At 69.9% G+C, this 40,619-nt stretch carries 33 protein-coding genes and 4 pseudogenes; 18 read left to right on the forward strand and 19 right to left on the reverse strand.

Features of this window, described 5'->3' with window-relative positions:
• Both AB0C35_RS42850 and AB0C35_RS42855 read left to right on the forward strand, forming a co-directional pair.
• A pseudogene (locus AB0C35_RS42850) lies at positions 1-327 on the forward strand (hypothetical protein); the annotation flags it as partial.
• Positions 328-422: 95 nt separating this feature from the next.
• On the forward strand, positions 423-815 hold the full coding sequence (locus tag AB0C35_RS42855) for a GNAT family N-acetyltransferase (protein WP_358469297.1): 393 nt from the start codon (positions 423-425) through the stop codon (positions 813-815).
• A 983-nt stretch (positions 816-1,798) separates the two neighbouring features.
• Here the strand turns inward: AB0C35_RS42855 and AB0C35_RS42860 are convergent.
• The 11 genes and pseudogenes from AB0C35_RS42860 to AB0C35_RS42910 all read right to left on the reverse strand — a co-directional run bounded on the left by AB0C35_RS42860 (position 1,799) and on the right by AB0C35_RS42910 (position 13,312).
• Complete coding sequence (locus AB0C35_RS42860) at positions 1,799-2,965, reverse strand: transaldolase family protein (protein WP_358469300.1); 1,167 nt, start codon at positions 2,963-2,965, stop codon at positions 1,799-1,801.
• A 340-nt stretch (positions 2,966-3,305) separates the two neighbouring features.
• Positions 3,306-4,112: pseudogene (locus AB0C35_RS42865) on the reverse strand (dihydroxyacetone kinase subunit DhaK); the annotation flags it as partial.
• 38 nt (positions 4,113-4,150) lie between these two features.
• Positions 4,151-4,831, reverse strand: coding sequence for a dihydroxyacetone kinase subunit DhaL (dhaL, locus tag AB0C35_RS42870; protein ID WP_358469303.1), 681 nt, complete (start codon positions 4,829-4,831; stop codon positions 4,151-4,153).
• Positions 4,828-5,637 (reverse strand): HAD-IA family hydrolase, encoded by an 810-nt coding sequence (locus tag AB0C35_RS42875; RefSeq protein ID WP_358469306.1) that lies wholly within the window; start codon positions 5,635-5,637, stop codon positions 4,828-4,830. Before AB0C35_RS42875 ends, dhaL begins: the two co-directional genes overlap by 4 nt.
• A complete protein-coding gene (locus AB0C35_RS42880) occupies positions 5,634-6,467 on the reverse strand; it encodes a class II fructose-bisphosphate aldolase (protein WP_358469309.1) in 834 nt (277 codons plus the stop codon). Before AB0C35_RS42880 ends, AB0C35_RS42875 begins: the two co-directional genes overlap by 4 nt.
• Positions 6,468-6,585: 118 nt before the next feature.
• Positions 6,586-8,364, reverse strand: a complete 1,779-nt coding sequence (locus tag AB0C35_RS42885; protein ID WP_358469311.1) for a LuxR C-terminal-related transcriptional regulator — start codon at positions 8,362-8,364, stop codon at positions 6,586-6,588.
• A 59-nt stretch (positions 8,365-8,423) separates the two neighbouring features.
• Positions 8,424-8,579 (reverse strand): annotated as a pseudogene (locus tag AB0C35_RS42890) (PaaX family transcriptional regulator C-terminal domain-containing protein); the annotation flags it as partial.
• Between the two features lie 264 nt (positions 8,580-8,843).
• Positions 8,844-10,940 (reverse strand): heavy metal translocating P-type ATPase, encoded by a 2,097-nt coding sequence (locus AB0C35_RS42895; RefSeq protein WP_358469314.1) that lies wholly within the window; start codon positions 10,938-10,940, stop codon positions 8,844-8,846.
• The gene (locus AB0C35_RS42900) at positions 10,937-11,311 is read right to left on the reverse strand and encodes a metalloregulator ArsR/SmtB family transcription factor (RefSeq protein WP_358469317.1); all 375 of its coding nucleotides are present in this window, start codon (positions 11,309-11,311) and stop codon (positions 10,937-10,939) included. The genes AB0C35_RS42895 and AB0C35_RS42900 overlap by 4 nt, the downstream gene beginning before the upstream one ends.
• A gap of 200 nt (positions 11,312-11,511) precedes the next feature.
• Positions 11,512-12,351 (reverse strand): ABC transporter permease subunit, encoded by an 840-nt coding sequence (locus AB0C35_RS42905; RefSeq protein WP_358469320.1) that lies wholly within the window; start codon positions 12,349-12,351, stop codon positions 11,512-11,514.
• 40 nt (positions 12,352-12,391) lie between these two features.
• Positions 12,392-13,312: an ABC transporter ATP-binding protein gene (locus AB0C35_RS42910; RefSeq protein ID WP_358469323.1), complete on the reverse strand. Its 921-nt coding sequence runs from the start codon at positions 13,310-13,312 to the stop codon at positions 12,392-12,394.
• Positions 13,313-13,400: 88 nt separating this feature from the next.
• On the opposite strand from AB0C35_RS42910, the gene AB0C35_RS42915 reads away from it, so the two are divergent.
• Positions 13,401-13,865: a MarR family transcriptional regulator gene (locus tag AB0C35_RS42915; RefSeq protein ID WP_358469326.1), complete on the forward strand. Its 465-nt coding sequence runs from the start codon at positions 13,401-13,403 to the stop codon at positions 13,863-13,865.
• Between the two features lie 174 nt (positions 13,866-14,039).
• Positions 14,040-15,392: a potassium transporter TrkG gene (locus AB0C35_RS42920; RefSeq protein ID WP_358469329.1), complete on the forward strand. Its 1,353-nt coding sequence runs from the start codon at positions 14,040-14,042 to the stop codon at positions 15,390-15,392.
• Between the two features lie 193 nt (positions 15,393-15,585).
• Here AB0C35_RS42920 and AB0C35_RS42925 read toward each other — a convergent pair.
• The 5 genes and pseudogenes from AB0C35_RS42925 to AB0C35_RS42945 all read right to left on the reverse strand — a co-directional run.
• Positions 15,586-15,690 (reverse strand): annotated as a pseudogene (locus tag AB0C35_RS42925) (ABC transporter); the annotation flags it as partial.
• A gap of 32 nt (positions 15,691-15,722) precedes the next feature.
• Positions 15,723-18,041: a pyruvate dehydrogenase gene (locus tag AB0C35_RS42930; RefSeq protein WP_358469332.1), complete on the reverse strand. Its 2,319-nt coding sequence runs from the start codon at positions 18,039-18,041 to the stop codon at positions 15,723-15,725.
• A gap of 288 nt (positions 18,042-18,329) precedes the next feature.
• Entirely contained in the window at positions 18,330-19,343 is a 1,014-nt protein-coding gene (locus tag AB0C35_RS42935) for an amidohydrolase family protein (RefSeq protein ID WP_358469335.1), read from the reverse strand.
• A 52-nt stretch (positions 19,344-19,395) separates the two neighbouring features.
• Positions 19,396-20,436, reverse strand: a complete 1,041-nt coding sequence (locus tag AB0C35_RS42940) for a leucyl aminopeptidase (protein ID WP_358469338.1) — start codon at positions 20,434-20,436, stop codon at positions 19,396-19,398.
• Positions 20,437-20,447: 11 nt separating this feature from the next.
• Entirely contained in the window at positions 20,448-21,254 is an 807-nt protein-coding gene (locus tag AB0C35_RS42945; RefSeq protein ID WP_358469341.1) for an alpha/beta hydrolase, read from the reverse strand.
• A gap of 212 nt (positions 21,255-21,466) precedes the next feature.
• On the opposite strand from AB0C35_RS42945, the gene AB0C35_RS42950 reads away from it, so the two are divergent.
• The 13 genes from AB0C35_RS42950 to lexA all read left to right on the forward strand — a co-directional run bounded on the left by AB0C35_RS42950 (position 21,467) and on the right by lexA (position 35,502).
• Positions 21,467-22,198: a GntR family transcriptional regulator gene (locus tag AB0C35_RS42950; protein ID WP_358469344.1), complete on the forward strand. Its 732-nt coding sequence runs from the start codon at positions 21,467-21,469 to the stop codon at positions 22,196-22,198.
• Positions 22,199-22,492: 294 nt separating this feature from the next.
• Positions 22,493-23,119: an isochorismatase family protein gene (locus AB0C35_RS42955; RefSeq protein ID WP_358469346.1), complete on the forward strand. Its 627-nt coding sequence runs from the start codon at positions 22,493-22,495 to the stop codon at positions 23,117-23,119.
• Positions 23,120-23,209: 90 nt separating this feature from the next.
• Entirely contained in the window at positions 23,210-24,190 is a 981-nt protein-coding gene (locus tag AB0C35_RS42960) for an ABC transporter substrate-binding protein (RefSeq protein WP_358469349.1), read from the forward strand.
• Complete coding sequence (locus tag AB0C35_RS42965) at positions 24,187-25,065, forward strand: ABC transporter permease subunit (RefSeq protein WP_358469352.1); 879 nt, start codon at positions 24,187-24,189, stop codon at positions 25,063-25,065. The genes AB0C35_RS42960 and AB0C35_RS42965 overlap by 4 nt, the downstream gene beginning before the upstream one ends.
• A gap of 5 nt (positions 25,066-25,070) precedes the next feature.
• A complete protein-coding gene (locus tag AB0C35_RS42970; protein ID WP_358469386.1) occupies positions 25,071-25,814 on the forward strand; it encodes an ABC transporter ATP-binding protein in 744 nt (247 codons plus the stop codon).
• Positions 25,815-25,885: 71 nt separating this feature from the next.
• On the forward strand, positions 25,886-26,875 hold the full coding sequence (locus AB0C35_RS42975; RefSeq protein WP_358469355.1) for a fumarylacetoacetate hydrolase family protein: 990 nt from the start codon (positions 25,886-25,888) through the stop codon (positions 26,873-26,875).
• Positions 26,872-27,963: a zinc-binding dehydrogenase gene (locus tag AB0C35_RS42980; RefSeq protein ID WP_358469358.1), complete on the forward strand. Its 1,092-nt coding sequence runs from the start codon at positions 26,872-26,874 to the stop codon at positions 27,961-27,963. The genes AB0C35_RS42975 and AB0C35_RS42980 overlap by 4 nt, the downstream gene beginning before the upstream one ends.
• A 52-nt stretch (positions 27,964-28,015) precedes the next feature.
• The gene (locus AB0C35_RS42985) at positions 28,016-28,927 is read left to right on the forward strand and encodes a VOC family protein (RefSeq protein WP_358469361.1); all 912 of its coding nucleotides are present in this window, start codon (positions 28,016-28,018) and stop codon (positions 28,925-28,927) included.
• A 28-nt stretch (positions 28,928-28,955) separates the two neighbouring features.
• Complete coding sequence (locus AB0C35_RS42990; protein WP_358469364.1) at positions 28,956-30,212, forward strand: CaiB/BaiF CoA-transferase family protein; 1,257 nt, start codon at positions 28,956-28,958, stop codon at positions 30,210-30,212.
• A gap of 60 nt (positions 30,213-30,272) precedes the next feature.
• Complete coding sequence (locus tag AB0C35_RS42995) at positions 30,273-31,190, forward strand: hydroxymethylglutaryl-CoA lyase (protein WP_358469367.1); 918 nt, start codon at positions 30,273-30,275, stop codon at positions 31,188-31,190.
• A gap of 1,139 nt (positions 31,191-32,329) precedes the next feature.
• Positions 32,330-32,989, forward strand: coding sequence for a hypothetical protein (locus AB0C35_RS43000; protein WP_358469370.1), 660 nt, complete (start codon positions 32,330-32,332; stop codon positions 32,987-32,989).
• A gap of 362 nt (positions 32,990-33,351) precedes the next feature.
• Complete coding sequence (locus tag AB0C35_RS43005) at positions 33,352-34,551, forward strand: glycoside hydrolase family 6 protein (protein ID WP_358469373.1); 1,200 nt, start codon at positions 33,352-33,354, stop codon at positions 34,549-34,551.
• A gap of 288 nt (positions 34,552-34,839) precedes the next feature.
• Positions 34,840-35,502 (forward strand): transcriptional repressor LexA, encoded by a 663-nt coding sequence (lexA, locus tag AB0C35_RS43010; protein ID WP_358469375.1) that lies wholly within the window; start codon positions 34,840-34,842, stop codon positions 35,500-35,502.
• Positions 35,503-35,593: 91 nt separating this feature from the next.
• On the opposite strand, the gene AB0C35_RS43015 is transcribed toward lexA, so the two are convergent.
• The 3 genes from AB0C35_RS43015 to sigJ form a co-directional block, all read right to left on the reverse strand.
• The gene (locus tag AB0C35_RS43015) at positions 35,594-35,815 is read right to left on the reverse strand and encodes a LuxR C-terminal-related transcriptional regulator (RefSeq protein WP_358469388.1); all 222 of its coding nucleotides are present in this window, start codon (positions 35,813-35,815) and stop codon (positions 35,594-35,596) included.
• Positions 35,816-35,852: 37 nt separating this feature from the next.
• On the reverse strand, positions 35,853-37,166 hold the full coding sequence (locus AB0C35_RS43020) for an erythromycin esterase family protein (RefSeq protein ID WP_358469378.1): 1,314 nt from the start codon (positions 37,164-37,166) through the stop codon (positions 35,853-35,855).
• A 122-nt stretch (positions 37,167-37,288) separates the two neighbouring features.
• Positions 37,289-38,179 carry an RNA polymerase sigma factor SigJ gene (gene sigJ / locus AB0C35_RS43025; RefSeq protein ID WP_358469381.1) on the reverse strand — a complete coding sequence of 297 codons (891 nt, stop codon included), beginning with the start codon at positions 38,177-38,179 and terminating at the stop codon, positions 37,289-37,291.
• 121 nt (positions 38,180-38,300) lie between these two features.
• Here sigJ and AB0C35_RS43030 point away from each other — a divergent pair, with 121 nt between their 5' ends.
• On the forward strand, positions 38,301-40,469 hold the full coding sequence (locus tag AB0C35_RS43030) for an MMPL family transporter (protein WP_358469384.1): 2,169 nt from the start codon (positions 38,301-38,303) through the stop codon (positions 40,467-40,469).
• The last annotated feature ends 150 nt before the right edge of the window (positions 40,470-40,619 follow it).

Consider the following 40,619-nt stretch of genomic DNA (forward strand, 5'->3'; position numbering starts at 1 on the left):
GGCCTGGATCAACGAACCGCCCAAGGACGAGAACAAGGAGAACAAGCAGGCACAACCCGCAGCCTGAGCTGTCTCAACGAGTTTGACAGGCTCCGTGCCGCTGAGCTGCTGTGGAACTTCCTGGGCCGCTCGACGGAGGAGATCAGGCAGTACCGGGATGAGTGGGAGAACCACGGCGAGCGGTTCGGGCGCGTCGAAGGTTACGTGGGACACGGCGGCCCGGGAAAGAACCGCGACGGGATGGCGAGAATCCCGGCCCCGGAACTGCCCCAGGTCCGGATGCGGCCGAGGAAGAATCCCCCGCCCCACGCACAGTTCGGCGGCTGACCGAACCGGCCGGCGCTTGCCCCGCCTCGTTCCCGCGAACCGCTATGCCCGCCCCCACCGAGTTGGACATCATTCCACGCAGAGAGGTACCCGAAGTGATCGAACAACGGACCGACAGAACCGGCGCCCCCGTACATGTCGCGCTCGACGAGACACGCGCCATCAGCGCCTACACCGTGAGCGTGGACGACGGAACCTTCGCCGGCCGTGCGGACTTCGTCGACCCGCCGGAGGCCGGCGGCGAGCGCATCTTCTTCCACACCGAGATCGCCGAGGAGTTCGGCGGTCGTGGCCTGGCGGGACTCCTCGTCCGCGAGGCGCTGGCGGACAGCATTCGCAAGGGCCTCACCGTCGTGCCCGTGTGCCCGCTCTTCAGCAAGCACCTGGACAAGCACGGCGAGGACTACAAGGCCGAAGGCGGACGGTTCCGCCGGCCGAGGCCGGCCGACCTCACCACCGTCAAGCAGGCGATCAAGGGTGGGGCGTGAACGCGGAGCGTCCCTATATCGACCAGGAATACAAGGCAGCAGCGGCTCCCCGAATCGCAGCACAAGGGGCGCGGCCTCGGTGACGACACGATCGAGGTGATCAACGCATCCAACCGCGTTTCGATCGCCAGTGGCCACCCGACGGCCACGAGGTGTATTTGGTCGACCCGGAAACGGTGGTGCCCGATCCCGATCCCGATCCCGGCGACGGTGGCCGGTTGTCACCGTCCGCACGGTGGAGGAGTTCGTGCACTGTCGTGGAGGATGACCGACCGCATACTCGTCCGCGCACGCGAGCCCAGTCATGGATGGGAGGGAAATGCGTCATTGTCTGCGCGCGGCGGCCGACGCGCTCCGGTATCGGGACCGATCACGCCTATGACCGCTCGGCCGGTCGCTGGGAGTGGCGGGCGGTCGACGGGCCCGCGCCTCCACCGGTGGTGTAAGAACTCGGCGACGTCGCCGAGCAGGTGCGCCTGGTCCGGCGGCTCGGGTCGCGGGCGGTCGCGGTGGGAGTGGTCCTGCGCGCCCTGGGACGCGGGCCGCCGCCCGCCTGTCGCACCAAGCCTGAAGGCTCAGGAGCCGCAGCCCACCGATCGGCGGTGGCAGCGGCCTCATCGGGCGGGCGTCGGTGATGCCGAGGAAGCCCGCAAGAGCCGACAACGGCCCTTGTCGGCTCGTTGTCGGCTCGGCGGCGCCGAAACGGATCGGCATGCGGCGGCATCGTGCGGCACGAAGATCGGGCTCGATGCGGACGGGTCAGCACAGGCCGACGCTGAGAAAGCCGCCCTGATACGGCAATCTCGGACTTTCGATCCGGAGGTTGTGCGCAACCCATCCTCCGCAGGAGGACACAGACATATTCGATGATTGCTTCCGGCCCCGCTCCTTCAGGGATGACCCAATCAGATCAGCCATTGAATTGGCACACTTGTGTGCCGCCGTGGCAGGCGATCTGAAGGTCACGGACGTCGCGTCCCCGTTCACACCGGCTGGGTGGCGGCCGCCTTCATGAATCGCCGTTGGTAGCTGACCACCTGGGGGGAGCTCGTCCAGCGCGACAGGTACACCGGGTCGGTCGTGATGAGCACCCTGTGGTGCAGCGAGACGAACTCGGGCTCGGTCAGCATGCGAGTGATGTCGGGGAACATGTCGTCGCCCTCCATGGAGCAGAGGATGAGACGGGAGTCCGGCAGATTCGAGCCGGCCAGCCAGCGCAGTGACTGCCGTGCGGCGTCGAGGCCGTCGTCGAGGCCCGACGGGGCCTGACGTTGGCGCAGGTGGCTCATGGCCATCGAGAGGACCTTGATCAAGTCCAGGTCCTCGTCACCCGGTGCGAGGAAGTCGTTGCCGATCATCCACGAGCGGAGTTGCACCAGGAACGCCTCGTCGCCTGAAGCGTCCCACGCCGCGATCAACCCCCGCATCCGACGCGTCGCTCCGAGCCGGTTGCGTAGGAACGCGTTGATGAAATACGGCCGCGCCTGCAGCGCGAGCGGAGTTTGATGCGGCTCGAACATCAGGGTGAAGTTGACTCGGTAGCCGCGCTCTTGCAGGTCGTAGGCGAGCTGGTGACCTCGGAGATAGTCCCGGGGATGGCCCTGGTCGTAGCGCAGGGGGAACCGTCCATCGCCTTCCAGCAGCGAAGGGTACGTGCTGGGGCCGATCGGGCCGGTGTGCGGAACCTTGACGACGAGACGGTGCCTGCCGAGGATGGATTCGTAACGCGCAACCTCCTCCAGGATCACGCTGAAGTCGGTCTCGTAAGGGTTGTGCAGCTCGACGGACACGTCGCAACCCGGGCCCAGTATGCGTGCGACCTCGCCGATGACCTCGTCGATCGTCTTGTACTCGCGATTGACGTTCTTGGTGGGATCGTTGAGGAAGAGGTCGTAGACGATGCCCGGGTTGCACGTCATGTTGGCGACCAGGTTCGACCATGGCGCGATGTCGCGTGGATTGACGCTGTCCACCGAGAACAGCAGAGGCGTAGGGCGGGACCGGCCGTCGCGGTCGTAGCCGATGTCGCGCACCAGGTCGATCTCCGCCGACCCGTCGTGCCGGTCCCTGACCTCGATCCGGAATCCGGCGGGAGTCCCGCCGCCCGCGTCGCCGAGGGTGTCGATGACATCGCGGAATGTCGTCGTCACACCGACATTCCGCCCGGCGAGGCCCTCGCGTAGCCACGCGGGCAGGCGGGCGACGTAATCCTGTTCGCCCGTGCGGACCCGGAGGGGACCGGCGTCCCCCGAGGCGTCGGAGACGCCCGGTCGTGGCTCTGCGTACGGTGTTGAGCGGCTCACTTGCTTCCGTTCGTGTGGTGGTCGGACGGGTGAAGGCACCGTTAGAAGACCCGAATCGGCACGTCGGCGGGGGCGGCCAGCAGGTCTTCGATCTCGTCGTCGAGCCGGACCAGCGTGAGTGAGGCACCGCCATGTCCAGCGAAGTGCAGTATTCGCCGATGTAGTTGCGCGCGACCTCGATGCCGCGCTTCGAGAGTTCCTTGTGAGCCAGCCCGTACAGGATGTACAGCTCACTGATCGGCGTGCCGCCCAAGCCGTTGACCATCAGGGCGACGCGTTCGCCGCCGGAGAAGGGCAGGTCGGGGACGATGGCGTCGAGCAGTTGCGTGACGATCTCCGCGGCGGTGGCGACGTTGACGCGCTCGCGGCCGGGCTCACCGTGGATGCCGACACCCATCTCGGCCTCCTCGACGCCGAGCTCGAAGATCGGGGTGCCCTTGGCGGGCGGCGTGCACGACGTCAGGGCCATGCCCATGCTGCGGGTCACCGAGTTGACGTGCTCCCCGATGCGCACGACCTCGTCGAGGTCGGCTCCCCTCTCCGCGGCCGCGCCCATGGCCTTGATGACGAAGAAGTTGCCCGCGACACCGCGCCGGCCCACGGTGAACGTCGAGTCGTTGACGGCCACGTCGTCATCGACCAGGACGGTGCGGACCTTGATGCCCTCGGCCTCGGCCAGTTCCTGCGCCATCTCGAACGCCATCCGGTCGCCCGTGTAGTTGTTCACGATGTACGCCACGCCCGCGTCGGAGGCGAGCTTGCGGGTCGCGCTCACGATGTACTCCATCGGCGGCGCGGCGAACACATCGCCCGGGCAGGCGCCGTCGAGCATTCCGGGTCCGACCGCCATGACGTGCGCCGGTTCGTGACCCGAACCCGAACCCTGCAGGATCGCCACCTTGTTCGCGACCGGGGCGTCCGCACGCGTGATCAAGTTGATCTCGGGGTCGTAGGTCAGGGTGTCCGGATTGGCGAGGGCGAGACCCTCGAGCATCTCGGACACGAAATTCTTGGGGTCGTTGACGAACTTCTTCACGCTTCCTCCTCGGACGGTGACGTCGACTGCGACGCGGGGGTGGTCGGACCGCTGAGCCTTTGTGCGATCTCTTCGGTCATGACGGCGATGGCGACGGCCCCGGGGTCGGCGCTTCCGACGCTGCGCGCTCCGGTGTAGCTGGCGCGGCCTCGCTTGGCCTGCAGGTCCTTGGTGGCGTCGGCGCCCGTGCGCGCGGCCTGCGCGGTCCGCCGCAGCGCCGCGGCGACCGGGAGCCCGTCGTCCACGGCGCTCTCGAGCGCGTCGACCGCCGGGATCAGGGCGTCGAGAAGGGTCTTGTCCCCCAGATCTGCCTTTCCGCGGTCCTTGATCCCCTTGATCGAGGCGCGGAGAGCGGCCACGGCCGCCTGACCGCCGGCGGGGGTCTCGGGCTGAGCGAGCGCACCCCCGGCCCGCAGGAACGCCGTGCCCCAGATCGGGCCGGACGTTCCGCCGGTGCGGCTTGTGATGGTCGTCGCGACGCGGCGGAGAAAGGCCGCGTCGCTGTCCCGGTCGAGCTCATCCCAGGTGTCGAGGACGACTTCGAAGCCCCGGGCCAGCGAGAAGCCGAAGTCGCCGTCGCCGGCGACGGCGTCGAGATCGCAGAAGTAGCGCTCGTTCGCGACGGCCGTCTCGGCGATGGCGCGGACCACGGTCTCGACGAGGCCGGTGGTGCTCATTCCGTTTGTCCCTTCGATGTGGTCCCGTGCTTTCGCTCGAGAAGTCGCCGGAGGTGCTCGAACCTCACCTCATGTCCGATCTCGAGGCCGGACGGATCGGCGCGGACTACGCTGGGCGCTCCGTCGGGGTCACCGAGGTCGCTGACGACCAGGGATGCGCCCTGGAAGACGTCACCGCCGGTGTACTCGCTCTCGGTGACCACGCACACCATCCCCGCCTCGACGGCGGAGGTGCACCCGATCGGCGAGTCCTCGATCGCTACGCAGTCCGCCGCCCGTACGCCCAGTTCGAGTGCGGCCGTGAGGTAGATGTCGGGGGCCGGCTTCTTCTTCGACACGACATCGCCGGCGAAGATCTGCAACTGGTCGGCGACGTCCGGAGCGAAGACGTGCCGGGCCACGGCGCGCACCGACTCGTACGCGGAGGTGGAGGCGACCGCGATCCGCCAGCCGGCGGCCATGGCCTCGGCGGCGAGCCGCGCGACGCCCGGGCGGCCGGGGAGTCTCCCGTCCGCGACGATCTGGCGGTACAGCTCGCTCTTGCGGCGATGCCAGGCCAGTACGAGCTCGTCGAGCTTCGCGGCATCAGTGGGCAGTTCCGCACGCTCGAGGAGGTCGGGAGTCAGGGCGGCGCGGATGCGCTCCTTGCCGCCGCCGACCGTGAGGAGCGGGCCGTAATCCGCGATGCTCCAGTGCAGGGGGACGCCGTGTTCCTCGAAGGTCCGGTTGAACGCGACCCGGTGCCCGTCCTTCTCGGTGTCGGCCAGGACTCCGTCGCAGTCGAAGATGAGTGCGCGCGTGCTCATGCCGCGTGACCGGAGCTGCCGAAAAGGCGCATGTGCTCGACCGCCATCTCGGTGACGGCCGCAGACGAGGAGGTGATCTGCTCGAGCGGTTCCCAGCGGCCGCTCGCCTCGGCCGTCCGGAGCGCTTCGAGGTTGGACCTCATCCAGGCGTGCTTGAGCGCCGTCGAGATGTTGACCTTGGCGCAGCCGCGCGCGATCAACTCCCGGAACTGATCGGCGGAGAGCCCCGTCCCGCCGTGCAGCGCGACGGGAACGCCCGTCCGGGTGACGATGTCGTCGACTCGCTGGTAGTCCAGGGAGGGCTGGGCGGTGTACTGCCCGTGAGCGTTGCCGATCGCGGGGGCGAATACATCGACCCCCGAGCGCTCGATGAAGTCCAGGCAGATATCGAGGGTCTGCCGCTCGGCCGGTGTGTCGCTGCCGATGCCGTCCTCGACGCCGGTGATCGATTCGATCTCGCCCTCGACATGCGCCCCGTACTGTCGCGCCTCGGCGACGACCTGGATCGTCTGCGCCAGGTTCTCGGCGACCGGCATTTCGGAGGCGTCGAAGAGCACGCTGTTCCAGCCGGCGCGCAGGCACTCGGTGATGACCTCCCGATATGGGCAGTGGTCGAGGTGCAGGGACACCGGCACCTCGATTCCGGCCGTCATCGCGCTCCAGCCTGCGAACAGGACCGAGGAGCCGAAGTGCCGCACGGTCTTGACGGAGGTCTGCACGATGAGCGGTGATCGCTCGGCGACCGCCGCGGACAGGACGGCCTCCATCGTGTCCAGGTTGACGATGTTGATGGCCGGGACGCCGTAGCGCTGCTCGAGCGCGGGCTTCACGATGTCTTGCAGAGCGGTGACAGGCACTACTACCCCCGTTTCGGTATACGCCTCACGGTAGGTACGGTGCGCGACCGGCACATGAGGGCGATTCCCCGTCTTCACCTGGGGGTCTTCCCTACCGGGCCGCCGCGCGCCCCCGCGCCATCAGCTCATTGCGGGTCTTCAACCCGGCCTTCCGCAGGATCGCGCCGACGTGCTTTTCCACTGTCTTGACCGAGATGACCAGCTCGTCGGCGATCGCCTTGTTCGCCAGGCCACGCTCCACCAGGTGGCGAACCTCGCGCTCGCGGCTGGTGAGGTCGGCGTGGCCGGGACCTCGCTCGATCGGATCGAACGTGGGCACGATCGGCCGGCCCTTCGACGCGGCGAGAACCACCGAAGCCGCCGTGGAGCCGTCGGCCGTGTCGAGGACGCAACCGGTGGCGCCGACGAGGACGACCTCGGAGAGCAGGTCGTAGTCGCGGCGAGGACAGACGGCGACGATGGCGCCGTCGGGGCAGGCGTCGGTGGCTCGCCGCACCCAGTCGACGAGTAGATCGGGGTCATCGTGGGCGATCATCGTCACCGCCGGAGCCGAGCGGTGCATCTTGCGCAGCAGGTCCTCGACCGTGCGGCATTCCGCCACCACGGCGAGCGACGGCTCCTCCCAGGTGATCAACCTTGCGATTCCGGCGGTGGTGATCCGGCGCGGGGCGGCGACGACGACCGGGACACGCGGGGCGTGCTCGCTCGGCCGGTGCCGCTGCGGGAAACGAAGCCGCACCGTCGTGCCCCAGTTCGGTTCCGACTCGAAGGCGACATCACCGCCCAGCTCCCGCGCGCAGCTGACGATGCGCGCCTGCCCCGGTCCGGCCGGTATCTCGCTGGGGCCGGTGACGAAGCCGCGGCCGTCGTCCTGGACCACCACTCGCAGCACCGAGTACTCGTAGGCGAGCAGCACCCGGACGCTTCGCGCCGAGGCGTGCCGGACGATGTTGTCGAGCACTTCGCGGAGGACGCGCATGATGTCGCGCAGGACGGCCGGCTCGAGGGCCACCGGTTCGCCCGACACCACGAGTTCGGTGCGCAGCGAACGGATGTCCTCCAGTGTCGCCAGTTCGCTGCGGAGGAGGGTGTCGAGGTCCCGTTGGTCCTCCGCCACGAACGCCAGTTCGTGAACCTTGGCCGTGATGCCGGCGAATGCCGCCTGGACGGCGGCCCGTACGGATCCCAGCTCCCCGTCGGCGTCGGCGGGCTTGCGTTCCTCCGCGACGTCGATCTCGTGAACGGCCTCCTGGAAAGCCTGCGCCAGGAGGTCCTCGAGCTCGGCGAGAACGCGCTGGCGCTCCGCCGTGGCGGCCTTGTGCCGGGTGTGCTCCTCGATCGCGGCGTGCATCGTCGCGTTGGCCAGCGCCACGGCGCCGTGGCGGGCGAACATGCCCAGGAGCTGCGCGTCGTCGTGCCCGAATCGACGATGGGGATCGCGGGAGAACAACACGCATGCCCCGATGACGCGACCTCGCCATTCCAGGGGGACGCCGATGGTCGCTCCCAAGCCGTCACGGTCGGCGGCGTCGAGGTGTCCTCCCTTGACGTCGTCGTAACGGTCGAACCACACCGCGGTCCGGCGCCTCACGACCTCCCCGGTCATGCCCTCGTCGAGCGGGAACACCTGCCCCGACTGGCATTGGACGCCGATGTCGGCCACTTTGCGGTAGGTTCCGGCCGCCTCGTCGACGCTGGAAACCGATCCCGCGTCGCAGGCCATCAGCTGGATGCAGCGGGCGAGGATGGACTCGAGCGCGGCCGACGGCTCGAACTCGCCCGCGAGCTCGTCGGCGATCTCGTTCAGCGCGGTCACCTTGGCGACCAGCGTGGCAAGGGATCTCGGCGGGCCCTCAGGCTGAGACGTCACAGGCCGAATCCTCCGACTCGCGATGGCGGCGCCCGATCATGCCGTGCGGGGGGGCCGCGCTATTGGGCAGGGTGCGGGCTCGTCGTCCGGTAGCTGGCCGCGGGGGCCAGAGCCCTCCCCTTCAGGGGTGCGGCCAGATGCTCGAACAGCGCCCCGGCCGCGGGTGCGCTCCAGTCGTCCGCGAGGAGCTCGCGCGGCAGGCCGGAGTCACAAAACGGGAGCTTACGCTAGTGGTCGACACGCCAACGCAGGTGGTCAAGGCGTGCTCGGGTCGATGTCAGGGCTGCTGTGGCCCGGTTCCTCCTGTACCGCGAGGTCGAGGACGAGACTCCGATGGCGAGCCCCAAGCGGCAGGTGGCGCACGAGGCGTACATGCTGATGCGCGCGGCGGTCGCGGGCGCGTCTCGGGTCGACAGCGCAAACGCCTCACCATTGCCGGTGAGGCGTTTGCACGGTTGGACGGTGTTCCTCCTGCGGTCTCAGGTGGCCTGTGGTCGTAGGTCGAGCCTGCGCAGCAATTGGGCGTTGAGGGCGACCACGATCGTGGACAGGGACATCAGGACCGCGCCGACCGACATGGGCAGGACGAACCCGACCGATGCCAGGACCCCTGCGGCGAGCGGAACGGAGATCAGGTTGTATCCGGCGGCCCACCACAGGTTCTGCTTCATCTTGCGGTAGCTGGCCCGGGACAGGTCGATGACCGACAGCACCGAGCGGGGGTCGTCGCTGGCCAGGATGACCCCGGCAGAGCCGATCGCGACGTCGGTGCCGGCGCCGATGGCGATGCCGACGTCGGCCTGGGCCAGCGCGGGGGCGTCGTTGACGCCGTCGCCGACCATGGCCACGTGCTTGCCCTCGTCCTGCAGCGCCTTGACGGTCGCGGCCTTGTCCTCGGGGCGGACGCCGGCGAAGACGCGGTCGATGCCGAGTTCGGCGCCGACCGACTCGGCGACCGCCCGGGCGTCCCCGGTGATCATGATGACCTCGATGCCCCGCCGGTGCAGCGCGTCGACGGCCCGGCGGGACTCCGAACGGATCTCGTCGGCCAGTTTCAGCGCGCCGATCACCTGTCCGTCGCGGAGCACGTGCAAGATGATCGCCCCGTCGGTGCGCCAGCGGTCGGCCACCCCGAGTTCCTTCCGACCTTCCTCGGCCAGGAGGTACGGTCCGCCGACCCGGATCTGCCGGCCGGCGACGGTGGCGGTGACGCCGAGGGCGGGGGACGAGGTGAAGTCGCGGGCGCGCGGGACGTCCAGGTTCCGCTCGGCGGCGGCGCGGACGATCGCCTTGGCCAGCGGGTGCTCGCTGTCGGTCTCGGCGGCGGCGGCGAGCGCGAGCACCTCATCGGCGATGAGTCCGGTGGCCGGTTCGACGGTGATGACGGTCGGCTCTCCCTTGGTCAGGGTGCCGGTCTTGTCGAACAGCACGGCGTCGACGGTGCGCATGCTCTCCAGGGCCAGCCGGTCCTTGACCAGTACCCCGCCGCGGGCGGCGCGTTCGGTGGCGATGGACACCACCAGCGGGATGGCCAGGCCGAGGGCGTGCGGGCAGGCGATGACCAGCACGGTGATGGTGCGGGTGACGGCGTCGTCGGTGTAGCCGAGCATCAGCGCCCAGACCAGCATGGTGATCACGGCCGCGCCGAGAGCGAACCAGAACAGCCATCCGGCGGCGGTGTCGGCCAGCCGCTGCGCACGGGAGGAGGAGTTCTGCGCCTCCGACACGAGGCGCTGGATACCGGCCAGTGCGGTGTCCTCGCCGATCGCGGTGACCTCGATCCGCAGCCCCGAGTCGGTCGCGACGGTCCCGGCCACGACCCGCTCCCCGAGACCACGGCGGACGGTGCGGGACTCGCCGGTGACCATCGACTCGTCCATCTCGGCCTCGCCGTCGATGATCTGCCCGTCCGCCGGGACGCCGCCGCCCGGTCGCACCAGCACGACGTCGCCCACCCGCAGAACACCGGGATGCACGGTGACGAACCGATCGCCTTCGAGACGCTCGGCCTCGTCGGGCAGCAGCGCGGCCAGTGAGTCCAGGGCCGAGGTGGTCTGTGCGAGCGATCGCATCTCGATCCAGTGCCCCAACAGCATGATCACGACCAGCAGCGCCAGCTCCCACCAGAAGTCCAGCTGGTGATCCAAGATGCGCAGGCTGGAGCCCCACGAGGCGACGAACGCCACCGTGATGGCCAGCGCGATCAGCAGCATCATCCCGGGCCTGCGGGAGCGCATCTCGGCGGCGGCGCCGGTCAGGAACGGCCGGCCGCCCCAGGCATACATGGCGGTGCCCAGCAGCGGGGAAACCCAGGTCGTCCAGCCCGCGTCCGGCAGCCGGTAGCCCAGCAGCGAGGCGAACATGCCGGAGAAGCCGACCACGGGCACGGCAAGCACCAGCATCACCCAGAACAGCCGCCGGAACTGTCCGGCATGGTCGCCGTGTCCCGCGTGGTCGCCGTGACCCCCGTGCGCCGCGTGACCGGCGTTGTCGAGCACCGAACGGTCGGAGTGATGAGCGTGGCCGACGGGCTCCACGACCGGCTCCCGCTGATCAACATGACGGTGACCGGTCATGATCGCTCCCTTCCATCCGAAATCGTCAGCAGCTCACGCAGGCAGTGCTCCAGCAGTTGCTGGGGAAAGCCGTCGGCCAGGCGGTAGTAGATGACCCGGCCGCCGCGACGGGTCTGGACCAGGCCCGCACCGCGCAGTTGCCTGAGCGCGTAGGAGGACTGATCCATCGAGATGTCCAGCGCCAACGCGAGATCACCAACGCACAACTCCTCGACCGACACCAGCACGAACAGCATCCGCAAGCGAACCTGATCGGACAGAAGGGCGAGCAGCGACCCGAGACGCTCCGCCTCGGCGGCCGTCAGGGCGGCCCTGTGCGCGCGGCCGACCCCCGCGGCATCGACCGGATGGTTGTGCGACACCTTGTCCATATACGTATATTCGCACGAACGTACGACTATCGCAATGTGGGTCGAGCCACGTCGGCGGGCGCGCCTTCCCCGGCTGACCAAGCCACGGTGGCCGTGTGATTAGCAGTCGCGGAGTTGGCTGCTCAGTCTTGGGGCCTCGATGCAGGAGAGGCGCTGCGAGGTCGGCGGTGCCCACCGGGCGGCGAGCTTGTCGGTGCTGCTCAGCGGCCTAGGTCTCGGCGGTTGAGCCGCCAGGCGCCGGCGGCGATCAGGGTGATCGCGGCGGCGGCCAGGACGGTCGCGTCGCCGAGGTGGAGGCCGTTCTTGAGCGGTTCGCCGCCGATGTAGTAGTGGTACGGGGTCAGTTGGCGGAGCCAGTCGGCGCCGATCTGGGGGGCGAAGCCGTTTAGGGCGTAGGCGGCGACACCGAGGCCGGCGGTGATGCCGAAGACGGTGGGGCGGCTCTTCCCGGTGGCGGCGCCGAGGCCGGTGGCCAGCGCGCCGAACAGAATCGTCAGCAGGAGCAGGTTGACCGCTTGCGCGGTGAAGTTCGCGGGACTGATGGTGTCGAGTTCGGCGCTGGAGCGGATGGCGAGCATGGCGGCCAGTACGAGCACCGCGATCGCCAGGGCGCCGGCGGCCAGGGCGGCGAAGCGGTGCAGCAGCAGCCGGGTGCGGCCGATCGGGTGGGCCAGGAGCAGGTCCAGATAGCCGGATTCCTCGTCGGCGGAGATCATGCGGGCACCGGTGGCGGTGCCGTAGAAGGTGGCCAGCAGCGGCACCAGCAGTCCGAACACCGCGCCCTGCAGGTAGCCGGCGGCGTCGGCTGCATCGTCGAAGCCGAAGCCCCGCATCGCCTCGGGCACGTTGGCCAGGGAGTCTGCGGTGATCTGCGGGTAGAAGCTGCCGTACATCATCGCCAGCACCCCGGTGGCCAGGGCCCAGACGGTGAAGATGCGCCGGTTGTCGTACAGGGTCTTGGTGAACATCGAGCCGCTGAAGGCGCGGGCGGGTCCGGACGCTCCGGGGATCGTGGGGGTGGCTGCGGGGCGGGTGGTCATGGTGCCGCCGTTCGTGATCGTGTCAGTGGGGTGGGAAGGTTCAGGCGGCGGTGCCGCTGCCGGGCTCGTCGGTCTGGCCGGTGTAGTAGGTGTGGAAGAGCTCTTCCAGGTCCTGGGTGTCGGCGCGCAGGCCGGTGACGGTGTGCCGGGCGGCGGCCTTGATCAAGGGATCGGGGCTGCCATCGGCCCGGCAGGTCAGGGTGGCGCCGTCGACGGCCAGGTCGGTGACGCCGGGCAGGCCGGCGAACTCCTCCACCGGCACGGGGGCGGCGAAGGTGATCTGCACCTGCAGGAAGGAGCGGGCGCGCAGGTCGGCGACGGTGTCCATAGCGACCAGTTCGCCTTCGCGGATGATGGCGACGCGGTCGGCGACCGCTTCGACCTCGCTCATGATGTGGCTGGACATGAACACCGTCTGCCCGCCGGCCCGGGCCTCGGCGACCATGTCCAGGAACGTCTGCTGGACCAGGGGGTCCAGGCCGGAGGTGGGCTCGTCCAGGATGAGCAGTTCGGGCTGGTGCATGAACGCCTGCACCACGCCGACCTTCTGCCGGTTCCCCTTGGACAGGGTCTTGATCCGCGCGTCCAGGTCCAGCTCCAGCTGCCCGGCCAGTGCGGCGATCCGGTGCGCGGGGACGCCCCCGCGCAGGCCCGCCAGGAACGTCAGGCACTCACCGGCCTTCTGCCGGCCGTCGACGACGAAGTCTCCGGCCAGGTACCCGATACGGCGGTGCAGTCGCACCGCGTCGTCGCGCGGGTCCAGTCCGAGGACGCGGGCGGTTCCGGAGGTGGGGCGGATCAGGTCCAGCAGCATCCGGATGGTCGTGGACTTGCCCGCCCCGTTGGGGCCCAGGTAGCCGAACACCTCGCCCGCCCACACCTGCAGGGACAGGTCGTCCAGGCCGCGGCGGGTGCCGTAGGTCTTGGTGAGGTGGTCGATGTCGATTGCTGCGGTGCTCATGTCGGTAGATAATATCAAAGTCTTCAAAGATTTTTGAAGACTTTGAGCTGTTAAGGTTTCGTCAGGGTCTTTGAGGAGGGGGACGACCTTGGCGGACACCACCGAGGCGGCCGAGCATCTGGCGCTGGTGCTGGCGCAGGGCGGGCTGCAAAAGGCGACCGCGCGGGTGCTGGCGGCGTTCATGTTCGCCGACGAGGACAGTGTCACCGCGCCGGATCTGGCCGAGCGGCTGGGGATCAGCTCCGGCAGCGTGTCGGGGGCGATCAAGATGCTGTCCACCGTCGGGCTGATCGAGCGGGCTCCCGCGCCGGGCAGCCGCCGCGAGCACTACCGGGTGCGCGAGGGTGCCTGGGCCACGTTGATGTCGGCCCAGAACGGCATGGTGCAGGCGATGTTCAAGGCCGCCGATCGGGGCATCGAGGCCGCCGGGCCCGACAGCCCCGCCGCCCGGCGGCTGGAGGAGATGCGCGACTTCTACGGCTTCATGTTCCGCGAGATGCCCGCCCTGATCGAGCGCTGGCGGACCGGTCGCGACCGCCGCTCCGGCGCCTGACCACGGACCCGCGGCCGCGGGGTAAGGCACCTACCGGAGCCGGGGACGCTGATCATGGGTCGAGTGGGACCGAGCCTGGCCCCATGCTGATGCACTGCGGGCGCGATGTGCTCTAATGCGGGATCGATTTGGGGAGGGGTCACCCTGTTTCGGCGCAGGCCTCAGCAATTGCACGTGCGGCCGCGGGGGGCGGTGCTGCTGGAACGCTTCCAGCACCCGGCCCAGGTCGTGGTCACCGGGTTCGCGGTCACGATCGCGATCGGGACGCTGCTGCTGTGGCTCCCGGCGGCCACGCATGAGCCCGGTTCGGCCCGGCCGCTGGATGCGCTGTTCACCGCCACATCAGCGGTGTGCGTGACCGGGCTGGTCACCGTCGACACCGCGGGCCACTGGACGACGTTCGGCGAGGTCGTCATCCTGTGCCTGATCCAGATCGGCGGGCTGGGGCTGATGACGCTGGCCACCCTGTTCGCGATCGTGCTGTCGCGCCGGCTGGGACTGCGTGCGCGGCTGGCCGCCCAGGCCGAGACCAAAACCCTGCGCATGACCGACCTCCGCCGGGTGATCCGGCAGGTGGTGCTGTTCACCCTGACCTGCGAGACGATCGTGGCCGCGGTGCTGTGCGGGCGGTTCGCTCTGGGGTACGGCGAGTCGTTCGGCCGCGCCGCCTACCTGGGCGTCTTCCATTCGGTGTCGGCGTTCAACAACGCCGGGTTCGCGCTGTGGCCCGACAGCCTGGTCCGGTTCGCCGACGACCCGTGGATCAGCCTGACCATCTGCGCCGCGGTCATCGTCGGCGGGCTCGGCTTCCCCGTGATCTTCGAGCTGGCCCGCGGCTGGCGCCGCCCGCGCACCTGGTCGATCCTCACCCGCGTCACCGTCGGCACCTCGGCGGTGCTGCTGGGCGGCGGCACCCTGGTACTGACCGCGGCCGAGTGGACCAACCCCGCCACTCTCGGTGCCATGCCCGGGCCGTCGCGGTTGCTGGCCGGGTTCACCGCCGCGGTGATGCCGCGCACCGCGGGGTTCAACAACCTCGACATCGCCGCGATGCGGCCCGAAAGCTGGCTGGCCACCGATGTCCTGATGTTCATCGGCGGCGGCAGCGCCGGCACCGCCGGCGGCATCAAGGTCACCACCTTCGGCCTGCTGGCCTTCGTGCTGTGGGCCGAGATGCGCGGCGAGACCCGCGTCAACATCGGCCACCGCCGGCTGCCCGAGGGCACCCAGCGCCAGGTCATCGCGATCGCGCTGCTGTCGCTCGGCCTGGTGACCACCGCCACCTTCGCGCTGGAGACCATGACCGACCATCCGCTGGACCGGGTGCTGTTCGAGGCGGTCTCGGCGTTCGCCACCGTAGGCCTGTCCACCGGCATCACCGCCGACCTGCCGGCCGCCGGCCACCTGGTGCTGATCGCGCTGATGTTCATCGGCCGCATCGGCCCCCTCACCCTCGGCACCGCCCTGGCCCTGCGCGAACGCGCCCGCAGCTACGAACTCCCCGAAGAACGCCCCATCGTCGGCTGACCCATCCGCGCGCCCTCCCAGAGCCTCTCCCCCAGAGACGGCAGGCCCTGGTTCCCGGGGCGGGCTCGGCCAGGACGAGACCCAATCACCACCGTCGCCGCTACAGCGACGCCAGATGGAAACGGACCGGCCGATGAGCAGCGCGCTCCAGGGCCGTCTTCCACCCGTGCACCCATGCGGCCAGCTGGGCACTGACCAGCGTCATCGCCAGATCCGGCCGGCGCTGCACGCCGCCGGAGTAGGTGGACGCGGGCTTGCCGGCGTCCTCGACCGGGTCGAACTGCTCCAGCAGCCGCGCGGTGCTCCGGCCTACAGACCCTCGGAGGGGTGTCAGGTCTCGGCCAGGTCTAGGGCGGCGCGGACGATGGCGTCGGCGTCGACTGCGTGGTGGCGGTAGACGTCTTCCATGGATCCCGATTGGCCGAACTGTGTCACGCCCAGGGAGATGGTCGGGACCCGGTTGATCGTTGCCAGGAAGGTCAGCGTGTGAGGGTGGCCGTCCAGCACGGTGACCAGCGGGGCGGCCCGGTGAGCGGGGAAGAGGCGGTCGAGAATCCAGCTCGGTGCCTCCTGGTTGCCCTGGCGGGCGCGTAGCGCGCGCATGAGGAGGTCGGGGCTGGTCACACACGTCACGTCCGCGTCCACGCCGTTCTCGGCCAGGCGGGCCGCCGCGGCCAAGGCCTCGGGCACTACCGCGCCCATCGCCGCGATGGTGACTGCGGGGGATGCGGTGCGCCTCAATGGGTATCCGCCCGCGACCACCTGGCGGCGGCGCCGCTCTCGGGCCGCCGGGTCCTGCGGGACGGCGGCCAGGGACTGGTCCACCGGCCGGGTGGAGAGCCGCAGGTAGGCCGAGCTGCCGTCGGGACGCCCCAGCCGGGCCAGGCACTCCAGCAGCGTCCATTCGACGTCGATGGCGAACGCCGGCTCGTAGGAGACGCAGCCCGGTTGCTCGATGCCCAGCGACGGGGTGGTGATGGACTGGTGCGCGCCGCCCTCCGACGCCAGGCTCACCCCCGACGGCGTGCCCACCAGGATCGACTGGCCGCCCGCGTAGATGCCGAACGACCACGGCTCCAGCGCCCGCTGCACGAACGGGTCGTACAGGACGCCGATCGGGAGCAGCGGCTCGCCCCACCGGCTCCAGGTGGTGCCGAGCTCCCCGATCAGCCCGACGAGGTTGGTCTCGGCGATGCCCAGCTCGATGTGCTGCCCGGTGGGCCGCTCACGCCAGTGCAGGATCGTCTCGGGGTCGTCGGCGAACCAGTCGGGACGTTCCCGGCTCGACCAGACGCCCACCTTGTTGACCCAGCCGCCCAGGTTGGTGCTGGAGCTGACGTCCGGGCTCACCGTCACCACCCTGCGTGCGATCTGGGGCGCCGAACGAGTCAAGTCCATCAGCACCCGGCCCAGTGCGGCCTGGGTGGTCGCCGTCCCGGCCGGGACGCGGCCGAAGTCCGCGGGGGGAGCCGCCACCTCGGGCGCAGGGACGTCGGGGCGGCGCAGCCGGCGTGCCGTCTCGGCGCACAGCCGCGCCGCGGCGCTGCCGGAGTCGAACCCGGTCCACGGGTGGGCCGGGTCGATGCCGCTCTCGGCCGCCAGTTCCTCCATCTGGGCGGTGGTCAGCAGCGAGGAGTGGTTCTGCGGGTGGCTGTGGGTGGGCAGCCCGTACCCCTTCACGGTGTAGGCGAAGATGACCGTGGGACGGTCGTCGTCGATGGCGGAGTACGCGCGGTCCAGAGCCGCCAGGTCATGCCCGCCCAGGTCGGCGATGGCGGCCGTCAAGGTCGCGTCGTCGAGATCGCTGATGAGCGAGGCGATCGTGCCGCGGTCCGGTCCCGTCCCGGGCAGGCGCTCGTGCAGCTCCGCGGGCCCGCAGCGCAGCAGCCGCTGGTACTCCGGATTGGGCATCCGGTCGATGCGCTCGCGCAGCGCGTCCCCGCCGGGCCGGGCGAACAACCCCTCCAGCAGGTCCCCGTACTTCACGGTCAGCACCTGCCACCCGGCCGCGGCGAACATGCCGCGCAGCCGGTCGGCGGCGATGTCGGGGATCACCCGGTCCAGCGACTGGCGGTTGAGGTCGACGATCCACACGATCTCCCCGAGCTCGCGCACACCCGGTTCCAGGATCGCCTCCCAGACCGCGCCCTCGTCGAGTTCCGCGTCACCGACCAGCGCGTACTGACGGCCGGTCCCGGCACCGCCGAACGCGTGCCCGACATAGCGGCGGGCCAGTGCGCCCCAGATCGTGGCGGTCGCGCCGATCCCGACCGAACCGGTCGAGTAGTCCACCGGGTCGGGGTCCTTGGTGCGGCTCGGGTAGCTCTGCAGCCCGCCGAACGCCCGCAGCGTCGGCAGGTAGGACTCCTCCAGCTCGCCCAGCAGGTAATTGATCGCGTGCAGTACCGGGGAGGCGTGCGGTTTCACCGACACCCGATCCTGCGGCCCCAGGTGACCGAACCAGAGCGCCGTCATGATCGAGACGATGGAGGCCGACGACGCCTGATGGCCGCCGACCTTGAGGCCGGACGGATTCGGACGCACCCGGTTGGCCTCATGGACCATCGCGCTCGCCAGCCACAGCACCCGGCGCTCGATCTCGCGCAACGTGTCGCCCGCCGCGACCTGCAGATTCGCCATCTGTTTCATCGACGTTCTCCCGACCTCGCGTCCGACGGCCGCGAAGCCGTCATGAGGCGTGTTTCTGGATAATGCTCACAGTCAAGCAGGTAATGCCCGCATACTTACGCCCCGTGTCGCCGGCGCGGACGGCCGGAGCAGGAGACCGGAGGAGGCGCGGCACCCCTGCGGCCGTCCGAGCGCGAGCTTCCGGAGCTCCGTCCCGCCGGAGGCGGCCGAGTCTCCTCGGGCGGACGGGGGCGGCACGGCCGGTCAGATCAGGTGACCGGGAGACCCGACCGGCCCAGGGCGTCGGCCCTATTCCCCCATCGATGCCGCCGGGGCGGCCGGGGCCGTCGCGGCCATCGCCGGGTTCAGGACGTCGATGGCGTTCCCGCCGAGGACGCCCGCCACCTGGTCGGCCGGTATGGCCTTTCGCACGAGATCGATCCCATGCCGGGTCGACCAGTACGGATAGTCGCTGGAGAACAGGAGCCGCGAGGGCCCGACCAGGTCCGCGAGCAGGCGCAGGGATTCGGGCTGGTTGCAGACCGTGTCGAACCACATCCGGCGCAGGTAGTCCGCGAAGGGCCGGTCCAGGCCGGGCCACCAATCCTTGTGCCGGTAGACGTCGATCCGGCCGTGAAGGTACGGCAGCGTCCCTCCGGCGTGAGGATGCACGATCTTGAGCCTCGGATGGCGATCGAGCACGCCCGCCACGATCAGCGACATCGACGCGAAGCTCGTGTCGAACATGTACCCGATCGACACCTCCATCTTGGGCGTGACCCGTGGTTCCCGGAAAGAGCGCGTCGGATGCAGGAACAGGGGCAGCCCGAGTTCCTCCGCCCGCGCGTAGACCGGCCACACCCGCTCATCCGCGACCGACATCCCGTCGATGTTGCCCGGCAGGTAGACGCCGCGCAGGCCGAGCCGGCCGACGGCGTCGTCCAGGAGTTCGACCGCCAGGTCGGGGTACTTGAGCGGGAGGTGCGCCAGCCCGGCGAAGCGACCGGGATGGGCCGACTGGGCCCGGGACATCTCCCCGTTGAGGAGCAGGCACATCTCGCGCGCCTCCTCGCGGTCGCGGTCGTTGAGATCCCCTGCGACCGCCGCGCTGACGATGGCCGTGTCGATCCCGGCCTCGTCCATCACCGCGACCTGGAAGTCGAGGTCGGTGAATCGCCGGTCGTATTTCCAGATCTCGTCGGCCGAGACCTCATAGACGTACCCTTCCGCGGTTTTCGCCGCTCTCGGGCCCTGCGACCTTCCGAGGTGTGCGTCGAGGAAGTCCGTCGGGTACCAGTGCCACTGGCAGTCGACCACGGTCATGTCTTGCCTCCGTCTGATTCGGGTGCGTCACAACATTGGAGAAACGGCCGGATCACCGTCCGGACGGTGCCCGCAGATCCGGGGCCACGATGTCGCCGTCGATCACGACCGGCTCGTCGTCGAGGAAAAGGCTGCACCTCCGCATGGGGATGTCGAGGTGGCAGGCGGTGTCGTTGGGACCGCCGAGTTCGTTGTTAGGGCCGATCGAGAACATGACGTTGCCGTAGACGGACCGCATTTCCATTCCCATCCCGCCCGGGAACGACGGCTGTGCGAGCCCGTGCCAGTGAGCGCGCTCGTCAAGGCCCCATCCGATGTGCGACATCCCGTATCCGCGCGGGTCCTCGAACGAGGTGATGTAGGAACGGACCAGATCCGCGTCGAACCCGCCTCGGATCTCGGTGATGAATCCCTTTTCGATGGTGAACTCCACGCGGCCGGTCACGTACATGTTCTGCGGAAGGAGCACGTCACCGGGGCCGAGCACGATCCGGCCGTCGACGCCGTCGTCCGCCGCCCCGGTGAACACGAACGCCGCCGGCCAGTGGTCCCACCTGCCCGGTGTGTCGGTGTAGCCGTACTCGGGGACGGTCGGGTACGCGCCGAGCCGGTAGGTGACGTCGGTGCCGTGCTCGTTGGTGAAACGCAGGGTCGATGCCCCGGCGAGCAGTTCGGCGGCGGCCTCGACTCGCTCGCGCAGCGCCCGGGTGGGGGCCAGGCGCGCGAGCAGCTCGATCGGCTCGACGACCGTGAGGATCCTGGTGTCGGCGGCCTGGATGGCGAACTGCTCGGGCGAGAAGAGCAGGAACGCCAGGTCGATGAGCATGTCCGCCTGCTTGAGCGCCTCGACCGCCTGCGGGCTCCCGGCGAGTTCGGACGATCCCACCGACCACGTTCCGGTCTCAGGGAGCGGGTGCGGCAGGCGCAGGTGATAGGTGGTGGCGCCGAGGCTCTTCGCCGCGTACATGAAGGCGTCGGCGTAGTCGAGCCGTTCCCTTCCTCGCGACAGCACCGTCACCCGCTCGCCCTCGTGGACGCCGCACAACGTCAACTGGTCCCGGAACAGTCCGTGAATCAGGCTTTGGTCGAACATCGTCTTTCCTCTCAGATGTGGTCCCGCAGCGCGGCCCGGAACCCGTCCGGGTTGTCCCACGGCACCATGTGGCCGGCGTCCGGAACGGAGATCACCGGGAGCGCCGGGTTGAGGCGGGCGAGCTCGGCGGCGTCGGCGGCGGTGACGACCGGGCTCTCCTCGCCGCGTATCAGGGCCACCGGTGGGTGCAGCCGCCGCCAGAGGTCGTGGAAGTCATCGCGATGAAATCCGTCGAGCGTCTCCACCACGGCCGCCGGGTCGCAGGTCGGCAACTCCCGGGCCCGGACGGCGATCTCACGCGGCGGCCAGCGAGGATGGCGCGCCCGGATTCGCTCGACGCCCGCCGTTCCGTGGGCTTCGTCGAGCTGGGCGAGGAAGTCCGTCCGCGTGGTCGGGTAGGGCCGCCGGCCCGGTCCCGAAAGCGGCGGGTCGACCAGGACGATCCGGTCCCGGCGCCCCGGATACCGGACCGCGTACGCCGCCGCGATGCGCGCGCCGAACGAATGGCCGAGCAGCGCGGGCGCGTCCAGATCCAGGGACGCGACGATGGCGGCGACGTCATCGACGTGGTCTGCGAGCGTGTACCGGCCCGCGGGGGCTCGTCCGGAACGGCCGCGGCCACGCAGATCCGGCACGTGGACCGTGTAGCGATCGGTGAAAGCCAGGGCGATGAACTCCGCCGCCGACGCCGTGGTGGTGATCCCCGGCAGCACCAGCAGCGGTGGGGCCGCTCCTCCGCCTCCGTAGCGCAGCACTCGCAGCCGGAGGCCACCGGCGTCCAGCAGAAGGCTCTCCCCGCTCGGTTCCAGCTCGGCCACAACTCCTCCACGCGTCATCGTGTGGCCCGGCGATCGAGGCCCGGCCGGTCGGTCCAACGGACCCAGCACGGTCTAAGTGGATCCACTTATGCCTGAAAAAGTCAAGACGGTGTGCATACCCGACCGCCGGTTGAGTACAGTTAGGCGGAGATCGACACGGCCGGAGCCCGTCGCGCTCGGGGCGTGCCGGTCACCGAACAGGAGGCAACGTGATGAGCGCCGAGATCGGGCAACCGCTGCGGGCCGACGGCCGCCGGCTGGTCACCGACATCCACGCCCACGTCCGCGAGCTGATCCTCGACGGGACGCTGCCGCCGGGGGCGATCGTGCCCCAGGCCGAGCTCGCGCGGAAGCTCGGAGTCAGCCGCACGCCGCTGCGCGAGGCCTTCCGGATGCTGCAGGAGGAGGGCCTTCTGGAGACGGCGCCCAACCAGCGGGCACGCGTCAGCCAGATCGACATCGCCTATGTCGACCAGGTCTACGCCGCGAGGATCCTGCTGGAGTCCCTGGGCGTCGCGCTCACCCTCCCCGACCTGACGGCGGAGCGCCTCTCCGAGATGAGGGCGCTCCTTGAGCGGATGAAGGCGTTGGCCGAGGCCGACGACTGGAAGTCCTGGCAGCAGGCGCATCACGAGTTCCACGCGATGCACAGCGTGCGCATCGGCGGCCAGGTGCGGCAGACGATGTCGAGCCTGGCGGAGCACTGCCAGCGGTACATCACGCAGAATCGGGTTCACGAGTCGCAGACCCTGGACCTCGCGAACAGGGAGCACCTGAAGCTGCTGGAGGCGCTGGAGAACGGGGACCGGACCGCGGCGGTCGAGGAGATCGTCCGGCATCTCGCCCGGACCGTCCTGACGACCATGGCGCACTCCGCGCCCGAATACGAACCGGTCAGCGTCCGGACGGCGCTGCGCATGGTGCTGGGCGCCTCGCACGTCTGACCTTCCGCCCGCTCCCGTCCCATCGGTCGCCCGCCGGGCGCCGACGACGGCCCGCGTCCGGGCTCCGCATCTTCGTTCGTCGGCTCCGGTGCCCCCGCACACCTTTCTTGACCTGCGCGTACTCCGTTCTCCCGGCCCTCCGCGACCGCCGGGCCCACCGCGATGCGACGTCCACGACCGCACCTGGCCTGGACGATGAAAGTGTATCCACTTCCTCTTGCGAAGTCTTGACTTCCAGAACTCAAGTGTGTTCACTTTGCCCCAGCGTTCTGGTTGGACCGAGGAGAGCGGGACATGATGGAAGCCACCTACACCAGGGCGGGGTTCGGGCGTCCCGTGCGCCGCGGTCGCCGGCCGGCCGTGATCGTCGTCGACTTCAGCGAGGGATTCACCGATCCGTCGTTCCCCACCGGCTCCGATATGTCGGCCGAGGTCGGGGCGTGCGTCGTGCTGCTGGACTCGGCGCGGAAACGGGATTTCCCCCGCGTCTTCACGACGATCGCCCATGACGGCCCGCACGACGCCACCGCCTGGTGGGACAAGGCGCCGGGCCTGCGCGCCTTCATGGCGGGGTCACGTGCCGTCCGGCTCGATGAACGGCTGAACCGGCGGGCGGACGAGGCGCTCGTGGTCAAGAAGGGGCCGTCGGCGTTCCACGGCACCGACTTGGCCGCTCGGCTCACCCGTGAGCGTGTCGACACGGTGATCGTGTGCGGAGCGACCACGAGCGGATGCGTGCGGGCGACGGTCGTCGACGCCGTCCAGCTGGGCTACCCGGTTCTCGTGCCAAGGGAGTGCGCGGCCGACCGGGCCCGGGGGCCGCACGACGCGAGCCTGTTCGACATGGACCAGAAGTACGCCGACGTCCTCACCCTCGACGAAACGCTCGCCTATCTGTCGGGCATCACGGCCCCGAACTGACCCGCGGCCGGGAGATTAAACGGCTCCGCGAAGCGGCATTCGCCCCCTGGAAGGGGTAGTTCAATGGTTTTCCCGAAATTCAAGTGTGCGATGGTGGCCATCCTCCTGACGGCTTCGGCTTGCGGTTCCGCCGGGCAGCAGGGCGACGCCGCCCGCTGCGACACCTTCACCCTCGGCGCGCTGGACGACGACTCGCACCGCACCGCCTACTACGCCATCGAAAAGGGTCACGTGAAATCCGACGTGATCGGCGACCTGAAGGTCGACTACCTGCAGATTCCGGCGCTCATCCAGGCGACCGCGTCGGGGCAGTACGACGTGGTCGGCACCTCGCTGCCCGGCGTGGTCAACGCGCGCGAGAAGGGCGGCATCGACCTGCGCATCGTCGGCCTCATCCAGGTGCAGACCGGGGGCGGGACCAAGACCTTCGTCCGCAACGGGTCCGACATTCGAAGCGGGCGCGACCTCAAGGGCAAGACGGTCGGTGTCAGCGGGTTCGGGTCGAGCGTGATGATGATGACCCAGATGGTCTACGCGAAGAAGTACGGCCTGGACGCCAAGGCCGAGGGCGGCGACATCAAGTACGTCGAACTGGATCCGCAGACGATGTACAGCGCGCTCAACAAGGGAGACATCGACGCCGCCGTCATGTTCCATCAGGCCGGCTGGCGTGCGAGCAATGACCCCGGGCTCCGGATCGCGGCCGATATCGACAACGACTTCCGCGAGATCAGCGGTGCATGGCTGGTCGGCGCGGCCTATGTGGTGACGGGCGACCTGGCCGAGGAGAAATCGAAGTGCGTCGCCGAATTCCAGCGAATGATCGGTGAATCGGTCGCCTACGCGGAAGAGAACATCGGCGAACTCGCACCCGAGATCAGCAAGCAGACAGGCGTCGAGACCAAGTTCATCGAGTACTGGTGGAACCAGAAGTCCTACCGCTTCGGAGGCGGCACCGACCCCGAATGGATCGAGTGGGCGCGCAAGTTCTACCGGCTCGCCCACGAGGACGGGCACCTGCCGACGAACCCGGATCTCGCCGAGATCGTGATCGAAAGCTCCGGGAAATGAGTGAGCACGGCACGAGCACGGTGCTCCGGGGAGAGCGGAGCGGCGACGACTCCGGGCGCACGGACCGGGCTCAGGGGCCCGATCCGCAACGCGGGACCGCCGGTCGCGGACGCCGCCGGATCCTCGCCCGCCTGCTCGCCGACGGGATGCCGCTGCTGCTGTTCGGGGCGTGGTTCTGGTACTCGGCCAACGTCTCCGCGGCGGAACTGCCGAACCCCGTCGACGTGGGCAGGGCGAGCATCGACCTGCTGGTCGGCGAGTCGGCGGTGCACACCTGGACCTCGATGGGCCGGATCCTGCTCTCGGTGCTGCTCGCGATGGGCATCGGCGGGCTGCTCGTCTTCATGGCCGGCGTTCTTCCCGTCACCGACACGCTGATCGGCAAGCGCGTCCTGCCGTTCTTCAACAGCGTCCCGGCCCTCGGCTGGGCGATCCTCGGCGTCATCTGGTTCGGCGTGGGAGACTTCGCGGTGATCTTCGTGGTGACCGCGATCACGATTCCCTTCTGCCTGGTCAACCTGTGGGAGGGCATGCGCGCGCTCGACCCCGGGCTGCTCGAGATGGGCCGCAGCTTCACGCGGTCGCGGATGCGCGTCCTCCTCTCGATCGAACTGCCGCTGCTGGTCCCCTACATCTTCGCCGCGGCGCGCCTTTCCTTCTCGGTGGGATGGAAGGTCGCGCTCATCGCGGAGTTCTTCGGCTCGCGCACCGGACTGGGTCTGGTCATGAACCGGGCGAGGCAGTCCTTCGACTCGCCGACGGTCTTCGCCACGATCGTCGTGGTCCTGCTGATCGTCACCGCGGTGGAACGCCTCGTCTTCGACCCCCTGGCACAGTGGTTCGCCAAGCGGACCGGGACGGCGGTGGCGCGGTGAGCACCATGGACATCCGGAACCTGGACGTACGGTTCGGCGGTGAGGTCATCATCGACGGCATCGACCTCGAGATCCGCGACGGGGAACTGGTCACGTTGCTGGGGCCCAGCGGCTGCGGCAAGTCGACGATGCTGCGCATCCTCGGCGGGCTCGCCGGCCACCAGGGCGGCAGCGTCACGGTGGACGGCCTCCCGGCGACGCAGACCTGGGACCGGCTCGCCTACGTCTTCCAGGCCGCTCGCCTCGCCCCGTGGCGGACGGCGCTGGACAACGTGGTGCTCGGCATGAAGCTGCGGGGAGTGGAGGGCTCCCGCCGGGAGATCCGCGAACGGGCCCGCGGCTTCCTGGAGACGGTCGGCATCGGCGACCTGGCGGATCGCTCCGGTCACGCGCTCTCCGGCGGAGAGCAGCAGCGAGTCTCGATCGCGCGGGCGCTGTCGGTGGAACCGAGCGTCCTGATGATGGACGAGCCGTTCAGCGCGCTCGACGTCCAGACGCGGCGGCGCCTCCGGCAGGAGATCGTGTCCCTCTGGGAACGCACCGCGCTCACGATCGTGCTGGTGACCCACGACGTCGAGGAGGCCCTCGTGGTCGGCAGCCGCGTCGTCGTCTGTTCCCCCAAGCCGACGAAGGTTCTCGCGGACATCGATCTGGACATGCCCTACCCCCGGAACCCCGCGACCCCGGAGTTCGACGCATACCGCAAGCACATCGTCGGCCTGTTCGGGGCCGATGAAACAACCGGCTGACCGGTGCCCCGGGCGGATGGGAAATGGTTCCGCGAGTCGGTCTCAGGTTCGAACGGATAAGGGAGATTTCTGTGAGTGCGGACGTTCAGTCTTCGGATAAGCCGCCCTTCCGGCTCGGGACGGCGGTACACGTCGGCCGGCCGACGGTGATCGTGGAGTCGCGGGGTTCGCTGTACCGCCTGGCGGAGTTGCTGCCGGCGGCGGTCCCGCCCGAGAGCTCGGTCCTGGACCTGATCGGAGACGGCTGGGACGCCGTTCTCGACCAGATCGCCGGCGTCCTGGCCTCAGGTCCCCCGGCCGAGCCGCTGGACGAGGGCTCCCTGCAATGGCAGGCGCCGGTGATGCACCCGCGAAAGCTCATCTGCATCGGCACCAACTACAAGGATCACATCCGGGAGATGGGATTCAGCCTCGACGCGCTGTCCGCCTATCCGTACAGCTTCCTGGCCCCGCCGTCCACGACGCTGGTGGGGACGGGACAGCAGGTCGCCGTCCCCGCGATCGCCGAGCGGATCGACTGGGAGGCCGAGGTCGCCGTGGTCATCGGACGTCCCGCCCGCGATGTGAAGGCCGCCGACGCCGCCGCGCACGTGGTGGGGTTCGCGGTGCTCAACGACCTGTCCGCGCGGGATTGGAGCGGTCCGAACGCGCCCGCCGTCGGCATCGACTGGGTCATGACCAAGGCGTATGACGGATTCAAGCCGATGGCGCCGTTCATCACGCCTGCACGTTTCGTGGCCGCCCCGGAGAAGTTGTGGGTGCGGTCGTGGGTGAACGGCCGGCTGAAGCAGGACGGCACCACAGGCGACATGGTGTTCGACTTCTGGCAGATCATCGAGCACCTGTCCCGCATCATGACCCTGGAGCCCGGCGATGTCATCGCCACCGGCACTCCGGCGGGTGTCGGCCATGGGCGCCGCCCGCCGGAGTACCTCACCGCCGGCGACCATGTCGCGGTCGAGGTCGAGTCGCTGGGACGGGTGGAGACGACCCTGGTGGGGCGGGGCCCCGCTCCGTCCGCCGCACCCGCCGGGGCCGCCGCGGCGGAAGGCCGGACATGACGGGCCCGGCGATGATGCGAGCGGTCGTCCTGGAACGGCGCGGCGAGCCGGACGACATGTACGTCCGGCCATGGCCGCGGCCGGCACCGGGCGCCGGCGAGGTGCTGATCGCGGTCCGCACCGTCACCACGGCGTCCTTCGACATGCAGGCGCGCACCCTGCCGATCACGCGGCTGCCGCTCGTCCTCGGGCAGGACCCCGCCGGAGTGGTCGCCGAGATCGGGGCCGGTGTGAGCCGGTTCCGGGTCGGCGACCGGGTCACGGTCGGCGGCTTCCAGCCGTGCGGTTCGTGCGAACCGTGTCTGGACGGACGCCCGTTCTGCGCCCGGCACGAAGTGCTCGGCATCCAGCGCGACGGCGGCCAGGCCGAGTTCGTCACGGTGCCCGACGACCTCGTGGTGCCCATTCCGGACCGCATCGGGTTCGCCGAGGCGTCCGTCATGGCCATCACCTACCCGGTCGCCTGGAACCTGATCAGTGTCAACGGAGGGCTCCGCCCGGGCGCTCGCGTTCTCGTCATGGCCGCGGCGGGGGGCGTCGGCCTGGCCTGCGTCCAGGTCGCCCGCTCGCTGGGGGCGCACGTCATCGCGGCGGTCGGCGCGCCGTGGAAGGCCGAGCGGCTCCGTGAGCTGCTCGGCATCGATTCCGTCGTCGACTACTCCCGGCCGGACTGGGCCGACGACGTGCGGCGGATCGCCGGCCGCGGCGGAGTCGATCTCGTCGCGGACAACATCTCCGACCCCGCGCTGTTCGAGGACACGCTGCGTCTGCTGGCGGTCGGCGGACGCCTCGTCACGTGCGGCGCGCACGGCGGCGGAGTCGTCAGCGTCGACATCCGCCGGCTGTACCTCAACCGCCAGTCGATCATCGGGGTGAACATCCCCGGCCGGGACGTCGTGGACGCGGCCTGGACGGCCGTCGAGCGGGGACGCCTGCCGGCGCCCCCGATCACCGGCGAGTTCACGCTCGACGATCTCCCGGAGGTGCATCGCCTGATCGCCGCCCGCAAGACGGTCGGCCGCACGCTCATCCGGGTGAGCGACGACGGCCCGCCCGCCGGCCCCCACCCCGACCGCTCACGACCCTGAGGAGTCCGTCTTGCCCACTCCCCTGCCCCTCGAAGAACGATCGCCTTCCGGCATGTCACCGATCACGCACACGAGGTATCTCGCCATCGCCGTCCCCGACTACCACAGGTCGGTCGATTTCTACGGCTCGACCTGGGGGCTGCGTCCCGTCGCCGACGACACCGGGGTGACCTTCTTCTCCGCCGAAGGCAGCGAAGAGCAGTTCGTGCTCCGCGTGCGGGCGGCCGAGGAACGGCGCCTCGACCTGTTGTCGCTCGCCGTGTCGACACCGGCCGAGGTCGACCGGCTGGCCGAGTCCCTCGCGCGGGACGGCGTGCGAATCGACTTCACGCCCACGTCGCTGACGGCACCGGGCGGCGGCTACGGGTTCCGGTTCTTCGACCCCGACGGCCGCCTCGTCGAGATCTCCTGCGACGTCAGGACGCGCAAGGCACGGGTGCTCGAAGAGCGCGAGGACATCCCGAGCAAGCTCAGTCACGTGGTGTTCAACACCGCGAACCTGGCCAGGACGATCGCCTTCTACGAACGCCGCCTCGGCTTCCGGATCTCCGACTGGGTGGAGGACCGGATGGTCTTCATGCGCTGCCGCCGCGATCATCACACGCTCGGGTTCGCGGCCGCCGCCCACGCCTCCCTCAACCACGTCTCGTTCGAGATGCGGGGCGTCGAGGAGTACATGCGGGGAACCGGACGCATGACCAGGGCCGGGTTCCCCGTGCTCTGGGGCCCCGGCCGGCACGGGCCCGGCGACAACACCTTCTCCTACTTCAGGTCGCCGGACGGCGACGTGGTCGAGTACACCACCGCGCTCCTGCAGGTGGACGAGAGCACCTGGGTGCCCTGCCGGTGGGACTCCGACGGCGAGGAGGCCGACCAGTGGGGAACGGCGAACCCCATCGACGAGTTCATCCCGGTCGCGATCGGAGATCCGGACCCGGGCCTGTGGACACCGCCCCCGTTCTGACCAGCCGCCTTCACCCCTCAGGAGAGTCATGACCGGCACAGTTCCGTCCCCGGGCCGGACCGGAGACCGGCCCGGCGGGCCGGGTGAGTTCGGACCGCTGGGCGGTGTGCGCGTCATCGAGCTCGGTTCCGTCGTCGCCGGCCCCTTCGCGGGCCGCCTGCTGGCGGATCTCGGCGCCGACGTGATCAAGATCGAGGCTCCGGGACGTCCCGATCCTCTGCGCCTCTGGGGGCAGGAGTCCTACCGGGGTCACAAGTTGTGGTGGACCGTCCATGCCAGGAACAAGCGCTGTGTCACGCTCGACCTGCGCGCCGAGCGGGCGCAGCGGCTCCTCCTGGACCTCGTGGCCACCGCGGACGTGGTGGTGGAGAACTTCCGTCCGGGAACGCTCGAACGCTGGAACGTCGACTATCCGCGGATGCGGCGCGCCAACCCCGGGATCGTCCTCTGCCGCGTCTCCGGCTTCGGCCAGACCGGGCCGTACCGGCACCGCGCCGGCTACGCGTCCGTGGCCGAGGCCATGAGCGGTCTCCGGACCCTCAACGGATTCCCCGGGCAGGCACCGCCGCGGATGGGCATCTCACTCGGTGACTCGCTCGCCGGCATGTTCGCGGTCCAGGGCGTCCTCGCCGCGCTCCTGCACCGCGACCGCACGGGAGAGGGGCAGGTCGTCGACGTGGCGCTGACCGAATCGTGTCTCGCGCTGCTGGAGTCCGTGATCCCCGAGTTCGATCGTCTGGGACGGATCCGCGAACCGGGCGGGACACGCCTGGAAGGCATCGCGCCCTCGAACCTGTTCCGCTCCAGGGACGGGATCTGGGTCGTCATCGCCGCTAACCAGGACACCCTGTTCACGCGGTTGTGCGAGGTGATGGACAGGCGTGAACTCGCCACCGACCCGCGCTACCGCGACCACGAGGCCCGTGCCGCCAACCAGGACGCGATCGAGGCGGTCGTCGCCGAATGGGCGGGACGGCACGACGCCGACCACATCCTTCGGGTACTGGCCGAGAGCGGCGTCGCCGTCGGCCCCGTGCACACGATCGACAAGGTCGTCGACGATCCCCAGTTCCGGGCCCGCGGAATGCTCACCCCCCATTTCGACGAGCGGCTCGGTGAGGACGTACTCGGGCCGGGCGTCGTCCCCAAGTTCTCGGCCACACCCGGTTCGGTGCGGTGGGCCGGTCCCCCAGAGCCGGGGACCCACAACGCCGACGTGTACGGCGAACTGCTGGGTTTGACGGTGAACGACCTTGAGGAGCTGGCAGATGAAGGCGTCATCTGACACGACGGCCGGTCACATGGTGAACACCGGCCGCGTCCGCACCGGGAGCGGGTGCCACCGATGACGACGACTTCCAAGCCGCCCCGGCTCGACATCCGCGAGGTCGGCCCGCGCGACGGGCTGCAGAACGAACCGCCCATCTCCACCGAGGCCAAGCTCGACATCATCGAACACCTCGTCCGCGCGGGCGCCCGCCGTATCGAAGCGACGTCGTTCGTCTCGCCGCGCGCAGTCCCCGCCCTCGCGGACGCCGCGGACCTGGCCGCCGGCCTGCGGCGATGGCCCGATGTCCGGTGGTCGGCCCTGGTCGCCGGCGTCAGAGGAGCCGAGAGGGCGGTCCAGGCGGGCTTCCGCGAGATCGAGTACGTCGTGTCCGCGGCGGACGGGCACAGCAAGGCCAACGTCGGGCGCACGACCGAACAGGCGCTGCAGCTCGTCCCCAGGGTGGTGGACGTGGTCCGGGAGGCCGGCGGGATCCTGGAGGTGATCGTCGCGACCGCGTGGGACTGCCCCTTCGATGGCGAGACGCCACCGGCCCGGACGCGCGACATCGTTGCGCGCGCGATCGACGGTGGCGCCGATCGCTTCTGCCTGGCCGACACCATCGGCACGGTGACCCCGGGCCGGCTGACGGCCCTGATGGAGGCGACTCGTCGTGTCGCGCCCGGCGTGGACATCGGCGTCCACCTGCACAACACCCGCGGCACGGGTCTCGCGTCGGCCTATGCGGCACTGCTCGCCGACGTCACGTGGCTCGACGCATCGATCGGCGGCCTCGGCGGGTGCCCTTTCGCGCCCGGAGCGAGCGGGAACATCGCGACCGAGGAACTCGTCTACCTGGCGCACGATCTCGGCCTGGAGACGGGGTTCGAACTAGACGGGCTCCTTGCGGCAGGCCGCCGAACACAGGAGATCCTTGGCGGTCCCTTGCCCAGCGGACTCCTGCGGGCCGGCGACCGCGCACGCGCTCCGGTCTAAAGCCTCGATCCACCTGTGTGTTCGAGGGTGATGCTTCCGCCGGTTCAGGTTTGCTCGACGGGTCGTCCCGCAACGCACTAAAGGGCACGGGTGCCTACCCCTGTTAGTTCGCCGACGGGTCAGATCCATGTCTTCATGGTTTCGGCTAGGAGATTCGTGGGGTGGCCGATGAGTCGGGGTCAGGTCGCCGGGCGTGGGGCCATGGCACCGTCGTGCATCTCGGCGTTGAGGGTGGCCATGAAGCCCGCGGCGCCTTCGTCAAGACCGGTCGAGAGGAGCTGTTCTCGTTCCTGCTCGGAGGTGAGCGTCCGGCAGGGTGGCCTTGCCGGCACCGGCCCTGCCGTTCGAGCAGTTCGAGGAACTCCACGGCCACGCCGGCTTCTGTTCGCAGGGAATGTGATCATAAGAGCAGTCGCTCGGATGGCGCAGCGACCGGGAGGGGATCATGAGGACGGTCCTACGAGTCGCAGTGGTGATGGCTCTGTGCACCCAGGCCGCATGCACGGAGGAGGCGACCCCCGCGGCACCCAGCGAAAGCGCGCCGGCCCAGTCGAGTTCTGGCGTCCCACCGTCCAAGCAAGTCGATCTCGACTGCTCGGATCCCATCGACACAGTTTCGTCACCCACCAGACCGTACGGCGGCGTTCTCGACGTGGTGGGCCTGCACATCACTTCGACGCTGCAGGTCCGCACAGCGGACGGAACTGCGCCACATCGCCTCTTCGCCAAGACCGGCCTTCTCGTCCATGCGGGACGGGAGGCGAACCTGACCGTGCCGCCGGATTGGGCGGCCCGCGTCTCCATAGGTTGGGGCACCCACACGACTGCGTGGACCACCAGACTGCACATTCCAGCTTGCCCGGCACCGCCCGCGCCCTCCGGTCAATGGCTGGCCTTTCCCGGTGGATTCTCCCTCGACAAGGCCGCCTGCGTGCCCTTGCAGGTTCACAAAGGCAATGAGACGACCACCGTTCACGTCTCGGTCGGCGCTCCCTGCCCAAGCTGACGATCCCTGGCGATTAGAATCGCCATCGGCACGTCCAAAGGAGATTGGAGATCACCCCTCGCGCACGAGTGAATGCTCATGGACGCTGCTGTTCGACAGACCACGTTCCGCCGCAGCATGAATGAATAGGTAAATGGGACCTGACGAGCGAGAAGAAGCCGCCGACAGTGCGGTACTGCGGGCACAGTTGCGGCATATCTACTGGATCGGCGGCGGCAGCGGCGCGGGCAAGTCGACCATTGCCCGGCGTATCGCGGCCCAGCACGGCTTACGCGTGTACTCCACCGACGCGGTGATGCCCGACCACGCCGACCGCAGCACGCCAGAAGAGGCGCCTTGCCTGGACGGCTTCAAGACCATGAGCATGGACGAGCGCTGGGTGAACCGATCTCCGGAGACGATGCTGGAGACCTTTCATTGGTACCGGGGCGAGGCTTTCGGCCTGATCGTCGAAGATCTGCTGCGCCTTCCGGCCGGCACCGGCGTGATCACCGAGGGTTTCCGACTTCTGCCCCACCTCGTCAAGCCGCTGCTCGCCGAGCCCGGTCATGCAGTATGGCTCCTGCCGACGCCCGAGTTCCGCCGGGCCGCGTTCGACCGCCGTGGCTGGCAGATCCCGCACAAGACCGGCAACTTTGAAATGGCCCGGCACAACCTGCTCGAACGCGACCGGATGTTCACCGACCGCCTCTTCGAGGAGACCAAACGCCTCGACCTACCCGTCATCGAGATCGACACCACGATGAACGAGGACGAGTCCGCCGGACTGGTGATGCAGGCGTTCGGGTTTTGAGCCGGGGACGGGAGGCCGCGCCGCGGGCCGCCCGGCGGCTATTGAAAGTGGGCACGATAGCGCTTGTTCAGCCGGTGACGCTTGGCGGCGGCGTGTCGCTGGCGTGCCGACGCTGGACGGGCCTGGTGCGGTGTGGAGTTGGGCGATCGACGCGGACGCGCAGTCGGCAGCGCACCACGCATGGACCGTCGAACGATCGTCGGGATGTTGGGTCTTGACGGATCTTTGGCGGATGCTCAGACTCCGCATGGGAGCGCTCCCACAGCCGTGTCTCTGGCGCACCCGTCCGGCCTGGCCGGGTAGAGCCCAGTGGTTTCTCGCGGGGGCGTCTCCCCCACCACCCCCGAGATCTGGAGTACCGGATGAGACGAAGCATCGGAATCCTCGCCGCCGCCACGGCGAGCATCGTCGCGCTTGTCGCTCCGCCGGCGCAGGCGTTCGGGCACGACGATCCGCTGGCCGGGAAGGTCAGGTTCTACGTCGAGCCCTCGAACAATGCCGGGCGGCAGGCTGACATTTGGGCGGCCGCGGGGCGCGAAGCCGACGCGGCGCACATGCGGGCCCTGTCCAAGGTCTCGCAGGCGGTCTGGTTCACCGGCGGTACCCCCGCCGAGGTGCGGACGGCGGTGCGGCGGACGATGGTCAGGGCCGCCAGGCAGCACGCCGTGCCGGTGCTGGTGGCGTACTACGTGCCAGGCCGGGACTGCTCGCAGTACTCAGCGGGCGGCGCTCCGAGCGAGGCCGCCTACCGCGCCTGGATCGACGCCTTCGCCAAGGGGATCGGCGGCGGCCGGGCCGTCGTGATCGTCGAGCCCGACGGGCTGGCGCTGCTGTCCAGCGAGCCGTGGTGCAACGAGGGCGGTGGAGGCACCACCGGAACGCCGGAGGACCCTGCCCGGGTCGACGAACGCTTCCGCGAGATCAACCACGCGATCGGCACCCTCCAGCGGCTGCCGCGCACCGGCGTCTACGTCGACTCCGGTCACTCGGACTGGCAGCCGCTCAACGACTACGACGCCGGATACGGCGAACCCCGCGCTCAGCTCGGCATGGCCAGCCGCCTGCTCAAGGGCGGCATCGCCAAGGCCGATGGCTTCGCGCTGAACGTCTCCAACTACCGCAGCACCGACGAGTTGGTCGCGTACGGCACCATGCTGTCCAAGTGCCTGCGCTTCCGCCAGAAGACGGGCGCGACCAGCTGTTCCGACACCGACCTGACCACCGTCCGGGACAATCCGCGCACGCTCACGCACTTCGTCCTGGACACCAGCCGCAACGGCCAGGGACCGTGGACGCCTCCGGCGGACAAGTACACCGACCCCCAGGTCTGGTGCAACCCGCCGGGCCGCGGCCTGGGCGCCCGGCCCTCGACCCGCACCGGTGATCCCCTGGTCGACGCCTTCCTTTGGATCAAGCGTCCCGGCGAATCCGACGGCCAGTGCACCCGCGGCACGGCCGGCCCGGAGGATCCCGAGTACGGCGTCGTCGATCCGGCGGCAGGCGCCTGGTGGCCCGAGTACGCCTTGGGGCTCTCCCAGCGAGCCGTACCTCCCCTCCGCTGACCTGGCGGAACCGAACGCGGACGCCCCGCGGCCGTCACCGCGCAGAACCGTGGCCCCGGGCTCTGATCCTCGACCGGATCAGAGCCCGCTCGGGTCCTGGCTCGTCGCGGAGCCGATGGTCCGGGGTAGCCGCGGGCACAGTGGCTGACCGGCGCGGCCGGGGCGAAACAGGCCTGGCGACGCCGTGCGCATGGAGTGCGACCTTGACGCCGTGCGCCTCCGAGCGGTTCGGCCGCCGGTGCGATTTCTGAGCGTGTTCCTCACAAGGGCACCCCTACAATTCCGAAGGTGACCGCCTACAGTGATCTTGATGCGTTCGGAGACCTCGACGCCTCCGCTCTACCCCCGCGCCAGCAGCGGATCCTGGCCGTGATCCGGGACTGGGTGGTCAGGTACGGGTATGCGCCGAGCACGCGCCAGATCGGCGACGCCGTCGGCCTGCGGTCATCATCGTCGGTGTCGCAACACCTGGCGAGCCTGGAGGACAAGGGGTTCCTGCGGCGGGGCACCGCGGTGTCGCGGCCGATCGACGCGCGCGTGTTCCTGCGGCAGGAGTCGCCACGGGAGTCCTCCGACGGTCCGGTGACCGTGCCCGTGGTGGGGCACATCGCCGCCGGCATCCCCATCTCGGCCGAGGAGCACGTCGACGACACGCTGATGCTGCCCCGCGAACTCACCGGGCGCGGCACCGTCTTCGCCCTGCGCGTGCGTGGTGACTCGATGATCGACGCCGCGATCTGCGACGGCGACATCGTCGTGGTCCGCCAGCAGCAGGAGGCCCACTCCGGCCAGATCGTCGCCGCCATGATCGACGGCGACGCCACCGTGAAGGTGTACCGGCGCCGCAACGGCCACGTCCAACTCGAACCGCGCAACCCCGCCTACGACGTCATCGACGGCGACAAGGCCGTGGTGCTCGGAATAGTCATCTCCGTAGTCCGTCGCCTCTGAGCTCTCGGTCGGCGTAAGCGACTCGGCCGTGTCGGCGTGGCGATGGCCCCCGACAGCGGCGCGACCTGGGGAAGGCGAGGCCGCGCATGCCTCACTTTGCGTTCTCGGTGCCCTGCGGTTCCACGTTGAGCAGTCCGAGCCGGATCGCGGCGCTCACGGCGGCGGTCCGGTCGTGCACGCCGAGCTTGGCGAACGAGGTGGTCAGATGGGCTTTCACGGTGCGCTCGGAGACGTACAAGCGGGCCGCGATGTCTCGGTTGGTGAGGCCGTTCATCACATGGTTGAGCACTTCGTGCTCCCGGGGGCTGAGCAGGCTGCGGGGCTCCTCAGCGGTCGGCTCTGTCGCACGGTCAGGCCGGTTGTGCGGGTGTCACCTTCCGGCGGTGGACGACCACATCGAACCACTGCCCCAGAGAGCCTCCGGTGGTGGACGAGCCGGGCCCGAAATGCGGGAGGCCGCGGGTCGTGGCGGGGGCGCTCAGCCACCTCCGCACCGGCGTTGGGGCCGGGGCGCGCAAGTCCAGGACGAACTGTGCCGCCCCGACCCTGCCGAACCGGTGCTCGAACCAGTCCGGTGACGGACGCGGGAGGGTGAGGGTGTCGCCGGGGCCGAGGCTCGCGGCGCCGTGACCGAGCGTGAAGCCGATCGATCGGTACTGCGGGCCGTACCAGCGGCGCAGGTGCGAACCGGCCGACGGGTAACGCAGGTCCGTGCCGGTGGACGCGGTGATGTGCAGCTTCGGGGCGTTGGCGGTGTGCGCGCTCGCACCCCAGTAGACGATCTTGTCGCCGTTGCTGTGCGTGCGCCACCACTTCAGGTTCCGCGCGGCGTGGGCGTCCCGGTAGGCGTTGGCGTCGTTGAACTCCAGGCTGAAGTGCACGTAGAACGAGCGGATCTGCCGGGCGTGGTGCAAGGCCAGCGAATGCGCGCGGTCCCCGCCTTCGTTCGGCAGTTCCTCGATCAGGTCGTACACCTCGCGGGCGCGGCGGATGAACGGCCGCTTGTCGGACACTTCCTCGCCGTACCAGGTGGCGTACTCCTGCATGTCGGACGTGAGCGGCCGGATGGGGTTCAGGCTCCTTCGGAGTTCGGCGAGCCGGCCCGGAGCGGTCTTCGCGACATAGGCGTCGATGGCGTCGTAGGCCAGGGGACTCGTGTAGTAGTACTCGACGCCGACGAACTGCACCTTGTCGTCGTGCCGGGCGTTGTAGCCGCGCAGCCATCGCAGGACGTCCACCACCTGGCGGGTCCGCCACTGGCCGCTCATCTCCCGGACGAGCGCGTCCGGATCCCCCTTGCCCAACAGGACGTACGCGTTGACCTTGAGCCCCGTCGTCCAGTCCTCTTCCCAGGCGATGGAGCGAAAGCCCATCCGCTCGACCAGGAACCGGAGGACGCGGTGTTTAAGCATGGTCTCCTCCGCCGTCCCGTGGACCGACTCGCCTAGTCCGACGATCGCCGCGTCCCCGACCGGTTGTCTGAGGGAGCGGAGGTCGCCGAGCGGCGCGGCCGGGTCGGCGGTCGTGAGCGGGACGGCGTGCCGCTCGATCCACCTGTCCACCGACCGTGGCGCCTGGGCGCCGGCCGGGGGTGCGCCGCCGAGCAGAACCGCAAGCCCCACACCGGGGACAAGCCACCCGACGGTGCGCATCCGACGTCTCATCAGAGCCTCCCTTGTTCTATGGCTCCGCCACGATCGCCGTTCCTTTCGTGTGCGCACATCGCCCGGCGGGCGACACCACGAGTACGTTCCCCGTCGTACGTGCCGTGTCCCGCTCCATCGGCTCAGGTCAGGTTCGGGACCTTCGCGAGCTTGTCGGGGTTGCGGATCAGGTCGATCGCGGTGATGAGTCCGGCGTCGACGGTGAACGCCACTACGGACAGTTCGCCGTTGCCGCTGCGGATGACCAGGCCGGGGGCGCCGTTGACGTCGGCGGGCCGGATGTGCAGCGGGCCCACGGCCCGGGAATGGCCGATCATCATCGGGGCCACCCGTGCGGCGTGCCGCTCGATGTGGTGCAGGGTGGTGGCCTTGCCGCCGCCGTCCCCGCGCAGCACGACGTCGGGGTCGAGAAGCGCGACCAGGCCTGGCAGGTCGCCTTGCTCGCAGGCCGCGGTGAACGCCCGGACCAGTTCGCGCTGTTCGGCGCGCGTGGCGGGGGTGCGGGGACGTCCGTCCTCGACGTGCCGGCGGGCCCGGGAGGCGAGCTGCCGCACCGCGGCCGGGGTGCGGCCCACGATTTCGGCGATCTCGGGGAACGGGACGCCGAACACGTCGTGCAGGACGAACGCGGTGCGCTCGGCCGGGGAGAGCCGCTCCAGGACGACGAGCAGGGCCATGCTGACCGACTCGTCCAGTGTGACCCGGTCGGCCGGGTCGGGCGTGCCGGCCTCGACGAGCGGCTCGGGCAGCCAGGTGCCGATGTAGCGCTCGCGGCGGACGCGCGCGCTGCTCAGCGCGTCCAGCGCCAGCCGGCTGACGGTGGTGGTCAGCCAGGCGGCGAGGTCGCGGACGCCGGCCGGGTCGTCCAGCCCGCGCAGCCGCAGCCAGGCCTCCTGGACGCAGTCCTCCGCCTCGACCAGCGAGCCCGTCATCGTGTACGCCACGCGCAGCAGCCGCGGCCGGTTGGCCTCGAAGGACCGTGCGAGCAGTTCCTCAGTGTCCCGGTCAGTCATCACCATGCCCTATTGACGGCGCAGCGGGGCCGAGTGTGACGCTGCCGCACCGGCGTCACACCCGGCCCCGCTGCGTCGTCAACCACGAAACCTGGCAGGCCGACCGCACCGGAGACCAACCATGACACTGACCGAGCTGGACAGAGAAGAGAACACGAGGCCGCCCTCACGCAAGGGCGTGTTCGTCCGCATCGCGGGCTTCGCCCATCGCCGACGATGGCTCGCGCTGATCCTGTGGGTCGCCGTCCTGGGCGGCGTGTGGGGCCTCGCGTCGGTGACGGGCGACGACTACCGCAACGACTTCTCCCTGCCAGGGACGGAGTCGCAACAGGCCGCCGACCTGCTGGAGCAGCACGGCGCCGCGCGTGCCGGGGACACCGTCGAGATCGTCCTGCACGACGCCGGCGGGCTGCGCAGGCCCGGCGTGGAGCAGCGGGTGACGGCCATGCTCGACGACGTCGCCGGGCTGCCCAAGGTCGGGCAGGTCCGCAGCCCGTACCGGGACGCGGCCGCCATCAGCGAGGACGGCACGATCGGCTACGCCACCGTGATGCTGGACGTCCCGTCGCAGGACATGCCCAAGGCCGACACCCAGCGCATCTTCGACGCCGCCCAGAAGGTCGAGGGCGGCGGGCTGCGGGCGGAGCTGGGCGGCGACGCGGCCCGGCTGCTCGGCCAGGGCGGGACGGGCGCCGCCGAAGGCGTGGGCCTGCTGGCCGCGCTGGTCATCCTGGTCCTGATGTTCGGGACGGTCGTGGCCGCCGGGCTGCCCATCATCATCGCCCTGTTCGCCGTCGGGTCCACGGTCGGCGCGATCGTCGTCGCCTCGCACGTCTTCACCATCGCCGACTGGACGCCGCCGGTGATGATCCTGGTCGGCCTCGGCGTCGGCATCGACTACGCGCTGCTGATCTTCGCCCGCTACCGCGCCGAACTGGTGCGCGGCGCGGATCCGGAGGCGGCCACCGTGAACGCGCTGGACGCCGCGGGCCGCTCGGTGTTCTTCGCCGGCTGCACCGTCATCCTGGCGCTGCTCGGCCTCGTCGCGTTCGGGCTCGGGTCGCTGCAGGGCATGGCCCTGTCGGTCGCGCTGACCGTGCTGGTGACGATGCTGGCCGCGCTGACCCTGCTGCCCGCGCTGCTCGGCGTCTTCGGCCGCCGCTTCGCCCGCCAGTTCGTCCGCCGCGCCGGGCGGCGCGAGGCCAAGGGCCGGGCCGCCGAGGGGACGCAGTGGCGGCGGCTCGCGGCCCTGGTGCAGCGGCGTCCGCTGGCCGCGCTGCTGGTGGCGGGGGTGCTGCTCGGCGCGCTGGCCTTCCCGGCGCTCGGGATGCGGCTCGGGTTCTCCGACGCCGGCAGCGACGCCTCCGGCACGACCAGCCGGCAGGCCTACGACCTGCTGTCCGAGGGTTTCGGGCCCGGGTTCAACGGCCCGCTGCTGGTCGTCGCCGACGGCGGCCCGGACGCCGCCGCCGCGGCGGCGCGCACGCTGGCCGGCACCCCGGGCGTCCGGGCCGCCGGCGCGCCGGTGCCCACGCCGGACGGCGACGCCGCGACCGTGCTGGTGTTCCCCTCGTCCGCGCCACAGGACCAGGAGACCTCCCGGCTCGTCGGCACACTGCGCGACGACGTCCTGCCGGGGCTGTCCGCGCGGAACGGCGCGACCTACCTGGTCGGCGGGGCCACGGCCGCGTCCGAGGACTACTCCGCCAAGGTCGCCGAACGGCTGCCGCTGTTCATGGCCGTCGTCGTCGGATTCTCGCTGATCCTGCTGATGGTGGTGTTCCGGTCGGTGCTCGTCCCGCTGAAGGCCGCACTGCTGAACCTGCTCAGCATCGGCGCCGCGCTCGGCGCGATGACGCTGGTGTTCCAGGAGGGCTGGTTCGGCGTCGAGCCCGGCCCCATCGAGGCGTACCTGCCGGTGATGGTCTTCGCCATCGTCTTCGGCTTGTCCATGGACTACGAGATCTTCCTGATCTCCCGCATCCACGAGGAATGGACGCGCTCCCCGCACGACCCGTCCCACGCCGTCCGGGAGGGCCTCGCCCACACCGGCTCTGTCATCACCGCGGCCGGAGCGATCATGGTCGTGATCTTCGGCGCCTTCATGCTCAGCCCGGACCGGCTCCTTCAGCAGACCGGATTCGGCATGGCCGTCGCGATCCTCGTCGACGCCGTCGTCATCCGCTGCCTGATCGTCCCGGCCGCCATGGAACTGATGGGCCACCGCGCCTGGTGGCTGCCGGCGCCGCTCGCCCGCCTCCTGCCAAGGCTGGAACTCGAACGGCACTGACCCCGCCTACCGCCATGCGCAACGGGGGCCCTCACTGAACCGCGGACCGGGGGGGTGGGGGGGGGCGGCCCGGGCGCCCGCCCCGCGGCGGGCCGGCGCGGGGGTGAGGAGGTGACCCCCCGGGCGCCGCCGCAGAGGGGGGGGGATTTT

It is taken from the genome of Spirillospora sp. NPDC048819 (assembly GCF_040650055.1).
Lineage (GTDB): Bacteria > Actinomycetota > Actinomycetes > Streptosporangiales > Streptosporangiaceae > Spirillospora.

What these genes read in the sequence shown, in the direction of transcription:
- dhaL (WP_358469303.1), bottom strand. Translation starts at nt 4,831, where the DNA reads ATGAGCACCACCGGCCTCGTCGAGACCGTGGTCCGCGCCATCGCCGAG.
- AB0C35_RS42875 (WP_358469306.1), bottom strand. Translation starts at nt 5,637, where the DNA reads ATGAGCACGCGCGCACTCATCTTCGACTGCGACGGAGTCCTGGCCGAC.
- AB0C35_RS42895 (WP_358469314.1), bottom strand. Translation starts at nt 10,940, where the DNA reads ATGACCGGTCACCGTCATGTTGATCAGCGGGAGCCGGTCGTGGAGCCC.
- AB0C35_RS42900 (WP_358469317.1), bottom strand. Translation starts at nt 11,311, where the DNA reads ATGGACAAGGTGTCGCACAACCATCCGGTCGATGCCGCGGGGGTCGGC.
- AB0C35_RS42905 (WP_358469320.1), bottom strand. Translation starts at nt 12,351, where the DNA reads ATGACCACCCGCCCCGCAGCCACCCCCACGATCCCCGGAGCGTCCGGA.
- AB0C35_RS42910 (WP_358469323.1), bottom strand. Translation starts at nt 13,312, where the DNA reads ATGAGCACCGCAGCAATCGACATCGACCACCTCACCAAGACCTACGGC.
- AB0C35_RS42930 (WP_358469332.1), bottom strand. Translation starts at nt 18,041, where the DNA reads ATGAAACAGATGGCGAATCTGCAGGTCGCGGCGGGCGACACGTTGCGC.
- AB0C35_RS42935 (WP_358469335.1), bottom strand. Translation starts at nt 19,343, where the DNA reads ATGACCGTGGTCGACTGCCAGTGGCACTGGTACCCGACGGACTTCCTC.
- AB0C35_RS42940 (WP_358469338.1), bottom strand. Translation starts at nt 20,436, where the DNA reads ATGTTCGACCAAAGCCTGATTCACGGACTGTTCCGGGACCAGTTGACG.
- AB0C35_RS42950 (WP_358469344.1), top strand. Translation starts at nt 21,467, where the DNA reads ATGAGCGCCGAGATCGGGCAACCGCTGCGGGCCGACGGCCGCCGGCTG.
- AB0C35_RS42955 (WP_358469346.1), top strand. Translation starts at nt 22,493, where the DNA reads ATGATGGAAGCCACCTACACCAGGGCGGGGTTCGGGCGTCCCGTGCGC.
- AB0C35_RS42960 (WP_358469349.1), top strand. Translation starts at nt 23,210, where the DNA reads ATGGTGGCCATCCTCCTGACGGCTTCGGCTTGCGGTTCCGCCGGGCAG.
- AB0C35_RS42965 (WP_358469352.1), top strand. Translation starts at nt 24,187, where the DNA reads ATGAGTGAGCACGGCACGAGCACGGTGCTCCGGGGAGAGCGGAGCGGC.
- AB0C35_RS42970 (WP_358469386.1), top strand. Translation starts at nt 25,071, where the DNA reads ATGGACATCCGGAACCTGGACGTACGGTTCGGCGGTGAGGTCATCATC.
- AB0C35_RS42980 (WP_358469358.1), top strand. Translation starts at nt 26,872, where the DNA reads ATGACGGGCCCGGCGATGATGCGAGCGGTCGTCCTGGAACGGCGCGGC.
- AB0C35_RS42985 (WP_358469361.1), top strand. Translation starts at nt 28,016, where the DNA reads ATGTCACCGATCACGCACACGAGGTATCTCGCCATCGCCGTCCCCGAC.
- AB0C35_RS42990 (WP_358469364.1), top strand. Translation starts at nt 28,956, where the DNA reads ATGACCGGCACAGTTCCGTCCCCGGGCCGGACCGGAGACCGGCCCGGC.
- AB0C35_RS42995 (WP_358469367.1), top strand. Translation starts at nt 30,273, where the DNA reads ATGACGACGACTTCCAAGCCGCCCCGGCTCGACATCCGCGAGGTCGGC.
- AB0C35_RS43000 (WP_358469370.1), top strand. Translation starts at nt 32,330, where the DNA reads ATGGGACCTGACGAGCGAGAAGAAGCCGCCGACAGTGCGGTACTGCGG.
- AB0C35_RS43005 (WP_358469373.1), top strand. Translation starts at nt 33,352, where the DNA reads ATGAGACGAAGCATCGGAATCCTCGCCGCCGCCACGGCGAGCATCGTC.
- AB0C35_RS43020 (WP_358469378.1), bottom strand. Translation starts at nt 37,166, where the DNA reads ATGAGACGTCGGATGCGCACCGTCGGGTGGCTTGTCCCCGGTGTGGGG.
- sigJ (WP_358469381.1), bottom strand. Translation starts at nt 38,179, where the DNA reads ATGACTGACCGGGACACTGAGGAACTGCTCGCACGGTCCTTCGAGGCC.
- AB0C35_RS43030 (WP_358469384.1), top strand. Translation starts at nt 38,301, where the DNA reads ATGACACTGACCGAGCTGGACAGAGAAGAGAACACGAGGCCGCCCTCA.